Annotated in this window: 51 protein-coding genes and 2 pseudogenes (2 of these 53 cut by a window edge); 14 read left to right on the forward strand and 39 right to left on the reverse strand. The window is 66.0% G+C overall.

Annotated elements, in window-relative coordinates:
• The 5 genes from FAZ95_RS20670 to FAZ95_RS20690 form a co-directional block, all read right to left on the reverse strand.
• On the reverse strand, positions 1-1907 hold the 5' portion of the coding sequence (locus tag FAZ95_RS20670; RefSeq protein ID WP_137334137.1) for an ABC transporter ATP-binding protein. Its footprint begins 4 nt before the window's first position; only the first 1907 of its 1911 coding nucleotides appear in the window; its start codon is at positions 1905-1907; its stop codon lies beyond the left edge, outside the window.
• Between the two features lies 1 nt (position 1908).
• Positions 1909-2826, reverse strand: coding sequence for an ABC transporter permease (locus FAZ95_RS20675; protein ID WP_137334138.1), 918 nt, complete (start codon positions 2824-2826; stop codon positions 1909-1911).
• Between the two features lie 74 nt (positions 2827-2900).
• The gene (locus tag FAZ95_RS20680) at positions 2901-3854 is read right to left on the reverse strand and encodes an ABC transporter permease (protein WP_137334139.1); all 954 of its coding nucleotides are present in this window, start codon (positions 3852-3854) and stop codon (positions 2901-2903) included.
• A 141-nt stretch (positions 3855-3995) separates the two neighbouring features.
• Positions 3996-5567, reverse strand: a complete 1572-nt coding sequence (locus FAZ95_RS20685) for an ABC transporter substrate-binding protein (protein ID WP_137334140.1) — start codon at positions 5565-5567, stop codon at positions 3996-3998.
• A 257-nt stretch (positions 5568-5824) separates the two neighbouring features.
• Positions 5825-6748 carry a LysR family transcriptional regulator gene (locus tag FAZ95_RS20690; RefSeq protein WP_137334141.1) on the reverse strand — a complete coding sequence of 308 codons (924 nt, stop codon included), beginning with the start codon at positions 6746-6748 and terminating at the stop codon, positions 5825-5827.
• A gap of 90 nt (positions 6749-6838) precedes the next feature.
• On the opposite strand from FAZ95_RS20690, the gene FAZ95_RS20695 reads away from it, so the two are divergent.
• Complete coding sequence (locus FAZ95_RS20695; protein WP_137334142.1) at positions 6839-7933, forward strand: tartrate dehydrogenase; 1095 nt, start codon at positions 6839-6841, stop codon at positions 7931-7933.
• A 48-nt stretch (positions 7934-7981) separates the two neighbouring features.
• On the opposite strand, the gene FAZ95_RS20700 is transcribed toward FAZ95_RS20695, so the two are convergent.
• From FAZ95_RS20700 to glnT, 20 genes are all read right to left on the reverse strand, one after another.
• The gene (locus tag FAZ95_RS20700) at positions 7982-9643 is read right to left on the reverse strand and encodes a methyl-accepting chemotaxis protein (RefSeq protein WP_137334143.1); all 1662 of its coding nucleotides are present in this window, start codon (positions 9641-9643) and stop codon (positions 7982-7984) included.
• A 91-nt stretch (positions 9644-9734) separates the two neighbouring features.
• A complete protein-coding gene (locus FAZ95_RS20710) occupies positions 9735-10856 on the reverse strand; it encodes a porin (protein ID WP_137334145.1) in 1122 nt (373 codons plus the stop codon).
• A 115-nt stretch (positions 10857-10971) separates the two neighbouring features.
• Complete coding sequence (locus FAZ95_RS20715) at positions 10972-11646, reverse strand: GntR family transcriptional regulator (protein ID WP_137334146.1); 675 nt, start codon at positions 11644-11646, stop codon at positions 10972-10974.
• A 22-nt stretch (positions 11647-11668) separates the two neighbouring features.
• A complete protein-coding gene (locus FAZ95_RS20720; protein ID WP_137334147.1) occupies positions 11669-12754 on the reverse strand; it encodes an ABC transporter ATP-binding protein in 1086 nt (361 codons plus the stop codon).
• A 22-nt stretch (positions 12755-12776) separates the two neighbouring features.
• Entirely contained in the window at positions 12777-13577 is an 801-nt protein-coding gene (locus tag FAZ95_RS20725; RefSeq protein WP_137334148.1) for an ABC transporter permease, read from the reverse strand.
• A 1-nt stretch (position 13578) separates the two neighbouring features.
• Positions 13579-14466 (reverse strand): ABC transporter permease, encoded by an 888-nt coding sequence (locus FAZ95_RS20730; protein WP_137334149.1) that lies wholly within the window; start codon positions 14464-14466, stop codon positions 13579-13581.
• An 85-nt stretch (positions 14467-14551) separates the two neighbouring features.
• Positions 14552-15598 (reverse strand): ABC transporter substrate-binding protein, encoded by a 1047-nt coding sequence (locus FAZ95_RS20735; RefSeq protein ID WP_137334150.1) that lies wholly within the window; start codon positions 15596-15598, stop codon positions 14552-14554.
• A gap of 55 nt (positions 15599-15653) precedes the next feature.
• The gene (locus FAZ95_RS20740) at positions 15654-15968 is read right to left on the reverse strand and encodes an NIPSNAP family protein (RefSeq protein ID WP_137334151.1); all 315 of its coding nucleotides are present in this window, start codon (positions 15966-15968) and stop codon (positions 15654-15656) included.
• 28 nt (positions 15969-15996) lie between these two features.
• A complete protein-coding gene (locus tag FAZ95_RS20745) occupies positions 15997-17469 on the reverse strand; it encodes an aldehyde dehydrogenase (RefSeq protein ID WP_137334649.1) in 1473 nt (490 codons plus the stop codon).
• A 61-nt stretch (positions 17470-17530) separates the two neighbouring features.
• Complete coding sequence (locus FAZ95_RS20750) at positions 17531-18574, reverse strand: LLM class flavin-dependent oxidoreductase (RefSeq protein WP_137334152.1); 1044 nt, start codon at positions 18572-18574, stop codon at positions 17531-17533.
• A 20-nt stretch (positions 18575-18594) separates the two neighbouring features.
• Positions 18595-19542, reverse strand: coding sequence for a flavin reductase (locus FAZ95_RS20755; RefSeq protein ID WP_137334153.1), 948 nt, complete (start codon positions 19540-19542; stop codon positions 18595-18597).
• The gene (locus FAZ95_RS20760) at positions 19535-20383 is read right to left on the reverse strand and encodes an alpha/beta fold hydrolase (RefSeq protein WP_137334154.1); all 849 of its coding nucleotides are present in this window, start codon (positions 20381-20383) and stop codon (positions 19535-19537) included. Before FAZ95_RS20760 ends, FAZ95_RS20755 begins: the two co-directional genes overlap by 8 nt.
• Entirely contained in the window at positions 20373-20960 is a 588-nt protein-coding gene (locus tag FAZ95_RS20765; protein ID WP_137334155.1) for an amino acid synthesis family protein, read from the reverse strand. The genes FAZ95_RS20760 and FAZ95_RS20765 overlap by 11 nt, the downstream gene beginning before the upstream one ends.
• A 262-nt stretch (positions 20961-21222) precedes the next feature.
• Positions 21223-21912, reverse strand: coding sequence for a GntR family transcriptional regulator (locus FAZ95_RS20770; RefSeq protein WP_137334156.1), 690 nt, complete (start codon positions 21910-21912; stop codon positions 21223-21225).
• 145 nt (positions 21913-22057) lie between these two features.
• The gene (locus FAZ95_RS20775; protein WP_137334157.1) at positions 22058-23818 is read right to left on the reverse strand and encodes a bifunctional protein-serine/threonine kinase/phosphatase; all 1761 of its coding nucleotides are present in this window, start codon (positions 23816-23818) and stop codon (positions 22058-22060) included.
• Positions 23815-25248 carry an APC family permease gene (locus FAZ95_RS20780; RefSeq protein WP_137334158.1) on the reverse strand — a complete coding sequence of 478 codons (1434 nt, stop codon included), beginning with the start codon at positions 25246-25248 and terminating at the stop codon, positions 23815-23817. Before FAZ95_RS20780 ends, FAZ95_RS20775 begins: the two co-directional genes overlap by 4 nt.
• Positions 25249-26115: 867 nt before the next feature.
• A complete protein-coding gene (locus FAZ95_RS20785; RefSeq protein ID WP_137334159.1) occupies positions 26116-27474 on the reverse strand; it encodes an FMN-binding glutamate synthase family protein in 1359 nt (452 codons plus the stop codon).
• Between the two features lie 38 nt (positions 27475-27512).
• Positions 27513-28202: a GltB/FmdC/FwdC-like GXGXG domain-containing protein gene (locus FAZ95_RS20790; RefSeq protein WP_137334160.1), complete on the reverse strand. Its 690-nt coding sequence runs from the start codon at positions 28200-28202 to the stop codon at positions 27513-27515.
• Positions 28190-29098, reverse strand: a complete 909-nt coding sequence (locus tag FAZ95_RS20795; RefSeq protein ID WP_137334161.1) for a class II glutamine amidotransferase — start codon at positions 29096-29098, stop codon at positions 28190-28192. The genes FAZ95_RS20790 and FAZ95_RS20795 overlap by 13 nt, the downstream gene beginning before the upstream one ends.
• A gap of 11 nt (positions 29099-29109) precedes the next feature.
• Positions 29110-30504 (reverse strand): type III glutamate--ammonia ligase, encoded by a 1395-nt coding sequence (gene glnT, locus FAZ95_RS20800; RefSeq protein WP_175425659.1) that lies wholly within the window; start codon positions 30502-30504, stop codon positions 29110-29112.
• A gap of 141 nt (positions 30505-30645) precedes the next feature.
• On the opposite strand from glnT, the gene FAZ95_RS20805 reads away from it, so the two are divergent.
• A complete protein-coding gene (locus FAZ95_RS20805; RefSeq protein ID WP_137334162.1) occupies positions 30646-31248 on the forward strand; it encodes a helix-turn-helix domain-containing protein in 603 nt (200 codons plus the stop codon).
• A gap of 228 nt (positions 31249-31476) precedes the next feature.
• Here FAZ95_RS20805 and hutG read toward each other — a convergent pair whose 3' ends face one another.
• Together hutG and FAZ95_RS20815 are read right to left on the reverse strand one after the other, a co-directional pair.
• Positions 31477-32277 (reverse strand): N-formylglutamate deformylase, encoded by an 801-nt coding sequence (hutG, locus tag FAZ95_RS20810; protein ID WP_137334163.1) that lies wholly within the window; start codon positions 32275-32277, stop codon positions 31477-31479.
• Between the two features lie 30 nt (positions 32278-32307).
• Positions 32308-33273 carry a LysR family transcriptional regulator gene (locus FAZ95_RS20815; RefSeq protein ID WP_137334164.1) on the reverse strand — a complete coding sequence of 322 codons (966 nt, stop codon included), beginning with the start codon at positions 33271-33273 and terminating at the stop codon, positions 32308-32310.
• Between the two features lie 155 nt (positions 33274-33428).
• Here FAZ95_RS20815 and FAZ95_RS20820 point away from each other — a divergent pair, with 155 nt between their 5' ends.
• Genes FAZ95_RS20820 through FAZ95_RS20830 form a run of 3 tightly spaced genes read left to right on the forward strand, consistent with a single transcriptional unit; the run spans position 33429 to position 37003 of the window.
• Positions 33429-34616, forward strand: coding sequence for an NAD(P)/FAD-dependent oxidoreductase (locus tag FAZ95_RS20820; RefSeq protein ID WP_137334165.1), 1188 nt, complete (start codon positions 33429-33431; stop codon positions 34614-34616).
• Positions 34617-34675: 59 nt separating this feature from the next.
• Positions 34676-35326, forward strand: coding sequence for a HutD/Ves family protein (locus FAZ95_RS20825; protein ID WP_137334166.1), 651 nt, complete (start codon positions 34676-34678; stop codon positions 35324-35326).
• Between the two features lie 3 nt (positions 35327-35329).
• Entirely contained in the window at positions 35330-37003 is a 1674-nt protein-coding gene (locus FAZ95_RS20830; RefSeq protein WP_137334167.1) for an electron transfer flavoprotein-ubiquinone oxidoreductase, read from the forward strand.
• 42 nt (positions 37004-37045) lie between these two features.
• Here the strand turns inward: FAZ95_RS20830 and FAZ95_RS20835 are convergent, their stop codons facing one another.
• Positions 37046-37726 carry a GntR family transcriptional regulator gene (locus tag FAZ95_RS20835; RefSeq protein WP_137334168.1) on the reverse strand — a complete coding sequence of 227 codons (681 nt, stop codon included), beginning with the start codon at positions 37724-37726 and terminating at the stop codon, positions 37046-37048.
• A 162-nt stretch (positions 37727-37888) separates the two neighbouring features.
• Between FAZ95_RS20835 and FAZ95_RS20840 the strand changes: the two genes are divergently transcribed.
• The 5 genes from FAZ95_RS20840 (at position 37889) to FAZ95_RS20860 (ending at position 43767) form a co-directional block, all read left to right on the forward strand.
• Positions 37889-39139, forward strand: coding sequence for a metal-dependent hydrolase family protein (locus FAZ95_RS20840; RefSeq protein ID WP_137334169.1), 1251 nt, complete (start codon positions 37889-37891; stop codon positions 39137-39139).
• A gap of 95 nt (positions 39140-39234) precedes the next feature.
• A complete protein-coding gene (locus FAZ95_RS20845; RefSeq protein ID WP_137334170.1) occupies positions 39235-40614 on the forward strand; it encodes an MFS transporter in 1380 nt (459 codons plus the stop codon).
• Between the two features lie 221 nt (positions 40615-40835).
• Positions 40836-42023, forward strand: coding sequence for a GGDEF domain-containing protein (locus tag FAZ95_RS20850; RefSeq protein WP_137334171.1), 1188 nt, complete (start codon positions 40836-40838; stop codon positions 42021-42023).
• Between the two features lie 29 nt (positions 42024-42052).
• Positions 42053-42406 (forward strand): DOPA 4,5-dioxygenase family protein, encoded by a 354-nt coding sequence (locus tag FAZ95_RS20855; RefSeq protein ID WP_137334651.1) that lies wholly within the window; start codon positions 42053-42055, stop codon positions 42404-42406.
• 2 nt (positions 42407-42408) lie between these two features.
• Positions 42409-43767: an MFS transporter gene (locus FAZ95_RS20860; protein ID WP_137334172.1), complete on the forward strand. Its 1359-nt coding sequence runs from the start codon at positions 42409-42411 to the stop codon at positions 43765-43767.
• Between the two features lie 566 nt (positions 43768-44333).
• Here FAZ95_RS20860 and FAZ95_RS20865 read toward each other — a convergent pair.
• A complete protein-coding gene (locus tag FAZ95_RS20865) occupies positions 44334-44396 on the reverse strand; it encodes a DUF3562 domain-containing protein (RefSeq protein WP_137334652.1) in 63 nt (20 codons plus the stop codon).
• Positions 44397-44423: 27 nt separating this feature from the next.
• On the reverse strand, positions 44424-44930 hold the full coding sequence (locus FAZ95_RS20870; RefSeq protein ID WP_137334173.1) for an arsenate reductase ArsC: 507 nt from the start codon (positions 44928-44930) through the stop codon (positions 44424-44426).
• A gap of 300 nt (positions 44931-45230) precedes the next feature.
• On the opposite strand from FAZ95_RS20870, the gene FAZ95_RS20875 reads away from it, so the two are divergent.
• Complete coding sequence (locus FAZ95_RS20875; protein WP_137334174.1) at positions 45231-45668, forward strand: hypothetical protein; 438 nt, start codon at positions 45231-45233, stop codon at positions 45666-45668.
• A 124-nt stretch (positions 45669-45792) separates the two neighbouring features.
• Here the strand turns inward: FAZ95_RS20875 and glmS are convergent, their stop codons facing one another.
• The 3 genes and pseudogenes from glmS to FAZ95_RS20890 all read right to left on the reverse strand — a co-directional run.
• Positions 45793-47610 carry a glutamine--fructose-6-phosphate transaminase (isomerizing) gene (glmS, locus tag FAZ95_RS20880; protein WP_137334175.1) on the reverse strand — a complete coding sequence of 606 codons (1818 nt, stop codon included), beginning with the start codon at positions 47608-47610 and terminating at the stop codon, positions 45793-45795.
• Between the two features lie 83 nt (positions 47611-47693).
• Complete coding sequence (glmU, locus tag FAZ95_RS20885; protein WP_137334176.1) at positions 47694-49055, reverse strand: bifunctional UDP-N-acetylglucosamine diphosphorylase/glucosamine-1-phosphate N-acetyltransferase GlmU; 1362 nt, start codon at positions 49053-49055, stop codon at positions 47694-47696.
• 147 nt (positions 49056-49202) lie between these two features.
• Positions 49203-49922, reverse strand: a pseudogene (locus FAZ95_RS20890) (GNAT family N-acetyltransferase); the annotation flags it as partial.
• 128 nt (positions 49923-50050) lie between these two features.
• Here FAZ95_RS20890 and FAZ95_RS20895 point away from each other — a divergent pair.
• Positions 50051-50164 (forward strand): annotated as a pseudogene (locus tag FAZ95_RS20895) (GNAT family N-acetyltransferase); the annotation flags it as partial.
• Between the two features lie 28 nt (positions 50165-50192).
• Here the strand turns inward: FAZ95_RS20895 and ttcA are convergent.
• The 3 genes from ttcA to FAZ95_RS20910 all read right to left on the reverse strand — a co-directional run bounded on the left by ttcA (position 50193) and on the right by FAZ95_RS20910 (position 52541).
• Positions 50193-51188 carry a tRNA 2-thiocytidine(32) synthetase TtcA gene (gene ttcA / locus FAZ95_RS20900; protein ID WP_137334178.1) on the reverse strand — a complete coding sequence of 332 codons (996 nt, stop codon included), beginning with the start codon at positions 51186-51188 and terminating at the stop codon, positions 50193-50195.
• Between the two features lie 2 nt (positions 51189-51190).
• Entirely contained in the window at positions 51191-51586 is a 396-nt protein-coding gene (locus tag FAZ95_RS20905; protein ID WP_137334179.1) for a dihydroneopterin aldolase, read from the reverse strand.
• A 94-nt stretch (positions 51587-51680) separates the two neighbouring features.
• Positions 51681-52541, reverse strand: coding sequence for an SDR family oxidoreductase (locus FAZ95_RS20910; RefSeq protein WP_137334180.1), 861 nt, complete (start codon positions 52539-52541; stop codon positions 51681-51683).
• A gap of 13 nt (positions 52542-52554) precedes the next feature.
• Here FAZ95_RS20910 and FAZ95_RS20915 point away from each other — a divergent pair, with 13 nt between their 5' ends.
• Positions 52555-53742 (forward strand): class I SAM-dependent methyltransferase, encoded by a 1188-nt coding sequence (locus FAZ95_RS20915; RefSeq protein ID WP_137334181.1) that lies wholly within the window; start codon positions 52555-52557, stop codon positions 53740-53742.
• 16 nt (positions 53743-53758) lie between these two features.
• The gene (locus FAZ95_RS20920) at positions 53759-53953 is read left to right on the forward strand and encodes a DUF2905 domain-containing protein (RefSeq protein ID WP_137334182.1); all 195 of its coding nucleotides are present in this window, start codon (positions 53759-53761) and stop codon (positions 53951-53953) included.
• A 17-nt stretch (positions 53954-53970) separates the two neighbouring features.
• On the opposite strand, the gene FAZ95_RS20925 is transcribed toward FAZ95_RS20920, so the two are convergent.
• The 3 genes in view from FAZ95_RS20925 to FAZ95_RS20935 are tightly spaced (at most 40 nt apart) and all read right to left on the reverse strand, a layout consistent with a single transcriptional unit that may run on beyond the window.
• Entirely contained in the window at positions 53971-55209 is a 1239-nt protein-coding gene (locus FAZ95_RS20925) for a multifunctional CCA addition/repair protein (protein ID WP_137334183.1), read from the reverse strand.
• Entirely contained in the window at positions 55206-55853 is a 648-nt protein-coding gene (locus tag FAZ95_RS20930) for a glutathione S-transferase family protein (RefSeq protein ID WP_137334184.1), read from the reverse strand. The genes FAZ95_RS20925 and FAZ95_RS20930 overlap by 4 nt, the downstream gene beginning before the upstream one ends.
• Positions 55854-55893: 40 nt before the next feature.
• On the reverse strand, positions 55894-56798 hold the 3' portion of the coding sequence (locus FAZ95_RS20935; protein ID WP_137334185.1) for a complex I NDUFA9 subunit family protein. It continues 52 nt past the right edge of the window; the window shows 905 of its 957 coding nt (coding positions 53-957); the start codon falls outside the window, past its right edge; it ends in the stop codon at positions 55894-55896.

Consider the following 56798-nt stretch of genomic DNA (forward strand, 5'->3'; position numbering starts at 1 on the left):
GCCACCGTTCGCTCGCGCGCCACCGACACCTGTTGCAGCGTCACGAGATCGGCCTCCGAGCGATGGCACAGCACCTCGGCGCCATTCGACAGCTGCCGCTTGGCGGGCGCCGTCGTGTTGCACAGGCCGTCGATCCGCAGCGGACAGCGGCCGAGGAACGTGCACAGCTCGCTGTGATCGGCCTTGCTGCCGATCGGCGGCAACTCGCCATGGCAGCGCTCGCTGGCCTCGTCGAGCCAGCCGGTGCGCAGTTCCGGTGCCGACGAGATCAGCAGATCTGCGTACGGATGGAACGGCGGCGCACACAGCGCCGTGCGGTCGCCCGCCTCGACGCGATGGCCCGCGTACAGCACGACGATGTCGTCGCTGATCGCCCGCATCTTGCCGATGTCGTGAGTAATGAAGAGGTACGACACGCCAAGCTTCTTCTGCAGATCGGCGAGCAGATCGAGAATCGCCGCGCCGACCACCGTGTCGAGCGCCGAAGTCACCTCGTCGCAGAGAATCAGATCGGGCTCGGCGGCGAGCGCACGCGCGAGGTTGATGCGCTGCTTCTGGCCACCCGACAACTCACCCGACTTGCGCGCCGCCAGCGCCGCCGGCAGCCGCACAAGATCGAGCAGCTCGGCCACGCGGCGCCGCGCCTTCTCGCCCTTCATGCCGTGATAGAACGCGAGCGGCCGCGACAGGATCTGCTCGACCGTATGCACCGGGTTCAGCGCGGTGTCGGCGTTCTGGAACACGATCTGGATGCGGCGGAACTGCTCCTTCGTGCGCTGTTCGAGCCGCGCGGGCATCGGTTCGCCGTCGAGCAGCAATTGGCCGCCCGCGACCGGCACGAGCCCCGCGATCACCTTCGCGAGCGTCGTCTTGCCGGAGCCCGATTCGCCGATCACGCCGACCGTCTTGCCGCGCTCGATCACGAGATCGACGTCGTCGAGAATGCGCGCGGCGGGCAGCCCTTTCGCGTCGATCTTGCCGTAGCCCGCGACGAGGCGCTTCACTTCGAGCAGCGGCTTCGGCTTCGCGGGAGCAACAGCAGCAGCCACCTCCGCCTGCTCCCCCGCCCCGCTCCCGCCGCGCCGCTTCGGCGTGACCGCGGCAATCAGGCTTTGCGTGTACGGATGCGCGGGCGCATTGAGAATCTGCCCCGTGCTGCCGACTTCGCGAATCTGGCCGTCGCTCAAGACGACGATGCGGTCGGCCATTTGCGCGACCACGGCCAGATCGTGCGACACGTAGACCGCCGTCGTGCCCAGCTCCTTCACGACGCGCTTGAACGCCTGCAGCACGTCGATCTGCGTGGTGACGTCGAGCGCGGTGGTCGGCTCGTCGAGAATCACGAGTTCCGGATCGGTGATCAGCGCCATCGCGGCGAGCAACCGCTGCAACTGACCACCCGACACCTGGTGCGGATAGCGCTTGCCGATCTTCTCGGGCTCCGGCAGCGCGAGTGCGCGGAACAGCTCGACGGCCTTCGCCTGCGCGGCGGCCTTCGTCATCGTGCCGTGAATCAGCGCGCTTTCGATCACCTGATCCATGATCGAGCGCGCCGGGTTGAACGCCGCCGCCGCGCTCTGCGCAATGTAAGCGACCTTGCGGCCGCGCAGCGAAGCGAGCTGCGCAGGCGAAAGCGAACGCACGTCGCAATCGCCGACGCGAATCGTTCCGCCCGCGATGCGGCAGCCGCGCCGCGCATGCCCCATCAGCGAGAGCGCGATCGTCGTCTTGCCCGAGCCCGATTCGCCGATCAGCGCGAGCACTTCGCCGCGCGCGACGGTGAAATCGATGTCGTGGACGATCGTCGTTTCGGGGCGGCCTTCACTGCTGCCGACCACGCGCAAGCCGCGCACTTCGACGAGGTTGCCGGAGAGGCTGCTCAAATTCATAGCGAGGTTCGCGGCCATCTCAAGCCTCCGCCGCGCGACGCACGCGCAGACGCTTGCCGCCGCGCAGCCCGTCGATCAACAGATTCACGCCGACCGTCAAAATCGCGATCGCGATGGCCGGCATCAGCACGACGGGCGCGCCATCGCCGAGACCGGCGATGTTCTCGCGCACGAGCGAGCCGAGGTCCGCATACGGCGGCTGCACGCCGAGGCCGAGGAAGCTCAGGCTGGAAAGCAGCAGCACGACGAACACGAAGCGCAGGCCGAGATCGGCGAGCATCGGATGCAGCATGTTCGGCAGGATCTCGACGCAGCAGATATAGATCGCGTTTTCGCCGCGCACTTTCGCGACCTGCACGTATTCGAGCTGGCTGATGTTCACGGCAAGCGAGCGCGCGATGCGATACGCGCCGGGCGTGTAGCTGATGCCGGCGGTCAGCACCAGCAGCATCAGCGACGAGCCGAACGCGGCCACGATCATCAGCGCGAACATCTTGGTCGGAATCGAGCTGACGGCGTCGAGCACACGGCTCATCGTTTCGTCGACGGCTTTGCCGGCCACGGCGGCCAGCAAGCCGAGGCCCGTGCCGACCGTCGCGGCGAACAGCGCCGCCGCGAGCGCGAGCAGCACCGTCAGGCGCGTGCCGTACATGATGCGGCTCAGCATGTCGCGCCCCAGATAGTCGGAGCCGAGCGGCAGCTTCGCGGAGAACGGCGCGAACACGTCGGCCGTGACGATCTCGCCGACCGCATGCGGCGCGAGCCAAGGTCCGAACACCGCGACGAACAACGCGGCGAAGACCATCGCAAAACCGATCCAGCCGCTCACCGACAGCGACGGCGCGCGGCGGCGCGCGCGCTTCGCAAGCGGCGCCGGTTCGCTGCCGCCGCCGGCGGGCGACGGAGACGAGGGCATCGGCGAATCAGGGTATGGCATGGCAGAACTCCTTCGCAATGCCGCATCGGGGCGAACCAACGCAGTCGGGTCGACTGAGGATGAACGGTCGTATTTCATGTCCGCAGCCTCGGGTTGGAGAGGATCGCGCACAGGTCGGCGAGCAGCACGAGGGTCAGATAGCCGAGGCAGAACAGCAGCGTGCACGCCTGCACGAGCGGCAGATCCCGGTTGCTGACCGCGTCGACCATGAGCCGCGCGAGCCCCGGATAGTTGTAGATCGTCTCGACGATGATCACGCCGCCGAGCAGATACGACAGGGAGAGCGCCACGGCATTCGCGATCGGGCCGATCGCGTTCGGCAGCGCATGCAGCAGCACGACACGCGCGGGGCTCGCGCCCTTCAGCACCGCCATCTCCACATACGACGAGCCGAGCTGCTCGATCACGGCCGCACGCGTCATGCGCGCCATCTGCGCGATGATCACGCAGCACAGCGTGATCACCGGCATCGCATAGGCGCGCATGAAGTGATCGAAACTGTCGATCTCGCCGCCGTACGACAGCGCCGAGAGCCAGTGCAGCTTCACCGCGAAAATGAGCACCGCGAAGGTGGCGATCAGAAACTCGGGCGTCGCCACCAGCGACAACGTCCCCAGGCTCACGATCCGATCGAGCACCGACCCGCGCTTGACCGCCGCAAGAATGCCGAGCGAGATCGCGATCGGCACCGACACGAGCGTCGTGATCGCCGCGAGCGACAGCGACTTCGGCAAGCGCCCGGCGATCAAGTCGCTCACCGGCATGTCGTTCGACAGCGACTGCCCGAAGTTGCCGTGCGCGAGGCCGATGAGCCAGTGCACGTAGCGCAGATACGCGGGCTGATCGAGGCCGAACTGCAGGCGCAACGCGGCGAGCGTTTCCGGCGTCGCAGCCTGGCCGAGCGCCTGCTGCGCGGCGTCGCCCGGCAGCAGGTTGGTGATCGTGAAGATGATCATCGACACGATCAGCAAGGTCAGCAGCGTGAGCAAGAAACGCCGCGCGATCAGCGCGACTATCGTCTGGTTCATGATGCCTCCCGTCCCCCAAGGGGACTTCCTTCGGGCGCCGGTTCCGCCCCAAGGGAGGCATCCGCCCCCTCGGGGGGCAGCGAACGATAGTGAGCGTGGGGGTAGTTCATCCCTCGGGTCCCCTGTTCTAAGAGCTAAAAATCACGCTTCCCACCAAACATGCTCGGCAAACGAGAAGCCCATCATGCCGCCGGTCGGAATCGAACCGAGGCCCTTCAGATGCTTGTCGTAGCCGTCGAGCAGGCTGATGAACGCCGGAATGCCGATGCCGCCTTCGTTGTTGACGAGCACCTGCATGTCCGCGTACATCTGCTTGCGCTTGGCGTCGTCGGTTTCGGCGCGCGCGGCGACGAGCAGCTGATCGAACTGCGGGTTCTTCCAGCCCGACTCGTTCCACGGTGCGTCGGATTTGAAGAACTGCGTGAACAGCACGTCGGCGCTCGGACGCGGGTTGATGCTGCCGAAGCCGAGCGGATGCTTCATCCAGTGGTTCGACCAGTAGCCGTCGGGCGGCACGCGGTTGACCTGGATGTTCGCGCCGATCTTCTGGCCCGAGAGCTGCAGCATCTCCGCCATTTCGATCGAGCCGTTGGCGTCCGACGTCGCGAAGATCGGCGGCAGCGCGGTGCCGAGCGCGCCCGCCTTGTTCAACAGGAACTTGGCCTTGTCCGGATCGTACGGCCGCTGCGGCAAGCCCGCGAAGTAGTAACGGTGTCCCGGGGGAATCGGCTGGTCGTTGCCGATCGCCGCGAAACCGCGGAACACGGCCGAGCGGATCTGCTCGCGATCGAACAGGTACTTCATGCCCATCACGAAGTCCGGGTTGCCGGTGAGCGAGTTGTCGCGGCGCATGATGAGGTCGGTGTAGAGGCCCGACTTCGTTTCCTGGACCGCGTAGCCCGGCGTCGAGTTCACGCGCTGCGTCGCGCGCGGATCGACCGCGCTGATCAGATGCACGTCGCCCGAGAGCAGCGCGTTCACACGCGCCGCGTCGTCGCCGATGCCGATCAGCTCGATCTGGTCGAGATACGGCTTGCCGGGACGCCAGTAGCTGTCGTTGCGCACGCCGATCGTCGACACGCCCGGCTTGAACGTCTTGAGCTTGTACGGGCCGGTGCCGACCGCCGTCGTGAAATCGGTCGTGCCGTCCTTGATGATCACGAGCTGCGGCGTCGCGAGAATCGCGGGCAGATCGGCGTTCGGCGCGGTGAGCGTGATCGTCACTTCGTCCGGGCCGGTCGGCTTGATGTCGGCGAACTGGTCGGCCACCGACTTCAGCTTCGACGCGGTCGCCGGATTCTTGTGACGCATCAGCGAGTAGGCGACGTCGGCCGGCGTCAGCGACTTGCCGTCATGGAACGTGACGCCCTTCTTGAGCTTGATGACCCACGTCTTCGCATCCGTCGACGTGAACGAGTCCGCGAGCGCGGGCTGTGGCGTGAGGCTGCCGTCGAACTGCGTGAGGCCGCTGTAGAACATGAAGAAGCGGATGTAGTCGGCGCCGGTCGAGCCCTTGGCGGGATCGAGCGTATCGGCAGTCGAGCTCGACTCGTAGGCGACGCGGATCTTGCCGCCCTTCTTCGGCGTGTCGGCGAGCGCGCGCTGCGCCACGCTCATGAGACCGCCGCCCGTGGCCAGCATGCCTCCTGCCGCCAGTACACGCATCATGTCGCGGCGGCTGAAACCACCTTGTTTGATTTCGTCGTCGTTCATGGAACTGCTCCTTGTACCAGGGGAAGGGTGAATACAGATTGTTTTGAGCGTCCTTTGTGCACTTCTCGGCACGCGGGCCGGCACATCGTCCTGCCGTCCGACGACGAGGACAACCGCTGGAAGCCGCGTGTTGATTGAAATTTAAGCACCGCCAATTTGAGCGGATGTCCCGATTCGGGGTCTTGCGCGATCGAAACGCGTCGTTTTGGTGGCGCTTCACAGCATGAATTGCTGTTGCCGATTCTGGAGGGCGAGGGCTAAGGGATTGCCCGTAGGCGCGCGAGGCCCAACTCGGCGAATGCAACGCTGACGAAGTCGACGCAAGCGCGCACCTTCGCCGACGACGCGAGCCGCGACGGATACACGGCCCAGACATCGGCGGGCTGCGTCACGTCAGGCAGGACTTGCTTGAGCGCGCCGCTTTCCAGATGCTCGCGCACGTCCCAGATCGAACGCAGCACGATGCCGCGCCCGGCCAGCGCCCAATCGACGGCGACCTCGCCGTGATTCGTCGATAGCGGGCCGGTCACTTTGATCGTCGCGGGCTCGCCGCGCACCGTGAGCCGCCAGACGCCGAGCGATTGATCGCGCTCCTTGATCGCGATGCAATGATGCGATGAGAGATCCGCGAGATGCTTCGGCACGCCGTGCCGTTCCAGGTAGGCAGGCGCCGCGCACAGCACGCGATGATTCGGTGCAAGATGTTTGGCGATCAGATGCGGGGCGATTTCGTCGCCGATGCGAATGTCGAGATCGAAGCCTTCGCCGGCCACGTCGACGAGCCGATCGAACAGATCGAGCCGCACGCGCAACTGCGGATGACGCTGCGAGAGGCGCTCGAGGATGGGCGCGACGACTTTGCGGCCGAAGCCGAGGCTGCTGGAGACGCGCAGCGTGCCGCGCGGCAGTTGGCGCGTCGCGGAGACGTCCTCGACGAGCTGATCGACGTCGTCGAGAATCTTCTCGGCCCACGCGTAGACGCGCTCGCCGGCCTCGGTGATCGCGACGCGGCGCGTCGAGCGGTGCAGCAAGCGCGTGCCGAGCTGCGCTTCGAGCATGCCGACGCGCTTGCTGACATAGGCGGGCGAGACGGCCAGCGCCTCGGCCGCCGCGCTGAAGCTCGCGTTGCGGACCACGACGCAGAACACGCGGACATCATCGAGGTTCAGCGATTTATTCACGATTCGTGCACAGTGGCTTAACCGAAAGCACGATTTTAGGCGAAATAAAAGGGAATAGAATCGCTCGCATTCCCTGGAGGAGGACTCAACATGCCCAAGAAAACGTACCGTATCGCCGTGATTCCGGGCGACGGGATCGGCGTCGAAGTGATGCCCGAGGCGCTGCGCGCGCTCGACGTGGTCAGCCAGCGCTTCGATATCGGCTTCGACTATCAGCACATCGAGTGGGCGAGCTGCGACTACTACATGAAGCACCGCCAGATGATGCCGGACGACTGGAAGGAACAGTTGAAGGGCGCCGACGCGATTCTGTTCGGCGCGGTCGGCTGGCCGGCCACGGTGCCCGACCACATCTCGCTGTGGGGATCGCTGCTCAAGTTCCGCCGCGAGTTCGATCAGTACATCAACCTGCGTCCGGCGCGCCTCTTCGAAGGCGTGCCCTCCCCGCTCGCGAACCGCAAGGCCGGCGACATCGACTTCATGATCGTGCGCGAAAACACCGAGGGCGAGTATTCGTCGGTGGGCGGCGTGATGTACGAAGGCACCGAGCGCGAAGTCGTGATGCAGCAGTCGATCTTCTCGCGCCACGGCACCGAGCGCGTGCTGAAGTACGCATTCGATCTCGCCCAGCGCCGCGCCGCGAAGAAGATCACGGTCGCGACGAAGAGCAACGGCATCGCGATCAGCATGCCGTGGTGGGACGCGCGTGCGGCCGAAGTCGCGGCGCAGTATCCGGACGTCGCGTGGGACAAGCAGCACATCGACATTCTCTGCGCGCGCTTCGTGATGAACCCCGACCGCTTCGACGTGGTGGTCGCATCGAACCTGTTCGGCGACATCCTTTCGGATCTCGGGCCGGCGTGTACCGGCACGATCGGTTTGGCGCCGTCGGGCAACTTGAATCCCGAGCGCAAGTTTCCGTCGCTGTTCGAGCCGGTGCATGGGTCGGCGCCGGATATCGCGGGGAAGAACATCGCGAACCCGGTGGCGATGATCTGGTCGGCGGCGATGATGGTCGATTTTCTGGGCGGCAATGTGGCCGGGCCGGAGCGCGATGCGCATGATGCGATCCTCGCCGCGATCGAGGATGTGCTCAAGAAAGGGCCGCATACCGGGGATCTTGGCGGGAAGGCGAGTACGACGGAAGTCGGCATGGCGATCAGCGAAAGACTGGCGGGGGCGTAGGCGGATCGCCGCCTGGCGGCGGCTTGACTTGGGCCGGTGAGGTCTCGGTCAGACGCCGCCGCTCCTCAGGACCGGCAGTCCCGGTTCTCGCTCGACAACCGGCGAAATGCGCCGCGGGCTATGCGGCCCAGCCGGTAACGGCACAGCGTCATCCGCTTCGGTGAGCCTGAACACGCCCACCGCATCCCTCAGCCCGATCGCCTGCTCTTCGAGCGACCGCGCCGCCGCGGCCGCCTGCTCGACGAGCGCCGCGTTCTGCTGCGTGACCTCGTCCATCTGATTGACGGCCAGGTTGACCTGCTCGATGCCTCGGCCCTGTTCCTCCGACGCCGTAGCGATCTCGGCGACGATGTCCGAGACCTGCTTGATCGCCTGCTTGACCTGCCCCATCGTCTCGCCGACGTCGCCCGCCTGCTTCGCGCCGGCCTGAATCACCGCGACCGACGAGCCGATCAGCTCCTTGATCTCCTTGGCCGCCGTCGCCGAGCGTTGTGCGAGGCCGCGCACCTCGCTCGCGACCACGGCAAAGCCGCGCCCTTGCTCGCCGGCCCGGGCGGCCTCGACGGCGGCGTTCAGGGCAAGGATGTTGGTCTGGAACGCGATGCCTTCGATCACGCCGGTGATCTCGGAAATCTGGTTCGAGCTGTCGTCGATCCGCCCGATCGTCTGAACCATGCCGAGCACCGCATCATTCCCCGCATCGGCCATGTGGCACGCACGCGCGGCCAGCGCGCTCGCCTGCCTCGCGTTGTCCGCGTTTTGACGAACGGTCTCGGTCAGCTGCGTCATGCTGGCCGCCGTCTCTTCGAGCGACGCGGCCTGCTCCTCCGTGCGCGACGACAGGTCGAAATTCCCGGCCGCGATCTCGCTCGACGCCGTGGCGATGCTGTCGGTGCCCATCCTCACGCGCCTTACGATGCTCGCCAGGCTCTGGTTCATGGCGCTCAGGCTTCGCATCAATTGCCCGGTTTCATCCGCCGACGACGCTTCGATGCGGGCGGTCAGATCCCCCTCGGCAACGCGCGTCGCCACCGTCACGGCCTGCTTCAACGGACGGGACACGACGCGGGCAAGCCAGCTGCCGGCAAGGATAGCGGCGAGCACCGCGATCAGGGACGTGGTCAGGATCGTCGCGTACATCCTCGCGCGCAGCGAATCGAGCGCCTTGCGGCTTTCCGACATCCGGCTTCTCTCGTAGTCGTCCAGCTTGTCGACGGACGCGATCAGCTTCTCCGTGCCGAGGTAGGCACCGAATCCCTCCGTCATAGTCGACAGGTCGCTCATGTTGACCGCGTACTCGTCGACCTTCTTGCGCATGTCCACGAGCGGATCGACGACGGTACGCAGCCACGCGTCGTATTGCTGCTGGCAATCGTCGGCGAGTCTCGCGCCCTCGGCCGTGCCGTCGGTCGCCCGCAGCGCGGACAGCCGCGTCCCGAAGTCGCCGCCGTGCTTGACGATCCACGCCTTGTGCCCCGGCTTGCCGTTCAGGTTGTTCGCCAGAACCGCCCAGACGATGTTGAGATAGTCCGCGGTCCCGTCCTTCAGCAAGAGCAGCATCTGCTCCGATGCCGCCATCTCCTTCTGCTTCTGATCGATGGCGCGAATGCTGGAGAGGCAGATGCCCGCGCTGATCGCAAAGGCCACGATCACGCCCGCAAATGCCACTCCGATCTTTCCTGCAATGGATAAATTCTGCACAGTCTTCATCTGCGGTACTCGCGAGGAAGTGAAACGTTCCCTTCGTCACAGCGGCTCGCGGCCGTCGCCGGCACGGACGCGAGCCCCCCGGTCACGCCGTTCAGAACTTGTGCACGATCCCGGTCCGGAACATCAGTTGCCGGTTGGTGGTGGACGCATCGGCAATCGAAAAGTCGAAGATGTCGGCGTTCTTCGCCGCGCCGGCCGCTTGCTGGAATGAGCCCATGGCGTAGAGCGTCGTGCGTTTCGAGAGCGAATAGCTCGTCATCAGCGACACCTGGTGATACTTCGGCGAGCTGTCGTTGTAGTCGACCTTGCCGTCGGTGTAGCTGTAGGCAGCGCCCAGCAACAGGTTGGGCGTCACGTTGTACGTGCCCCATGCCTCATAGTTGGCAAAGGTGACAGAACTCGTGGTGCCGTTGGCATTGTCGAACTTCGTGTTCGTGTAATCGATGCCCACCAACGCCGCGCCGACCGTGTAGCTGACGCCCACGCCGACGATCTGTTCGTTGCTCGGAGTGCCGACATAGCTGAACGGCCCGCTCGCTCCGATCGCAGAACCCGTGGTGTTGGCGACGAAATTACCGTCGGGAAACAAGCTCGCGGGATTCTTCGCATAGAAGTACGCCGCCCCGGCATTGAACCCGCCGAGCGCGTAGCTTGCTCCGACGCTCCACATCCCCGTCGTGCCGACGCCGGGCGCATTGGAGTTCGTGAACGCATACATGCCGCCGAACGTGGCGCCGGCGAGCGTCGGGCTCGTGTATTTGATCGCGTTGTTCACGCGAAACGAGTTGTCGGTGTTGTCGATATCGCCGCCATGAATGAACGGACCGCCGATCTGGCCGGCAGCCGTGACGGGCTGAACATAGTCGACGACAGAATCGTACTGACGCCCGAGCGTCACCGTGCCGAGCGTGTCCTTCGAGAGCCCGACGTAGGCTTGTCTGCCGAACTCCCGGCCGCCTTGGCGCAACTGGCCGTTCTCGAGGCTGAAGCCAGACTCGAGCTTGAACAACGCTTTCAGTCCGCCGCCAAGATCCTCTTCCCCCTTCAGGCCCCAACGGCTGCCGTACATGCCGTCGTAGGTGCCGTCACGCATGCGCCAAAGCGGATGCCCGCCGCTGTTGTTGACGTAGTCGATCCCCTCGTCGATCACGCCGTACAAGCTCACCGACGATTGCGCCGCCGCCAGGCTCGGCATGATTGCCGCGATCGTCATCCCCGATATCATTCGGATTACTAATTTAAATTCATAAGCCTTTCTCATTCAAATCTCCCGTTGCCGTGATTGCCGTTGTGAGTGTTGTTACATCCTGGAACCCGCTCTCTCTTTTTTATTTCGTCAGTTGCGCCGCCGCGATCTCCGCCACGCGCCGCACGTGTGCCTGCGCCGCCGCCTGCGCGCGCTGCGGATCGCGCGCCGCGATCGCGTCGAGGATGCACTTCATCTCGGCGACGGCCTGGCGGCCGCGGTCGTCCGAGGCGATCGTCAGCGCTCGCAGGCGGTTGATCCGCGCGTTCAGCGTCTGCACGATCTCCCACGACACCGTCTTGCCGCCGCCCTCGAACATCGCTTCGTAGAAGCGGCCGGTCTGCTCCAGCACCGTCTGATGGTCGCGCGCGGCGAAGGCCCGCTCGATATTCGCCACGCACTCGGCGAGCCGCGCCGCGACCGCCTCGCTTCCGCTCGCGGCACACGCGAGCGCGGCGTCGCCTTCCAGCAGGCCGCGGATCTCGTAGATCTGCGCGGCCTTGTCCGCATCGAGCGTCGCGACGATCGGCCCCTGATTCGGCAACGACGCGACGAGCCCTTCGGTCTCCAGGTGCCGCAGCACCTCGCGCACCACCGTGCGGCTCACGCCCAGCTCGCCGCAGAGCGAGCGCTCGACGAGCCGCTCGCCCGGATGAAAATGCGCATCGACGATCGCCGTGCGCATCTTCTCCAGCGCCAGCTCGCGCAGCGTCGTGGTGGGCCGCTCGACCCGCAGCGAAGGCACGAGACCGCTCATCGTGAGTTTCCTTCGTGCTCGCTCAGGCGAACAGACGCGCGTCACGCGCGTCCCACTCGACGAGCGCCTCCGTGCCGATCGCGAGGCCGCTGTCGTGGCGCGCGCCCGCCGGCATCCGGATCGAGATCTCCTGCTGCCACGGCGTCGCCACCGCGTAGTGCAGCGAGTCGCCGAGATAGGTGATGTCGCGCACCGTCACCGGCAGACCTGCATCGTTCGACGCGGCCTGCTGCGCGCGGATGCGCATCTGCTCGGGCCGCACCATCAGCGTGCCGTCGGCGCCGGCCGCGAGCGCCGCATTGACGCTGCCGCCGGCGACCGCGCGGCCGTTCGGGAACACGCCGTCCGCGCGGCCGTCGCGGTTGGACGTGACGCGCACCGGCAGGAAGTTCGAGTTGCCGATGAAGCTCGCGACGAAGCGCGAAGCCGGGTTCGCATACAGATCCTCGCCGCTGCCGACCTGCTGGATGCGCCCCTTGTCGAACACGGCGATGCGATCCGACAGGCGCAGCGCCTCTTCCTGGTCGTGCGTTACGTAAAGAATCGTCACGCCGGTTTCCTGGTGGATGCGCCGCAGCTCCAGCTGGATCTCCTCGCGCAGCTTCTTGTCGAGCGCGGACAGCGGCTCGTCCATCAGCAGCACGGGCGGATCGTAGGCGAGCGCCCGCGCGATCGCGACGCGCTGCTGCTGGCCGCCCGACAGTTGCGCGGGCATCCGGTCGCGGCACTCGGACAGATGCACGAGCTTGAGCATCTTCTCGACCTTCGCCTTCACTTCAGCCTCGGGACGCCGCCGCACGCGCAGCGGAAACGCGACATTCTCGCCGACGCTCAGATGCGGAAACAGCGTATAGCGCTGGAACACCATGCCGATGTTGCGCTTGTTCGGCGGCACCTCGAGCAGCGGCTTGCCGTCGAGCAGCACGCGCCCCTCGGTCGGCGCCTGGAAGCCGGCGACGATGTAGAGCGTCGTGCTCTTGCCCGAGCCCGACGGCCCGAGGAAGGTCATGAACTCGCCCTTCTTGATGTCGAGCGAGACGTGGTCGATCGCGACGACCTGGTCGTAGGTCTTGCGCAGGCGCTGGATTTGCAGGAATGCGGCAGTCATGGCTCGTTTACCTCCTAATTCATCACGCTTGCCGGGTGCGCTTGACGAGCGCGCCCAGCAACATCAACACGACGGTCAGACCGACCAAGAGCGACGACGCAGCCGCGATCACGGGCGTCAGGTCCTGGCGCAGCGTCGACCAGATCCGCACCGGCAGCGTCTGCAGCGTGGGGCTCGCCATGAAGATCGAGACCACCACTTCGTCCCACGAAGCGAGAAACGAGAAGATCGCGGCGGCGAACAGGCCGAGCCGGATCGCGGGCAGCGTGACGCGCAGCTTCACTTCGAGCGGCCCCGCGCCGCAGATCGACGCGGCCTCTTCGAGCGACACGTCGAAGCTCTCCAGCGAGTTGCTGATCGCGATGATCGAGAACGGCAGCGCGATGATCAGATGGCCGATCACGAAGCCGACGAGCGTGCCGTTCAGGCCGATGCGCAGAAAGAACGCGTAGAGCGCGACGGCCAGCACGACGACGGGCAGCACCATCGGCGTCAGGAAGAACGCCTTCACCGTGTTGCGTCCGCGAAACTTGCCGCGCACGAGCGCGAGCGACGCAAGCAGGCCGAGGCCGACCGACAGCACCGTCACGATCACGGCGATCTTCGCGCTCGTCAGCAGCGAGTCGATCCAGCCGGAGTCGGTCAGCAGCTGCCGATACCACTCGAGCGTCCAGCCCGGCGGCGGAAAGATCAGCCATTGCGAATCGCCGAACGAAAGCGCGACGATGAACACGATCGGCAGCAGCAGGAACAGCGCGACCGCGCCGCCGACGGAGAGCAGCATCCAGCGCAGCGCGCCTAGACGATCGAAATCGAGCAGCATGTCAGCGATCTCCGTAAGCGGTGCGTGCGGCTCCGCCGGTGAAGCGCAGTTGCAACGCGTAGAGCGCAAGCGTCACCGCGAGCAGCACGAATGCCGCAGCGCCCGCGAGCCCCCAGTTCAGAAGCTCCTGCACGAGCTGTGCGATCAGCTCCGCGAGCATCATGTACGACGGTCCCCCGAGCAAAGCGGGCGTCACGAAGTAGCCGAGCGCCATCACGAACACCATCAGTGCACCCGACGCGATGCCCGGCATCGCGAGCGGCACCAGCACGCGCCAGAACGCCTGCCAGCGGCTCGCGCCGCACACGGCAGCGGCGCGCAGCGTCGACGGGTCGATGCCGCGCAGCGTCGCGTGCAGCGGCATGACGAGGAAGGGCAGCATGATGTAGGTCATGCCGATCGTCACGCCGATCAGGTTGTTCACGAGCACGAGCGGCTCGCTGATGATGCCGAGCGCCATCAGCATGCGGTTGATCGGGCCGGTCGCTTGCAGCAGCACCATCCAGGCGAAGGTGCGCGCGAGCAGGTTGGTCCACATCGACAACAGCATGATCGCGAACAGCACGCTCGACAGCCTGCGCGGCGCGATCGCGAGCAGCCAGGCGGTCGGAAAGCCGACCGCGAGCGTCACGGCCGTCACCACCGTCGCGACCAGGAACGTGTTGCCGAACACGCGCAGGTAGGTGGTCGAGCCGACGAGCTGCGCGTAGTTCTGCAACCCGGGCGCCGGCTCCAGCACGCTGCGCAACAGCAGCGACAGCACCGGCAGCAGGAAGAAGATCGCGAGCAGCAGCAGCGCGGGCGCCAGCAGCCGGACGCTGCGCCAGTCGCGGCGGCGGCGCGCGGGCGCGGCGGGCGGCGGCACGGCGGTACTCATTACGTGAGGCATGGTGACTCCAAATCGGTGCGGGAGCGTTCCCCCGCGCAGCCCCGAGACATCCAGCGCGGCCGCATCGAACGGCCGCCCCGCTCCATCACTTCGACTGCCACGCGTACCAGCGCTTGGCGATCGCATCGCGGTTCTGCGCCCAGTACTTCATGTCGAGATCGATCTGCGAAGTCTTGTACTGATCCGGCAGCGTCTTCGCCACGGCCGGCGACATCAGCGCGGCGGACTTCACGTTGACCGGCGCGTAGCCCGTGTCGGCGGCGAACTTCGCCTGAGCCTGCGCGCTCGTCGCGGCGGCCAGGTACTTCATCGCCTCGTCGCGGTGCTTCGAGCCCTTCGGGACCACCAGCATGTCGGCGGCCGTCAGGTTCTGGTTCCACGAGATGCCGACCGGCACGCCCGTCTCCTCGAGCGCGTGCAGCCGCCCGTTCCAGAACATGCCGATCGGCGCCTCGCCCGAGGCGAGCAGCTGCTGCGATTGCGCGCCGCCGCTCCACCAGACGATGTCGCTCTTGATCGTGTCGAGCTTCTTGAACGCGCGGTCGAGATCGAGCGGATAGAGCTTGTCGGCCGGCACGCCGTCGGCGAGCAGCGCGATCTCCAGCACGCCCGGCGCGGACCACTTGTAGAACGTGCGCTTGCCGGGAAATTTCTTGGTGTCGAACAGGTCGGCCCAGGTCTGCGGCTGCGCGCCCTTGAAGCTCGCCTTGTTGTAGCCGAGCACGAACGAGTAGTAGAAGCTGCCGACGGCGCCGGCCGACGCGAAGCGCGGGTCGAGCTCGTCCTTCTTCACGACCGAGTAGTCGATCGGCTCGATCAGGCCGTCCTTCTGCGCGGCGTAGGCGAAGTCGCCCTCGACGTCGACCACGTCCCAGTTGACGTTGCCGCTCTCGACCATCGCCTTGAGCTTGCCGTAGTCAGTCGGACCGTCCATCAGCACGTTGATGCCGGTCGATTGCGTGAACGGCTGCGCCCAGTCCTTCTGCTGCGACGATTGCGTGGTGCCGCCCCAGCTCGTGAACACGATCGAATCCGCGGCGGCGGCGGGCGCGGACGCCGCGGCCAGCAGCCACGCACAGGCGGCGAGAGGAACGGCGAGCGGTGCGGCGGACTTGCTCCAATTGCGCTTCATGTAGATCTCCATGCTGACTAAGTTGGCGAGCCGGCGGCTCAATCGTTGGCGTGTGTCATTGCAGCGGCGAAAAGCGCGCCGGCTTCATGATCTTGTTGTTCATCTCTTCCATCAGGGCCTGGATCTTCGGCGCGAACGCCTGCCAGGCCGGGTCTTCGGCAAGCGCGGCGCGGCGGCGCTCGCGCTCGTCGAGGCTCGGGTAAGCCCAGATATGCACGATCTCGTTGAGCGGACCGATCTCCGAATGGAAGTAGCCGATCAGCTCGCCGAGGTAGCGCTTCTGCAACGCGATGCCCTCTTCCTCGACGAGCTTCAGATAGGCGGGCACGGCGCCGGTCTTGATCCGGTAGGTGCGGATTTCGTAGTACATGGGTGTCTCTCTCCAGTGCGCCTATGCGTCAGCGCATCACGAACGGGTCGGCGATCGGCTCGTCCGAGGTGCGGATCCAAACCGATTTCGTGCGCGTGTAGTCGAGCACGGCGTCGAGCCCGCCTTCGCGGCCGAGGCCGCTCAGCCCATAGCCGCCGAACGGCACGATCGGCGACACCGCGCGGTACGTGTTGACCCAGACGATGCCCGCGCGCAGCGCACGCGTGAGGCGGTGCGCCCGCGTCAGGTCGCGCGTGAAGACGCCGGAGGCGAGGCCGTAGCGCGTGTCGTTGGCCAGCGCGACGGCATCGGCTTCGGTATCGAACGTCACGACGCTGAGCACCGGGCCGAACAACTCCTGCTCGACGCTCGGCACACGCGGATGCGGGCAATCGACGATCGTCGGGCGGAAGTAGAACCCTCGCGTGAATTCGTGCGGCACGTGCCCGCCCGTGACGATGCGCGCGCCCGCCTCGACGCTCGCGCGCAGCACGCGCTCGACATGCTCGCGCTGCCGCGACGTCGCGAGCGGCCCCATCTCCGTGGCCGGGTCCTGCGGATCGCCGATGCGAATCGCCTCGGCCTTGGCGGCAAGACGCGCGAGAAGCGCATCGTGGATCCCCCGCTGCACGACGAGACGCGAGCCCGCGACGCAGCTCTGGCCCGTCGCCGCGAAGATGCCGGCGACGACCGCGTTGGCCGCGCTGTCGAGATCGGCGTCGTCGAACACGAGCACCGGCGACTTGCCGCCGAGTTCGAGCGAGGTCGCCGCGAGGTTCTCGGCCGAGTTGCGCACGACGTGGCGCGCGGTCTCGGGGCCGCCCGTGAACGCGATCTTCGAGACGAGCGGATGGCTCGTCAGCGTGCGGCCGCAATCGTTGCCGAAGCCGGTCACGACGTTCACGACGCCCGCCGGAAACCCTGCCTCATGCACGAGCCGCGCGAATTCGAGCAGCGGCGCGGGGCCGTCTTCCGACGCCTTGAGCACGATCGTGCAGCCGGCCGCGAGCGCGGGCCCCACTTTCACGGCCGACAGAAACAGCTGCGAGTTCCAAGGCACGACGGCCGCGACCACGCCGACCGGCTCGCGCCGCAGCGTCACTTCCATGTCGGGCTTGTCGACGGGCAGCCACGCGCCCTGGATCTTGTCGGCGACGCCCGCGTAGTAGCGGTAGTAGTCGGCGACATAGCCGATCTGCGCGCGCGTCTCGCGGATGATCTTGCCGGTGTCCTGCGTCTCCAGTTCGGCGAGCCGGGGAGCGTGCTCGGCGACGAGCTCCGCGAGCCGGTACAGCAGCTTGCCGCGCGCGCTCGCGGTGAGGCCAGCCCACGCCGGATCGGTCAGCGCGCGATGCGCGGCGCGCACGGCGCGGTCGACGTCGGCCGCGCTCGCTGCCGGCATCCGCGCCCAGACTTCGCCGGTGGCGGGGTTGACGCTGTCGAAGTGCTCGCTCGCGTCTTCGAATGCGCCGTCGATGTATTGCTGGAAACGCTGGGCCATTTTGGTCTGGGTCATGTCGGCTGCTCCAATCCGTTTGCTGGGATCGTCGAGTGACGCGCCTTTAACGCTGGCTAAACGCCGGCATCACGTCGGAGATGAACAGCTCGAGCGACTTGCGCTTGCGCTCGAAGCTCATGTGGCTGTCGAGCCAGAAGCTGTACTGGTCGTAGCCAAGCTCCTCGTAGCCCTTCAAGCGCGCGATCACGTCCTTCGGCTCGCCGATCACGAGGTTCTTGCGGATCGCATCGAGCGAGTACTGCGGGAACATCGCGACGTCGGCATCGGTCAGCGGCTCGATGAAGCCCTGCTCGATCGGGCGCTCGTTCTTGAACCACTTGCTGAAGTAGCGATAGAAGCGCGCGAGGTCTTCGACGGCGGCATCCACTTCGGCGGAATTCGCGCCGACGAACGTATGCATCAGCATCATCACTTGCGGGCGCGGCACGTCGGGATTCGCGGCGCAGGCGGCGTTGAAGCGCTCCATCAGGCTCACGACTTCTGCATCGCCAGTCGCCAGCGACGTCACCTGGACGTTGCAGCCGTTCGCCACCGCGAAAGCGTGCGAATTCGGATCGCGTGCGGCGAGCCACATCGGCGGGTGCGGCGCCTGGACCGGACGCGGCACCGGGGTCGACGCGGGCCACGACCAGAATTCGCCCTGATGCGCGTAGTCGCCCGCGAACAGCTTGCGCAATGCCGGCACCAGTTCACGCATGCGAGCGCCTGCGCTCATCGCGTCGAGACCGGGCAAGAGACGCTCGTACTCGAACGAGTAGGCGCCGCGCGCGATACCGAGGTCGAGGCGGCCGTTGCTCGCGACGTCGACCATGCCCGCCTCGCCGGCCAGCGCGATCGGATGCCAGAACGGCGCGATCACCGTGCCGGTGCCGAGACGGATACGCTCGGTCTTCGCGGCCAGGTACGCGAGGTTCACGAACGGGTTCGGCGCGATCGTGAACTCCATCGCGTGGTGCTCGCCGATCCAGGCCGTCTCGAAACCGCCGCGCTCGGCGAGCTGGACGAGTTCGGTCATCTGGTCGAACAGCTCGCGGTGCGACGTGCTCGTGTCGTACCGCTCCATATGCAGGAACAACGAAAACTTCATGATGTTTTCTCCGCTATATCTCAGTGCGCGAACGCCAGCGGCTGCACCGTGCCCGCCTCGCTGTCGCCGACGTAGATGCCGAATGCGTCCTCGCTGCGCTCGCGCACGTAGCGCTCGAGCATCGAGCGCACCGCGTCGTCGTGCAGCTCGCTCCACGGAATCGCGTTGAGCGGCACGATGCGTACCGGGCTCGCGGCATCGCCGGCGGCCTCGTCGTCGAGCACGCGTCCTCGGTAATAGATCTGCACGCCCGGCGCCGGCCCGCCGCTCGCTTCGAACACCGCGAACAAAAAGTCGAGATGGGCGTCGAGCTTGAGCTTCGCCAGCACGCCGTGCAGGCTGCCCGCATCGGTTGCAGGTTCGAGGCGGGTGCCGGCCGGCAGCTGAAGCCCTTGCGGGGTCGCCACGAGCACGAGCCCGCGCGGATGCTCGAGGATCGCGCCGACGCGCGCGCGCTGCCCCGCCGCCGCCAATGCGTCCTGCGACAGGCTGAAGTTCACGTACGCGCCGCGGCAATAACCGAGCGGCGTCGAGCTCGTGTGCGCGAAGTCGACCACGCGCCCGAGCAGGATGATGTGGTCGCCCGCATCGATCACCTCGTGCGTCGTGCAGTCGAAGCTCGCGGCCGCGCCGTCCATCACCGGCGCGCCGGTGACGCGCGCACGCCAGGCCACTTGCGCGAACTTGTCGGCGGCCTTCGAAGCGAACACGCCGGACACGCTCTTCTGATCCTCCGCGAGCACGCTCACGGCGAAGCGCTTCGTCGCGGAAAACACTGCGTAGCTCGACGCCGTCTTCGCGATGCAGACGAGAACCAAAGGCGGATCGAGCGACACCGACGTGAACGAGTTCGCGGTGAAGCCGCGCGGCGAGCCGTCGGGCTGAATCGTCGTGACGACGGTGACGCCCGTCACGAACGCGCCGAGCGCGCGACGGAATTCCGCAGCATCAAAAACGGGCTCATCCATGATGGGCTCCTTTGAGGAACGCCAGCAGCCGTTCGTTGACGAGCGCCGGCTCGGTCACGTTCATCATGTGGCGCTCGTTCGCGATGATCTCGGCGCGGCCGCCGGGGGCCGCCGCCGCCATCGCCAGCGACATCGCCGGACTCGAGTTCGGGTCGTGCTCGCCGGTGAGGAAGAGCGCGGGCACGGCGAGCCGTTCGAGGCGCCCGACGTGCGCGCCGTCGGCGCTCGCGAACAGCCGATAGGTGCGCTGGTAGCCGATCGGGTCGACCGACATCAGCAGCGTGCGCACGGCCTGCGCTGCTCCGGTCAGATGGCCGGGCACGGGGTCGCCGAACCAGCGCGCGAGCGTCGCATCGATGCCGGGGAGGAAGGTCGCGTCGTCGAGCGTTTCCGCGCGGCTCATCACCGCTTGGCGCTGCTCGGGCGTGCGGTCGTAGACCGCATTCAGCGCGGCGACGCTCAAGGTGCGATCCGGGTACGTCAGCGCGAACTCGAGCGCGACGAGCGCCCCCATCGAATGCCCGACGACATGGGCGGCTTCGACGTCGAGCGTGTCGAGCAGCAGCGCGAGTTGTGCCGCGTACTCGTCGAGCCGTGCAGCCGGCGACGGCAGCGCGCTGCGGCCGTGCCCCAGCATGTCGTAGACGACGACGTCGAACTCGTCGCAAAGCGCATCGACCTGCGGCGCCCACACGCTCTGGTTCATGCCCACGCCGTGGATCAGCACGACGGTCGCGCGCTTCCCGGCATCGTCGGCGCGCGAGGCGTAGACGCTGTAGCTCGTGCCCGCGGCGACGCCGCTGCGCACGGGCGGGGCGAGTGCGGCGATCTCAGGCTTCATGTCCCGCGAGCTCCTTCAGATCCTGATAGCGGTCGCCGATCCGGTGATGCGGACGGCCGCCCACCGACGCGCCCAGCGCGATCACGATCTCGTCGGGCGCGGGCGCATCGGTGATCGAGAACTGCACGGTCAGGTAGTGCGAGCGCATGCCTTCGTCGTGCTTGTGCATGAGCGGGATCGAGATCGGGCAGTTCGGGCCGCCGCGCAGATTCGTGAAGGCGAGGTAGCTCTTCGCGCCGACCGCTTCGCGGTACTTGTTGCCGAAGCGCAGCGTGTGGATCAGCGCCGACGCATGCTCGACCTCGCCCGAGGTGCCGACGATCGCCGCCTTGCCGTAGCCCTCGACAGCCTCGCCGCCGCCCGCGAGGCGCAGCATTTCGGCGGTCAGGATCTCGCCGAGCTGCGGCGCGAGCGCGTGGATTTCCGGCTTCAGGTCTTCGACGAAACCGCGGCCGGCCCACGGATTGCGGATCACGGCGGCCGCGCCGAACAGCTTCAACGGCTGAGCCGCGTCCTTGCCGCCTTCGATGAACGTCGTCTCGGCGTAGGTGACCAGCTTGCGCATCTCCAATCTCATACCAGTTCTCCTTGCGATGGGCTCGTGCCCGTTGGTGCCGCTTGTTGAGATTATGGTATGCCATCTTATTGGCCGATCCAAGCATTTCAATATTATGGAATACCATAATTTGACTGATGCTTTTTCGGGCACGAAAACCGGGCTGCGATAGTCGGTTGCGGTGCAGCAATGCACGTCGCAGGTGACCGCGAACGGTGAAACAGAAGCGCAAAAAAAGCCGCCGGATACCGGCGGCCTGCGGGCAAGACCAGTCGAGCGCCGCTCAGGCGCTGCTGGCCGCCTGGTCTTGCTGCTGTTCGAGCGCATGCAGCGCAAGCTCGGACGTGCGCCGGATATGCGCCGCCGACGCCGCCGCCGCGGCCTCCCCGTCGCGCCGCTCGATCGCATCGAGCAGCACGTTCATCTCGCGATTCGACTCGTCGCGGCGGCCCGGCACCGCGATGGTCAAGGCGCGCAGCCGGTTGATCCGCGCGTTCAGCGATTTGACGACGGCCAGCGAGACCTGCTTGCCCGCGCCGTCGAACATCGCTTCGTAGAAACGCTCGGTGCATTCGAGCACGCTCGGCCAATCGTCCTGCTGGAACGCGTCCTCGACCGTCTTGCGGATCGCGCGCAGCTCGTTGACGAGCGCGGGCGTCGCCCGCTCGGCGCAGGCGCGTGCGGCGTTCGCTTCCAGCAAGCTGCGCAACTCGTAGATCTCGCCGACCTGCGCCGGGTCGAGCCGCGCGACGATCGGCCCTTGCCGCGCCACGGTCTCGACGAGCCCTTCGGTCTCCAGATGCCGCAGCACTTCGCGCACCACCGTGCGGCTCACCCCGAGCTCATCGCACAAGGTCCGCTCGACGAGCCGGTCGCCCGGACGGAAATAGCCTTGCACGATCGCGCTGCGCAGCTTGTCCAGCGTGAGTTCGCGAAGCGTCTTGGCAGTGCGCTCGATTTTGAGGTTCGACATGGGAGGCAAAAAGCGAGAAGAGAAGGACGAAGGCCCGCGCGCGGCTTCGATGGGCCGAAGCGCCCGCGCTGGGATGCCATATTATCGTCCAACTCGCCATGGGCCCTGTCGAGCCGGTCAGGCTCTCGGCCGCGCCCGCCCGCTCTCAAGTTCCTCCGAGCCCGCGCACGAGCGATATCAGCAACAGAATCAGCAGAACCAAAGCCACCGTCTGCCAGAACGTCACCGGACTGCGCTCGATCCACGGCCTTGCCATCGCCGGCTCCGTCTCGCCGCCTCCAGCAGCGAAACGATCGAGGTCGGCGCAGACTTCGAGCGCATCTTGATAGCGGCGCTCCGGATCGGTCTGCATCGCCTTTTCGAGCACGAGGTCGAGCCAGCCGGGAAGGTCGGGCCGGTGGTGATGCAGCGGCACTCGGCCGTTGAAGCCGTATGGCGAGCGCCCGCCGCTGAAGGTGCGGTACAAGGTGACGCCGAACGCGAAGACCTCGGAGCGCGCATCGCCCTGCGCGCCTTTGATCAGCTCGGGCGCCATGTAGGCCGGCGTGCCGGGCGCGGCAAGCGGCCCCGGCGCGAGCACGCCCGGCATGTAGGCGAAGCCGAGGTCGAGAAGCCTCACGCTGTCATCGGGCAGCACGAGGATGTTCTCGGGCTTGATGTCGCGATGAAAGATGCCCTGGCGATTCAGCGCGTGGATCGCGCTACCGAGCTGCCGTGCGATCGCCAGCCCGCGCGTCAGGGACATCGGCGCTGGCGTGATCAGCGTCTCGAGCGGCAGGCCGTCGAGAAACGGCATCACCACATAGAGGCGGCTCTGCCGCGCGGGATCGACCGCGCTTGGCGCCAGCACGTTCTTGTCGCCGATCTTCCCGGCAAGCCATCGCTCCCGGACGAGCGACTGACGCACGTTGGCATCCTCTTCGACGCGCGGCTTCGGGAACTTGAGCGCGAGCCGCGTCTTCGGCTCGGCGAGATCGTGGCCGATGAAGATCCGCGAGTAGCGGCCGTCGCTCAGGATCGTGGTTAGCGCATAGCCGTCGACGACCTCCCCGCACGCGGGAACGGCAAGAATCGGCAGATCGCCGAGCACGCCTTCGAGATAGCCATAGTCGAGGACCGGAACGCTACGCACGTCGATCACGGCCGCCGAGATGTCATCGGCCGATCCGCGCGAGCGCGCCGTTTGGATCAGGCGCTGCGCCACCGCGTCGGCCGGCGCCTGCGCCGACAGCGCGGCCCGCAGCTCGCGCGCCGGCACGCGCCGGTAGAGCCCGTCGGAGCACAGCAGCAGGCGGTCGCCTTCCTGGAGCGCCCAGCTCTCGATGCGCGTCACCAGTGCGCTCTGCAATCCGATCGCTTGGGCGACGAAGGCGCCGAACGGCACGTCCGTGACGTCGTCGCCGCCGAGCTGCGAGAGTTCGCCGCCGCGCATCTGATAGAGCCGCACGTCGCCCGCGCTGATCAGCCAGGCCGCGCCGCCCCTGACCACGAGCGCCGCGAAGCATGCCGCCATCAGGCTCAGCTCGGCATCGCTGCGGCCGATCTGGTGCAGCCAGCGGTGAATCGCGTTCAGCGCGCGCGACGCGGCGGCTTCGGGCGAGAGCGTGTCGGGCGGCGCGTAGTAGCCGTCGATGAAGCTGCGCACGGCGAGCTCGGCAGCCACGCGCCCGCCCCGTCCGCCGCTCATGCCATCGGCCAGCGCGACCACGCTGCCGCGCACCGAGCGCTGCATGACGTCGCCGAGCATGACACCGACGTAGTCCTCATTGCGCCCGCCCCTGCCCGCCCCCGAAATGAAGGCAATGTCGAGCGCGGGACATTCGCCGCGCTCGGGCCGCAATGTCAGGCAGGCCCGTTCGACGGCATCGGCATCGGCATCGGCATCGGCGCGGAGGGTTTCGGTCATTTCCTGTCGAAAATCGCGGCCTCACTCGATTCGAGGTCGTGCTCGATCTTATCGAGAACCTGCGGCGCGCGCTTCTTCAGCATCGCGAGCCAGATCAGGCCGAACGCCATGTAGGCGACGAACAGATAGGGCAGGAGGTTGTACGGCCAGTCGGGAACCGGATAGACGCTGCCGAAGAACCCGCCGATCATCGCGACCGCGCCCAGGATGCCCACCACGACATTGGCGAGCTTGAGCTGCCCTTGCTTCTTCAAGTAAATCGGCGCCGACACCGAGATCAGGAAGTAGGCCACGATGAAGCCGAAGGTCGCGAACGTGCTCGTATAGCCGAACGTGTTCAGCGCGCCGGTGCCCAAGAGCGCGAGATTCACCACGAGCGAGAGGATCGCGGCGAAGGCCACCGCGTAGTGCGGCGTCTGGTGCTTCGTGTGGACCATGCCCATCGAGCGATGGACGAACTGATATCGGCCCATCGAGAACAGCAGCCGGCTCGCGGCGTTGATCGAGGCCAGCACGCAGGCGAACGCGCTCACCGATGCGATCAGGTAGAACAGCGGCGCGAGCGCCGGCGCGCCAAGGCCCTTGAGCAGCGTCTGGAGCGGCGCGGTATCGGCGCCGAGCTTGGCCACGTCGCCGCCGTAGGCGACGACCATCGAGTAGGCGACGAACATGAAGAACGCGCCCGCCACCACCATGCTCCAGATAATCGCGCGCGGAATTGCCTTCAGCGGGTTCTTGGTTTCCTTGCCGAGCGACGCGGCGCTCTCGAAGCCGACGAACGAGAAGATGCCGAGCACCATCGCCTCGGCCATCCCCTTAGGCGTCGTGCCCTGCAGCGACAGCTGCGCATGATCGACGATGCGCTCCGGATGCTGATAGAAGACCACGAACAGCACGCCGCCGACGATCGTGATCGACGCGGCCTCGATCGCGAGGCTCAGGCGCGACGACAGCTTGATGTCGCGCGACGAGAGGAACCACGCGAGTGCCGCGCTGACGACGTAGATCAGCCACGTCGGCACGGCGATGCCGAACGGCGTGAACGCGTTCTGCACGAAGATGGCCTCGCCGGCGAGCACGCCCATTGCGGTGCCGGTGTACGCGGCGATCAGCCCCCAACCCGCGATGCCGCCCGCGATCGGCCCGAGCGAGCGCGAGATGAAGATGAAGAACGAGCCGGCTGCGGCGAAGCGGCTCGCCAGCACGGCGATGTTGAGGCTGACGAACATGAGGCCGAGTGTCGACAGGCCGTAGACGAGCCAGCTGCCTGCGCCGGCCAGCGCCGCAACCGCTACGACGTTGATCGACGGTGTCAGCGTGGGAGAGATGTTGGCCAGCGATTGGCCGATGGTCTCCATGAAGCCCAGGCTTGATGATCGAAGATCGGCGGATGATGAAGAAACCGAGGTTGGTTGCGGCATAGCGCTCATGCTGGACTCTCCTGTCGTCAAAGTTGGTTGCTCAATGCTTGAACTTGGTCGCCGTAGGCTTGCTGGCAAAACTGGTTTCGGGTTTCTGGTCTGTTTGCGGTTGTTGTGCTGGTTGCCTTGCTTCGGTTCGTTTGCGGTTGGCGTGCTGGTTGCCTTCCTTCGGGCCGTTAGGGGTTGGCGTGCAACTTTGAATTCGCGGCGTTCCGTACAGTCCGTCCCTCCCCGGGACCGGGGTCACTTTTGTCCTTGCCAAAAGTAACCAAAAGCGCGTCCTCGCCGGACGGCTCGCCCGGAGGCACTCAACCCTGTTAGTACCGATATCCCGAGTGCAACCGTGGGAAACCGTTATTGCTCGCCGTGAGTCCGAGTAGCACGCGGCACAGAATTTCGTCCGTTCGCGTCAAATCAATGCCGGTGTTCCGCAAAGGCCTGAAGCGCCTTGTCTTGCGATGCGCCACATGCGCTCGCACTCATTTCCAATCGCAGGCAACGGGGGGCGCCACCAAATCGATGGCGTCGATTTATTTCGTATGGGCGCAATCCCGTGCCGCGTACTAACGGGTCGCCCGTCGAGCAACAACGGTCTCCCACGGTTGCACTCCGTACACCGGGTCTAACAGGGTTGAGTGCCTCCGGGCTAGGCCGTCCGCCCAGGACGCGCTTTTGGTTACTTTTGGCAAGGACAAAAGTAACCCCGGTCCCGGGGAGGGACGGACCATACGGAACGCCGCGAATTCAAAGTTGCACCACAAACCCAAGCAAAACGACACAACCCCAGCACCCGCCGCGAATTCAAAGTTGCACGCCAAACCCCAACCTACCGACCCTCCGAACAAACCACGCAACCGAAACCGTTAGCAAACCTTATTAGCTCCCCAAACCCGGAATCCAAGCCGTGCCGGCGAGCGGAACACGCGCCATCGCCGCCGCCTCGACGGTCAACGCCACGAGGTCCTCGGGCTCAAGGTGATGCACGTTCTGCTTACCGCAGGCGCGCGCAATCGTCGCCAGTTCCATGTTCAGCGTCTTCAGATAGTTGCGCACGCGCCGCGCCCCTTCTTCCGGTTGCACACGCTGCTCGAGCACCGCATCCTGCGTAGTCACACCAACGGGACACTTACCCGTATGACAGTGATGACAAAACCCCGGCGCGGTATTGAGCGCCGCATAGTCCGCAGCGGCCGGATGCAGCGCGCCATCCTTGAAGTAGGTGTCGCTATTGCAGCCGAGCGCCATCAGCACGCCCTGCCCGATCGCCACCGCATCGGCGCCGAGCGCGAGCGCCTTCGCCACGTCCGCCCCCGTGCGAATCCCGCCCGACACGATCAACTGCACCTGCCCCTTCATGTTCAAGTCCTCGAGCGCGTCGACGGCCTGCCGCACCGCGGCCAGCGTCGGTATGCCGACGTTCTCGATGAAGCACGTTTGCGTCGCCGCGGTGCCTCCCTGCATCCCATCGATCACCACGACGTCCGCGCCCGCATGCACCGCGAGCTTCACGTCGTTGAACGTGCGCGTCGCGCCGACCTTCACATAAATCGGCTTTTCCCAATCGGTGATCTCGCGCAGCTCCTGGATCTTGATCGCGAGGTCGTCGGGACCGGTCCAGTCCGGATGACGGCTCGCCGAGCGCTGATCCACGCCCGCCGGCAGCGTGCGCATCGCAGCCACGCGCGGGTTCACCTTCTGCCCGAGCAGCATGCCGCCGCCGCCCGGCTTCGCGCCCTGGCCGATCACGACCTCGATCGCGTCGGCGCGGCGCACGTCGTCCGGGTTGAAGCCATAGCGCGACGGCAGGCACTGATAGACGAGCGTCTTCGACGAGCGGCGCTCTTCCTGCGTCATGCCGCCGTCGCCGGTCGTCGTCGAGGTGCCGGCCGCCGTCGCCGCGCGGCCCAGCGCTTCCTTCACGTTCGCCGACAGCGCGCCGAAGCTCATGCCGGCGATCGTGATCGGGATGTCGAGCACGACCGGTTTACTCGCAAAACGTGTGCCAAGCACGGTCTGCGTCGTGCATTTCTCGCGATAGCCTTCGAGCGGATAGCGCGACAGCGACGCGCCGAGAAACAGCAGATCGTCGAAGTGCGGCACGTGCCGCTTCGCGCCGAGGCCGCGGATTTCATAGAGACCGCGCTGCGCGGCCGTGTGGATGTAGTCGATCGTCTTGCGGTCGTAGCCTTGCGACTCTTCCTGCTGCAAGCGGGCGAAATGAACGGGCTTTTCCATGGGGACGTTCTCGAAAATCGGGGTGTTCAACGGGGGGCTCAATATTCCTGGTCGGCGTCGGCGTTCCAGTGATAGAGCGTGCGGGCCGAAGCGATGCGCTTGAATGCACGCGGATCGTGCACGAGCCCCGCCGCGTCGAGCAGCGCGGCGACGGCGGTCACGTCCGCCTCGGTCATCGGCTCGAACTGCGCGTCCGCGCCGAGCGATTTCACTTCGCCCTTCACGTACAGCACCGCTTCGTAGAGCGAGTCGCCGAGCGCGTCGCCGGCGTCGCCGCAGATCACCATGCGGCCCGCCTGCGCCATGAACGCCGAGAAACTGCCGACCGAGCCGCCGACGACGATGTCGCCGCCCTTCAGCGAAATCCCGCAGCGCAGGCCCGCGTCGCCGTCGATGACGAGCAGCCCGCCGTGCGCGGACGCGCCCGCGCCGTTCGAGGCAAAGCCCTTCACGTGCACCTTGCCGCTCATCATGTTTTCGGCGACGCCGGTCCCGGCGCTGCCTTCGATGACGATCGTCGCGTGCTTGTTCATGCCGCCCGCGTAGTAGCCGGCGTGGCCGTCGATCGTGATGCTCACCTCGGCATCGACGCCGACGGCGATGTTGTGCGCGCCGTTGGGCGAGGTCACGGTGACCCGCCGGCCGTTCAATTCGGCGCTGGATCCGTGCAAGTACTGATTCACTGCCCTGACCGGCGTGGACTCAAGGTCGAATGTCACGCTTTCCATACATACATCTCCTCGGGTGCGGGTTCGAAGACCTTCGCGTGCTTGATGTCGGGCAGATGCGCGAGCGAGCGGAACTCGGAGGCGATCGCCACGTAGTCGTCGTTCTCCGCGACCATGGCGGGCTTGCAGGCGAACGGATCGCGGATCAGCGCAAGCTCCGTCGTCGTGCCCATCAGGAAGGTGTAGAAGCCGTCGAGCTCTTCGAAGCCCTTCTGCAACGCATCCGGCAGCGTGTCGCCTTCGCGCAGCCGCCATTCGAGAAAGCGGCACGCGGCTTCGGTGTCGTTGTCGGTGTCGAAGTGAATGCCCTCGGGCTCGAGCTTGCGCCGCACGCCATGCGCGTTCGAGAGCGACCCGTTATGGACGAGGCAGAAGTCCTCGCCCGCCGTGAACGGATGCGCGCGATCGGGCGTGACCGCCGATTCGGTCGCCATCCGCGTATGGCCGACCAGATGCGAGCCCTTCAGGTTCGCGAAGCCGTAACGCTGCGCGATCTGCGCGGGCAAGCCGATGTCCTTGTAGAGGTCGATCGAGCGGCCGGTCGAGAGCAGATAGAGCTTCGGGTAATGCTCGCGCAGCCAGCTTTTCACGGTCTCGGCACTGCCTTGCAGCGTCAGCACGGCGTGGTTGCCTTTCGCTTCGATGCGCGCCGTGACGTCCATCGCGGCATTCAGCGCGTCGAAGAGCTTGCCCCAAGCGAAGCGCTCGCCCTCCTCGGTGAAGCCCGAGTAGAGGCTGAGCTTGCGCTGGTGAGCATCGACGGCCTTGCCGAAGACGGCGAGCCCCGCCGAGTCCGGGCCGCGCTCGGTCATGCCGATCAGCATCGGCACCATCAGCTCGCCGAGCCGTTCGCGTAGTGCCGGCGTCTTCACCAGCAACCCTACGATTCCGCACATATTGCGTCTCCTTAAAAAAATTCGAGGTAGCTCTTCAGCTCCCAATCCGATACGTGGCGCATGTATTCGAGCCATTCCATGCGCTTCAACTCGAGGAATTCGCCGGCGACGGGGCCGAGCGCATCGCAGATCACGCGGTCGGCTTCGAGCGCGTCGAGCGCCTGCTCGAGGTTCTGCGGCAGCACGCCGATCTCGCGCTCGCGCAATTGCTGCGGGGCCCAGTCGTAGAGGTTGTCGTTGGCGGGTTCGCCCGGCGACAGCTCGCGCTCGATGCCGTCGAGCCCGGCCGCGATCACGGCGGCGGTCGCCAGATACGGATTGCACGAGCCGTCCGGCAGGCGCAGCTCGATGCGCTCGCCCGGCATGCGCACCATCGTCGAACGGTTGTTGTCGCCGTAGCTGATATAGGCGGGCGCCCACGTCGCGCCGGTCAGCGAGCGGCCCACCACGAGCCGCTTGTACGAGTTGACGGTCGGGTTGCAGAGCGCCGCCAGCGCGGGCGCATGGGCGAGCAGACCGGCCGTGAACTGGTAGCCGAGCTTCGAGAGCCCCATGCCGAGCGAATCGCTGCGGTCGGCGAACAGGTTGCGCTCGCCGTCGCCGATCGACATGTGCATGTGCATGCCGTTGCCGGGGCGATTCGCGAACGGCTTCGCCATGAACGAGCAGATCATGCCCAGCTCGTTCGCGATCTCGGACGCGGCCATCTTGAAGAACACGTAGTGGTCGCACGAGGTCAGGCAATCGGTGTACGTGTAGTTGATCTCGAACTGGCCGTTCGCGTCCTCGTGGTCGATCTGATAGACGTCGATGCCCACCGCGCGCATCGATTCGGTCAGCTTTTCCAAGAACACACGCGTGCGCGACAAGCCCTTGTAGTCGTAGCAGGGCTTCGCGAGCGTGTCGCTCGGATCGCACGGCTCCAGCACGCCCGACGCCGAACGCCGCAGCAGCGAAAACTCGGGCTCGAGCCCCGTGTAGAGCGTCCAGCCGCGCTCGGTCATGCGCGCGACCTGCTTCTTCAGCGTCACGCGCGAATCGAAGGCCCACGGCTTGCCGTCGACGTGGCCGTCGCACGCGATGCGCGCGAGGCCCGGCTGCCACGGCACCGGCGTGAGCGTCGACAGATCGCCCACGGCCATGAAGTCCGGACCGTTCGGCTCGATGCCGACGCCCCAGATCGCGAAGCCGGCAAAGCCCGCGCCGGCCGTCAGCACGCTCTTCAGATGCGCGACCGGCACCGACTTCGCCTTCGCCACGCCGTGAATGTCGACGAACTGCGCCAACACGTATTTCACGCCTCGCTGGGTGAGCCAGGCTTGCGCGTCTTCCGCCGTGTCGAAGCGCGGCACGCTTCCGAGCGCGTCGACGGTGACCGGCAGCTTGCTCGCGTCGTTCAGGTTCATTGCCACTCCTTGCAACAATTTATTAACATGCAAAAATATTTCCTGTCAGGAAACTCTCTGCGCGCAATCGGTCCTGCTATTTCCTTAGGCCGGCAGGCCCTCTCGATCTGCTAACCTTGCTTTCTTTTCCCGAGGCCATCCATGCACAACGCGGACGACAGCAAATCACCGCTCGAACGCTATCTCGGCGCGACGATCCGCGAGTTGCGCCAGTCTCACGGGCTGACCATCGCGCAGGTCGCCGAGCAGGCCGGCATCAGCCGCGGGATGCTCTCGAAGATCGAGAACGCGCAGACCTCGACCGGACTCGACGTCCTAAACCGCATCGCGATGGCGCTCGGCGTCTCGATGTCGACGCTCTTTCGCAACTTCGACGTCCCGCAAGGCGGCGCCCAGCTGGTCAAGAAAGGCGCCGGCATGGAGGTCGTCCGCAAGGGCACGCAGCGCGGCCACACCTACCATCTGCTCGCGTACGACCAGGGCCCGCGCAAGCTCTTCGAGCCGTTCCTCATCACCATGGACGACGCGTCGGAACGCTTCCCCGTGTTCGAGCACCCCGGCACCGAATTCATCCACATGCTCAAAGGCGTGATCGAGTACCGCCACGGCCAGCAAACCTACATCCTCCATCCCGGCGACACCCTCACGTTCCGCGCCGACATCCCGCATGGCCCCGAACGTTTGATCAAGACGCCGATCCAGTTTCTGTCGATCTTCGTCTACGCCCAGCCCGCCGCCGAGTGAGCGGTCCCGCTCCGGACATCTCTGCGGGAATCTAATACGCAACGTCCGTGCCATGTTTATCAATGAGAATCAAAAGTTCCTCCCAGTAAACATCGGCGGCGCACTGCGGCCTTTCCCGATCTCCCTGCTTTCCCTGCCCCTGCCTGCCCGCGGTGCGGCCCCATCGTGAATGCGGTGCACGGGCGCACTGAAACGGCAACGCGGGTTACGACGTTGCATCAGCCTCGCTTATAACGTCGCCAATGCGCGCAGCACGCCCTCGATCATCCGGCGCAACACCGGCTGCACGAGCGCCGCGCGCGTCTCGTCATAGGCGAACGGCGCGTGCTCGCTCATATAGACCGACTGGCACATCTCCAGCTGGATCGCATGCACGCCCTGCTGCGGCGAGCCGAAATGACGCGTGATGTAGCCGCCCTTGAAGCGCCCGTTCGCGATCCAGGTGAACGGGCTGTCGGCCGCGGCGGCCTCGGCGGCCGCCTGCAAGGCGGGCGCGGCCGTGCGGCCGTCCTGCGTGCCGAGATTCAAGTCCGGCAGCTTGCCGTCGAACAGGCGCGGCAGCACGCTCGCGATCGAATGGGCCTCCCACAGCACGACGTGCGCGTGACGCTCGCGCAGGCGCGTCAACTCGGCTTGCAGCCGCTCGTGGTAGGGCCGCCAGTAGTCCGCCACGCGCCGCTGCTTGCGCTGTTCGTCCGGCTCGCAGCCGGGGCGGTACACCGGCTCGCCGCGAAACGTCTCGGTGGGGCACAGGCCCGTCGTGGTCTGCCCCGGATACAGGCTTTCGTCGTTCGGCGGCCGGTTCAGATCGATCACATAGCGCGACAACTTCGCGCCGAGCACGGTCGCGCCCAATTCGGCGGCGAAATCGTAGAGTCGATCGAGATGCCAGTCGGTATCGGCGACGGTCAGCGCCTCATCCGTGTAGAGCGGCTGCAACTCCGGCGGAATCCGGCTGCCCAGATGCGGAATCGAAATCAGCAGCGGCGCCTCGCCGCGTTGCAGGGTGGTCAGATCCAGATCGTCCATCGACGGTTCTCTTCAGAAAAAACGGCGCGCTCAGCGCAAGGCGTCCTCGGGAAGCTGCGGCAAGGCGCGGGCCAGCGCCGGCTGAATCGAGCGATCGATGACCGTGCGCGTCAACGTGACGATCTCGCTCGCGAAGTCGTCCCACTCGCCCTGCCGGTGCAGCAGAAAGAAGTCGCGCCGCCCGAGCCGCCCGGACGGCAGCGGCAGCACGGCGATCTCGCCGAGATAGTGCCGCGCCTGCCACAGGCACAGCGGCGTCGAGATCGCGAAGCCCAGCCGGGCCGCGACCAGGCTCAGCAGCGGATCGGTCGCGTCGAATTCGTAGCGGCGCGGGCTGTCGATGCCGAGGTGCCGCGCGAAGCGCTCGACCTGCTGGCCGATCACCGAGCGCGCCGTGTACCGGATCAGCGGCAGCTCCTTATTGAGCGTGCGCCAGTCGAGCTGCGCGCGGCCGGCGAGATGGCTGCGCGCGACGACCGCGACGAACGCTTCGGAAAACAGCGGGATTTCGACGATGCGCGCATCGTTCAACGTCGTCTGCGTGCAGACGGCGATATCGAGCTCCCGGTCATGCAGCTGCTTCGACAGCCCCGGCGTGAGCCCCGACCACAGCGAAATCTGCCGCGCCGAGTTCGACACCGCGCGAATCAGCTCCGGGCCGACCGTCGCCGCGAACGAATCGACGCAGCCGAGCCGCACCGGCAGCGTGCCCGCGTGCGAGGCGTCGCCGATCCGCGTGCTCACCATCTGCGCGTGCTCGATCAGCGGCCCCGCGAGTTCGAGCAAGGCGCGTCCGGCGACGTTCGGTCGCGGCGGACGGCTCTCCCGGTCGAACAGCGTCGTGCCCTGATCGCGCTCGAGCACCGACACCGCCTGACTGATCGCGCTCTGGCTCACGCCGAGCTGCTTCGCCGCGGCCGTCATCGAGCCCGTCTCGCAGACGGCGACGAAAGCCTGCAGCGCGCGCAGATCGATTGGGGGTTGGGTTCGTCTCATCGTGCATGACTCCAATTCGTCGGATGCTGCGCGCTCAAAATCCGCCCGTGCTCACGATGAGCGTTTTCGGGTGCGCGTCATAAGTTTGCCTAATACAAAATTCCCCCGCCTTTCGGCTTCCTAGAATCCGCTCCATCGCCTTAACAGGGATTCCCATGAGCCACTATGACTTCATCGTGATCGGCGCCGGCGTGATCGGCGCATCGGTCGCGCACCATCTCGCCGCATCCGGTGCGAAGCGCGTGCTCGTGCTCGAGCGCGGCACCATCGGCGCGGGCACGACATCGCAATCGTCGGGGCTGCTGCGCACGCACTATTCGGTCCGTCAGAACGTCGAGCTCGCGCGCTCGTCTTGGTGGGCCTTCAACAACTTCGCCGAGTACGTCGGCGACGACGAAGCGTCGTGCGGGCTCGTCAAATGCGGCTATCTGATCTGCGCGCCGGAAGGCGACAAGCTCGAGCCGCTGCGCGCGTCGCTCGCCGCGCAGCAGGAAATGGGCATCGAGGTGCAACGGCTGAATCGCGACGAAGCGCACGAGCGTCTGCCGATCGCGCAGTTCGGCGACGCGGCGCTGATCGGCTTCGAGCCCGAGGCTGGCTTCGCCGACGCCTATCTCGTCGCGACCAGCTTCGCGAAGTCCGCACGCCGCCGCGGCGTGAAGATCATGGAAAGCGTGACGGTGACGGGCCTGATCCGCGAAGGACGGCACGTGACGGGCGTCGAAACGAGCGCGGGCCGCTTCAGCTGCGGCACGCTCGTCAGCACGCAAAGCATCTGGACCCCGGAGCTGGCTGACTGGATCGGTGTGCCGCTGCCGGTGAAGCCCGAGCGCCATACGGTGCTCGCCCTCGAATGCGAGACCGGCGCGTATACGTTCGGCATGCCCGCCTTCAAGGATCTCGGCTCGCCCGGCATGCTCTATTTCCGCAGCTACGGCGGCAGTCAGATGCTGGTGTCCGAAGGCGTAGTCGGCGAAACGCTCAATGCGCCGGAGACCGAGCAAGGCGACATCTCGCTCGACTATGTCGCCGAGGTCGGCGCGCAGGTCGCCGAGCGCTTCCCCGCCTACGAGACTGCGGGGCTCGCGTCGTCATGGACGGGCGTCTACGACGTGACGCCCGATTGGAACCCGGTGCTCGGCGGCGTCGGCGATGTCGAAGGGCTCGTGGTCGGGTTCGGGTTTTCCGGGCACGGCTTCAAGCTCTCGCCCGGCATCGGCAAGCTGCTCGCGCAGCATGCGCTTGGCCAGCCGACCGATGTGTCGCTCGCGCCGTACGCGCTCGACCGCTTCTCGACGGGCGCGCTGCTCGTCGGCAAGTATGGGTCGGGCGCGGTGTCCTGATTCGCGGAGATCATGGAGACGTTCATGCCACTCGACATCCTCGTTGCGCGGAGCGCGTCATGACGAACCGGACTAAGCACGCCGCGCCGCTTCGTTCGACAGCGGGCGCAGGAAAGCCATTGTCTGTGTCGAAGCAGTCGCTTCATTTCTTCGACTGCACGCAGCTCGCGCCCGAAGCGTGGGCCAACGGCGGCGGCACCACGCGCACGATCGCCAAGCGAGCCGATGACGACGGCGGCGTCGAGTGGCGCGTCAGCCTCGCCACCCTGAACGGGCCCGCGAAGTTCTCGCAGTTTCCGGGCCTCGATCGCACCTTGCTGCTGCTCGACGACGGCGCGGTCGATCTGCATTCGCAGGATGGCGCGTGGTTCGCGCGCCCGGGGCAGCCCGTGCAGTTCTCCGGCGATCTGCTGATCTGGGCGAGCGTGCCCGCCCGGCCCGTCGACGTGCTCAACGTGATGACGCGGCGCGGCGCTTGGCAGGCCAATGTCCGCGTCGCGTCGGACTCGCTGCGAATCACGGCGGCTTCGACCCAGCTTGTCTTGTGCGTCGCCGGGCAATGGAGCGTGGCGAGTGCGCTGCTCAACGGCGTGTCGCTCGAGCCGATGAGGGGCATCTGGATCGACGGGGGACGCGAGGACATCGACTTGCGCGCCGTGGGGCCGGGGGCGCGTCTCGTCTCTGTCGCAATCGACCCGGTGGAGCGTTGAAGCATGCACGGCGCTAAGTTGATCGAGCAATACGGTCCGCGCGAGTCGATGGAATATGACGTCGTGATCGTCGGCGGCGGCCCCGCGGGGCTTTCGGCCGCGATCCGGCTCAAGCAACTGGCCGCGGAAAAAGGCACCGACATCGGCGTGTGCGTGCTCGAAAAGGGGTCGGAGATCGGCGCGCACATTCTGTCGGGCGCGGTCATGGACCCGCGCGCCATCCACGAGCTGATTCCCGACTGGAAGGAAAAGGGCGCGCCTTTGAACGTCGAGGTGACCGAGGACCGGTTCCTGTTCCTCTCCGAGAAAGGCGCCGTCAAGACCCCGAACTGGGCGCTGCCCGACAACTTCAAGAATCACGGCAACTACGTGATCAGCCTCGCCAACGTCACGCGCTGGCTCGGCCAGCAGGCCGAAGCGCTGGGCGTCGAGATCTTCCCGGGTTTTCCGGCTGCCGAGGTTTTGTATAACGACGACGGCTCGGTGAAAGGCGTCGTGACCGGCAACATGGGCGTCGGCAAGGATGGCGAGCCCACCGAGAACTTCCAGCTCGGCATGGAGCTGCATGCGAAATACACGCTCTTCTGCGAAGGCTGCCGTGGGCATCTGGGCCGCCAGCTGAACGAGCGGTTCAAGCTCAACAAGGATTCCGATCCGCAGGTCTATGGCATCGGCATCAAGGAGCTGTGGGAGATCGATCCGGCCAAGCACCAGCCGGGCCTGGTGATCCACACGGCCGGCTGGCCGCTCGACACCGACACCTACGGCGGCTCGTTCCTTTATCACATCGACAACAACCAGGTGATGATCGGCTTCGTGGTCGGCCTCGGCTACACGAATCCATACCTCTCGCCGTTCGAGGAGTTCCAGCGCTACAAGACGCATCCGTCGATCCGCGCGTTCCTCGAAGGCGGCAAGCGTGTCTCGTATGGCGCGCGTGCGATCACGGCGGGCGGGCTGATGTCGCTGCCGAAGCTGGTGTTCCCAGGCGGCGCGCTGGTGGGCGACGATGCGGGCTTCCTGAATGTGTCGCGCATCAAGGGTTCGCATGCGGCGATCAAGACCGGCATGCTCGCGGCCGAAGCAGCGTTCGATGCCGTTCAGGCCGGCCGTCAGGGCGACGAGCTGAGCGCGTATCCCGAGTCGTTCAAGACCTCGTGGCTGCACAGCGAACTCCATCGCGCGCGCAACTTCAAGCAATGGATGAGCAAGGGGTTGTACCTGGGCACGCTGATGGTCGGGCTCGAACAGAAGCTGCTGGGCGGCAACGTGCCGTGGACGCTGCACCATAAGCACTGGGACCACGAGACGCTTAAGCCCGCCTCGCAGTGCAAGCCGATCGACTATCCGAAGCCCGACGGCAAGCTGACGTTCGACCGGCTCTCGTCGGTGTTCATCTCGAACACGAATCACGAAGAAAACCAGCCGGCGCATCTGACGCTCAAGGATGCGTCCGTGCCGGTGAACGTGAACCTGCGCACCTATGCAGGCCCAGAGGGCCGCTTCTGCCCGGCCGCCGTGTATGAGTTCGTGAAGAACGACGACGGCAGCGACCGGCTCGTGATCAACGCGCAGAACTGCGTGCACTGCAAGACCTGCGACATCAAGGACCCGACGCAGAACATCGTGTGGGTCACGCCGGAAGGCGGCGGCGGGCCGAACTATCCGAACATGTAACCCGCCCGCCAGCCTGCGCCGCCCGCGCCGGCGGCAAAAAGATCAAGCCTCGTCCGCGCCCTGCGGCAACACCGCCTTGGCAAGCTCAGCCACGCGCCGGATATGCGCGAACGACGCCGCCGCAGCCGCGTCGCCGTCGCGGCGCTCGATCGCATCGAGCAGCGTGTTCATCTCGCGGTTCGACTCGTCGCCGCGCCCCGGCACCGCGATCGTCAACGCGCGCAGCCGGTTGATGCGCGCATTCAGCGACCTCACCACGTCATGCGCGATCGGCTTGTTGGCGCCTTCGAACATCGTCTCGTAGAAACGCTCCGTGTACTCGAGCACGCGTGGCAAGTCGTTCTTCTCGAACGCGTCTTCGATCTCGCGGCGCGCTTCGCGCAGGCGGCTCACGAGCACCGGCGTCGCACGTTCGGCGCAGGCGCGCGCCGCGTGCGCTTCGAGCAGGCCGCGCAGTTCGTAGATTTCGTCCACCTGCGCCGGATCGAGACGCGCGACGATCGGCCCCTGGTGCGCGATGATCTCGACGAGCCCCTCCGTTTCCAGATGGCGCAGGACTTCACGCACGACGGTGCGGCTCACGCCGAGCTCGTCGCAGAGCGTGCGCTCGACGAGCCGGTCGCCCGGCTTGAAATAGCCCTGGACGATCGCGCCACGCAGCTTGTCGAGCGTCAGCTCGCGCAGGGTCTTCGCAGTGCGTTCGATTTTGAGGAGGGACGACATGGTGAGAGATTCGCGTATGGCGGTCGAAACCGCGTAATGGATTGTCGGAGCCGGGCATTCGATGCTTCAGCCAGCCGGAACGGTATACCATCTTATTCGCAAAGATCAATGCGGCGCGGCCTCGGCAACACGCTGCGCTGCTCACTCAATGGAGACCCCAGGATGAATTCCGTGTTGTTCCGCAACGGCGCCTTGCTCGACCCCACCCAGCCCGAACTGCTGCCCGGCCACGACGTGCTGATCGAAGGCAAGGTCGTTCGCGAGGTGTCGGACAAACCGATCAAGAGCGCCAGCGCGACGGTCATCGATTTGAAAGGCAAGACGATCATGCCGGGCCTGATCGACTTGCACGCGCACATCGTCGCGATCGAGTTCAACCTGCCGCGCGTTGCGACGCTGCCGAACGTGCTCGTGACGCTGCGCGCGCTGCCGCTCATGCGCGCGATGCTGCGCCGCGGCTTCACCACCATCCGCGATGCCGGCGGCGCGGGCTTTCCGTTTAAAGAGGCCGTCGAGAGCGGGCTCGCCGAGGGTCCGCGCATGTTCGTCTCGGGCCGCGCGCTCTCGCAGACAGGCGGCCACGCCGACATGCGCTCCCGCCACGACTACCTCGCGCCCGACATGCCGTGCCAATGCTGCGTGCGCGTCGGTGCGCTCGGGCGCATCGTGGACGGCGTCGACGCCGTGCGCCGCGCCGTGCGCGAAGAGCTGCAGATGGGCGCCGACCAGATCAAGATCATGGCCTCGGGCGGCGTCTCCTCGCCGACCGATCCGGTCGGCGCATGGGGCTATTCGGAGGACGAGATCCGCGCGATCGTCGAAGAAGCCCGCGCACGCGACACCTATGTGCTCGCGCACGCCTACACGGCCGAGGCGATCGCGCGCGCGGTGCGCTGCGGCGTGCGCACGATCGAGCATGGCAATCTCATCGACGAGGCCACCGCGCGGCTCGTCGCCGAGCACAATGCGTTCGTCGTGCCGACGCTCGTCACCTACGATGCGCTCGCGAGCGAAGGCGAGAAGTACGGCCTGCCGCCCGAGAGCGTCGCGAAAGTCGAAGCGGTTCACGCCGCGGGCCTGCGCTCGCTCGAGATCCTGAAGCGGGCAGGCGTGAAGATGGGCTTCGGCACCGACTTGCTCGGCGAGGCACAGCGCTTGCAAAGCGATGAGTTCCGCATTCGCTCGGAGGTCCTGAGTCCGTTGGAGATCATCCAGAGCGCGACGCTCGTCGGCGCGGAAGTGCTCCGCATGACCGGCAAGCTCGGCCGCCTCGCGCCGGACGCGATCGCCGACGTGCTCGTCGTCGACGGCAATCCGCTCAAGTCCGTCGACTGCTTGCTTGGCCAAGGCGACCATATTCCGCTCGTGATGAAGGATGGGCATATCCATTTCAACGAGTTGGAAAGCGCTTGAGCGCACGCCGTCGCAGTTAAGAACCGCATGTCACGCAGGTAAGAAGAGGCCATACCGAAGCATCCTTTCGTTCACCGACCTTAGCAGGTGACGCCATGACATCGATTGCCGCCCGTATCGAGCGCATGCCGTTTGCGCGCTTTCATCGCCGCCTGCTGCTGATGGGCGGCCTCGGCTACACGTTCGACGCGATGGATGCCGCCGTGCTGGCGTTCCTGCTGCCGGTGCTGCGGCAGCAGTGGGGACTCACCAGCGTGCAGACCGGCGTGCTCGGCAGCGGCACGTTCATGGGGTATTTCTTCGGCGCGATGCTCGCGGGCATGCTCGGCGACCTGATCGGCCGACGGCGCGTGATGATGTCGGCGCTCGTCATCTATTGCGTCGCGTCGCTCGCGAGCGCCGTCGCGCACGACTGGCCGTTCTTCCTCGGCACGCGCATCGTCGCCGGGCTCGGCACCGGCGCGGAAAGCGCGATCGTCGCGCCGTTTCTTTCCGAGTTCGTCGCGCGGCGCTATCGCGGCGCGTTCACCGGCGCGCTCGCGGGCTTCTTCTCATTCGGCTTCGTCGCGGCGGCTTTGCTCGGCTACCTCGTGATCCCGGTCGCGCCCGACGCCTGGCGCGCCGTGATGGTGATCACCGCGCTGCCGATCGTGATGCTGCTCTGGTGGCGCCGCTCGCTGCCCGAGTCGCCGCGCTGGCTCGAAGCGCGAGGCCGGCACGACGAAGCGGAAGCGATCGTCGCGCGCGCGGAGGCGGAGCTCGCCGCCGAAGGCAAGACACTCGAAGCGACGCCCGAAGACGCCGCGCTCGCCGGCGCCGTGCCGGTGGCGGCGGCGCGCCGCGGGTCGGTGCTCGAAAACGTGAAGGCGCTCTGGTCGCGGCACCTTGCGCGCATCACCGCGATGACCTGGCTCATGTGGCTGTCGATCACCTTCAGCTACTACGCGTTCTTCACTTGGATTCCGGGCCTGCTCGTGCAAAGCGGGATGACCATCACGAAGAGCTTTTCGTATTCGCTCGTGATCTACATCGCGCAGATACCGGGCTACTTCACCGGCGCGTGGCTCAACGAAAAGATCGGGCGGCAAGCGACGATCGCGACGTACATGGTGCTGGGCGGCGCGTCGGCGCTCGGGCTTGCGCTCACGCACAGCGACTCCGGCATCCTGATGTGCGGCTTCCTGCTCTCGTTCTTCATGAACGGCACGTATGCGGGCGTCTACGCGTACACCCCCGAGGTCTTCCCCACCGACGTGCGCACGACCGGCGTCGGACTCGCGTCGTCGATCGGGCGTCTGGGGGCGATCGCGGCGCCGATCCTCGTCGGCTACGTGTATCCGATCGCGGGCTTTGCCGGCGTGTTCGGCGCGACCACGACCGTGCTCCTGATCGGCGCGCTGGCCGTCGTCGTGATGGGCGTGCAGACGCGCGGACGCTCGCTCGAAGAGATCGCGGCGGGCCAATTGCGCCGATGAAGGCGCACCGCCGCCATTCGGCAACTCCGCGCGGCGCCCCCGCGCCAAATCTTTCCTTAACCGCCAACCCGCACTGCTATAGTTTCAACCTGTTCCGCATGCAGCCCCTATTAAAGCGCACGGTTGCCGCCGCGCCGAAAGCCCGTTTCACGCCGCCCGCGTCCTCGGGTCACCCTTTGGTGCCGTTTGGCGCCATGTAGTGCTCTTTCGTGCCACACACCATGCTTAGTCCGGTCGGACTCATCGGCATCGCGATCCTTTCCTGCGTGATCAGCATGGCCGTGTTCGGTTCACTGCTGAAAGCCGCGATTCCCGGCCTGGCCCGCTGGTTTACCGCTTACGGGCTCGTCACCGTCGCCCTCGTCGTGCTCGAATTGCGCGGTCACGAGCGGGAGAATTTCGCGGCCATGGGCGCGAGCGCGTTGCTGTTGATCGGCGCACTCTTGATGCTGCAAGGCTGCCGGCAATTCTTCGGGCGTCCTCCTGTGCATGGGCTCGAGTTGGCCGGCGTCGGCGCCGTGCTGGTCGGTCTCGTCTATTGGACCTTCGTCGCGCCGAACCTCAGCGCGCGCGTCACCATGATGTCGCTGTATTTCGCGTACGCCCGCTTGGCGATCGCGTGGATGGCGTACCGCTACCGGCCGCTGCACCGCCCGCAGTACAGCTATCTGTTCGTTGCGATCACCGCGCTCGCGGGCGCGATCTTTCACGTGGCTCGCGGGCTCGCGTATTTCACCGGACTCTCACATCAAACCGTATTCTTCGAGCCCTCGCCGCTGAACATCGCCTTTCTCGCGCTCGGCATCCTGACGCTGCCGTTCCTGTCGATCGGCATGGTCATGCTCGCTCACGACCGCCTCGCCGAGCGCATGGAACGGCTCGCCACGATCGACGAACTGACCGGCGCGCTCGTGCGCCGCGCGTTCATCGCACGCGTCGAAACGCTGCTCGCCGCGGCGTGCGCGGGCAAACGCAAGCTGTCGCTCGCGATTCTCGACATCGATCACTTCAAGGCCGTCAACGACCAGCACGGGCACGCGGTCGGCGATCATACGCTCGCCCATTTCGTGTCCTTGCTCTCGCAAGGCATACGGCGCACCGACGTCATCGGGCGCCTTGGCGGCGAGGAGTTCGCGATTCTCTTCGTATCGGCCGGCAAGGCCGAAGCGGCAAGGCTGGTCGACCAGCTCAGAACCACCGTGACGGCATCCCCGGCGCCCGCCGGCTCGAGCGCGATCGCGTGCTCGTTCAGCGCGGGCGTCGACGAATTCGGCGACGGCGACACCTTGACGGCCGTCCTGGCGCGAGCCGACGCCGCGCTCTACGCGGCCAAGGCCATGGGACGCAATTGCGTGGTGGTCGCGCCATCGCCGGAAGGACTGAGCGTAGAGTGCATGGAGGCAGACTGATGAGCTTTGACGAGCATTGGGAACCGGTTATGACTTATCTCGACACCGCTGAAATCGCCGACTGGCACGCCCATGTGTACTTCGGCGCCGCGAGCCGCGACGCCGCCTGGGCGTTTCGAGAGGCGATCGAAGCGCACCTCGGCAACATCCTGAAGCTGGGCCGCTTTCACGAGCGCCTGGTGGGCCCGCATCCGCAATGGTCGTATCAGCTCGCCTTCGGCAACGACCACTTCGCCGAAATCTTCGCGTGGCTGACGCTCAATCACGGCGCACTCGACGTGTTCGTTCATCCCAACACCGGTGATTCGCTCCGCGATCATCGGGATTCGGCGGTGTGGATCGGGCGCTCGCATGAGCTGGTTTTGTCGGCGTTGGGAGACTAGCGATGAGCCGCGATTCCGTCGTCAATGTGCAAACCTTCGTCAACGAGCATCCGTTCTCCCGATTTCAGTGGCTCATCTTCGCCATGTGCACGGTCGTGGTCCTGCTCGACGGCTTCGACACCGCCGCGATCGGCTTCATCGCGCCCTCGCTCATCGCCGAATGGGGCATCGGCAAGCCCGCGCTCGGGCCGGTGCTGAGCGCGGCGCTGTTCGGCCTCGCGTGCGGCGCGCTGATCTCCGGGCCGCTGTCGGACCGGCTCGGCCGGCGTTCGCTCTTGACCGGCTCCGTCCTGCTGTTCGGGCTCGCGTGCCTGGCGTCCGCGTTTTCGTCGAGCATCGAGCAACTGACGGCGCTGCGCTTCGTCACCGGCGTCGGCCTCGGCGCGGCGATGCCGAACGCCGTGACGATGATGGGCGAGTTCTGCCCCGACCGGCGGCGCGCGACGATGGTCAACCTGATGTTCTGCGGCTTTCCGCTCGGCGCCGCATTCGGCGGCTTCTTGGCCGCGTGGCTGATTCCCCATTTCGGCTGGCGCAGCGTGCTGCTCCTCGGCGGCATCACGCCGATCCTGCTCGCGCTCGTGCTGCTCGCGAAGATGCCGGAATCCGTGCGCTACATGGTCGCCAACCATCACCCGGCCGAACGGATTCGCGCCGCGCTCATGCGGATTTCGGGCGACGCGGCGCAGGCGGTCTCGTTCGTCATGACCGAGACCGCGCCGGCGACCGGCGGCAAGGGCGCGGGCGTGGTGCTGTCGCGCGCGTACATCGTCGGTTCGGTGATGCTGTGGATCGCGTACTTCATGGGCCTCGTGATCTTCTACGCGTCCATCAACTGGATGCCGATCTTGCTCAAGGAAGCGGGCCTGAGCCCACAGCGCGCAACGCTGATTTCGGCGCTCTTTCCTTTGGGCGGTGTGGGGGCCGTCTTGAGCGGCGTGCTGATGGACCGCTTCAACGCGAACCGGATCATTGCCGCGTGCTATGCGCTCACCGCCGTCAGCGTCTATTTCATCGGACAGGCGGTCGGCAATGTCGGTGCGCTCGTGCTCGTGGTGTTCGTCGCCGGCGTGCTGATGAATACCGCGCAGTCGTCGATGCCCGCGCTCGCCGCCGCGTTCTACCCGACTCAAGGACGCGGCACCGGCGTGGCTTGGATGCTCGGCGTCGGCCGCTTCGGCGGCATTGCGGGTTCGTTCCTCGTCGCCGAACTCACGCGCCGGCACGTCACGTTTGCGGGGATCTTCGCGACGGTCGCCGTGGCCGGCGCAATCGCATGCGTGGCGCTGCTGATCAAGCAGATGGCGCGCCCCGAGATCGTGGGGGCACCGGCACTCGAGGCCGATTCCTTCGGTCACTGACGCCTGGCGAATCGCTGCAGCCCGACACGGCCCGCATGGCTCATTGGCGGGACGCAAAGCGCGACGCAAAAGCGTGACGCAAAAAAATGAGCCCTGTTCCGCGGGGAACAGGGCTCGTGTGGATGAGCCATATCGTGCAGGTGCGTGGAAGCTTGCCGACTTTCTCTCATCACGGGTGAAGCTGTTATTGCTTGAACGGCTTGCTTCGAATGGCCCGCGCCTTCTCCTCGTTACTAACCCCAACTGCAATTCAAATCGTGCTGCCTGTGCTGCCTGTTGCGTTGTGCTGCATCGTACTGCTTGTTGCCGATACTGCCTGACCTTCGACCGCGTGGTGCTGATACTGCGTGCATATCAAATACCGTTGCTTCGAAAACCTTTTCCTTCGACTACAACTGCTTGAACCGCTAGCACTGGTACGGGCAAAACCAACGCGGGGGGAATCCGCGCCGATGGGCTCAACAACTCGCTCCATGGAAATCATTGTAGGGAGTGAAGGCCCAAAGCGATTGGGCGATTCGAGGGCGATTTACACACCAGTTCGTCGAATTGCGGCGCCGCGCCGCTCAATGCCGCCGCAGCCGCTCGCGCACGCGTTTTGCCGCCAGGAGCGAGACGTAATCGAGGATGCGCGGCGCGCCCTTCGCGTATGGCGCCTACCCTTGCAACAGCGCTTCGCCCGCGCGAATGACGCGGCTCGAAACTTCGCGAGGGATGTGCAGCGTGTACTGCGGCAACGCGATCAGCACACTGATGCGCCGCAGAATCTGCCAGAAGACGCTTTCGAACGAGCGCGCGCGCTCGCGCTGGCTCATGCCTTCGGCGAGCGGGTCAGCGAAGCTCCACTCGTAGAACTCGGGCTCCCCGGGAAAATGCGGCGCGTGATATTCGGCAACGGAACTGTCCATGGCGATGACGAGGTCCATTCTCGGCGCCCATTCGCCCGTGAATTCCAGCCAGCTCCTCGGACCGAGCAGGTCCAGATCGGAAATGCCGGGCCGCAATTGCGCGAGCGCCAGTGGATGCACGCGTGCAGCGGGATCGGACCCTGCGCTGAACGCCTCGAATCGGCCGCCGCCCAGCTCGCGCAGTAAGGCTTCGGCCATGATGCTGCGTGCCGCGTTCTCTCTGCAGAGAAACAGCACATTATGTTTCTTGGTCACTGATTCGCCCCGTCATACGTATTTTTTGTAAACGGCATCTTGCCGAGCCAGTTTTGCACGTCGGTGACAGTGTTCCAAGCCAGAACTCGAGTGCACACGCTCGCAAACACCTATTCAAGATTTCCCGTTTCGTGCCGAGGCGAGGATTCTACGCTACCGCGCAATCATCAGACGGAATCGCGCTGTGCCGGGTTGCTTCACCACCGCGCGGACACGCGGAAGCCCATGCGTCCCCCTGCCACGGGAAGTGTCGCCTCGAAAATCGTATATACTGTTTTCACTGTTTTTTAGGGATTTGACATGAACACACCCGTCATCAAAGAGCCGACCAAGAAGAAGTTCCACTTCCCCAAGAGCGCCGAGCAAGCCGCGCCCGAAGCGGAAAAGCCGCCGGTCAAGGCACGCAAGGCCGCAGCGCCGAAGAAAGCCGCGGCAAAGCCAGCCGAAGCACGCAAGGCCAAGAAGGCCGACGCCGCTCCGGCACCTGCCCCGGCCGAAGAAAAAGCGCGCCGCGCCAAGAAAGAAAAGGTCGTGCGCGACAGCTTCACGATGCCGAAGTCTGACTACGCAAAGATCGACGAACTCAAGAAACGCTGCGTCGCCGCTGGCATTTCGGTGAAGAAGAGCGAGTTGCTGCGCGCCGGACTGCAAATGCTGGCGTTCGCTGCGGACAAGCGTCTGGTTGCGGCCGTTACCGCGCTGGAACCCGTTAAGACCGGGCGTCCCTCGAAGTCGTAAGGTCTGAAGGACGCGCGCAGTAAAACAAAAGGCGTCAAAGCAAACCGTCTGCTTTGACGCCTTTGCGCGGCTCACCGCATTCGACGCAGGCTTCCCAGCCTGGCCGAATGCGCCGTCGCGACGCTTATTCCACCGTCACCGATTTCGCCAAATTGCGCGGCTTGTCGACATCGGTCCCGCGCGCGCATGCCGTGTGATACGCAAGCAGCTGCAGCGGCACGACGTGCAGAATCGGCGATAACAGCCCGTAGTGCTCCGGCATCCGGATCACATGCAGGCCCTCGTCGTTGACGATCTTCGTGTCCGCATCGGCGAACACGTACAGCTCGCCGCCGCGCGCCCGCACTTCCTGGATGTTCGACTTGAGCTTCTCGAGCAGCGCATCGTTCGGCGCCACGGTCACGACCGGCATCGCTTCCGTCACGAGCGCGAGCGGCCCGTGCTTCAACTCGCCGGCGGGATACGCCTCGGCGTGGATGTACGAGATTTCCTTGAGCTTCAGCGCCCCTTCGAGCGCGATCGGATAGTGCATCCCGCGGCCGAGGAACAGCGCATTCTCCTTGCGCGAGAACTCCTCCGACCACGCGATGATCTGCGGCTCCAGCGCCAGCACGCTGTTCAACGCCGCCGGCAAGTGCCGCAGCTGCTTGATGTAGTTCGCTTCCTGCGCGGCATCGAGATGCCCGCGCTGCTTGCCGAGTGTCGCCGCCAGCACGAACAGCGCGACGAGCTGCGTCGTGAACGCCTTCGTCGACGCCACGCCGATCTCGCGTCCCGCCCGCGTCAGGAACGACAGCCCGGTCAACCGCACCATCGCGCTCGTGCCGACGTTGCAAACGGACAGCGTATGGCGATGCCCCAGGTCCTGCGCGTGCTTGAGCGCCGCCAGCGTGTCCGCCGTTTCGCCCGATTGCGAGATCACGACCACGAGCGACTTCGGGTTCGGTACCGAATCGCGATACCGGTATTCGCTTGCGATCTCGACTTGCGTCGGAATCTTGGCGATCGATTCGAGCCAGTACTTCGCGGTCAGCCCCGAGTAGTAGCTCGTGCCGCACGCGAGAATCAAGAGGCTGTCGATCTCGCCGAACACCGCGCCGGCGCCTTCGCCGAAGATCGAAGGATCGAAGGCTTCCGTTGCCGGGATGGTGTCGCTGATCGCACGCGGCTGCTCGAAGATTTCCTTCTGCATGAAGTGGCGATACGGGCCGAGTTCGACCGCGCCGCCGTAGGCCACGACATTGCGCACCTCGCGCTCGGCCGCCTGACCGTCGCGGCCGGTGATCTTCACGCCGTCGAGCGACAGCTCGCACACGTCGCCCTCTTCGAGGAAGATGAAGCGCTCGGTGCTGCCCGCGAGCGCGAGCGCATCCGACGCGAGGAAGTTCTCGCCGTCGCCCAAGCCCACGACGAGCGGCGAGCCCTGACGCGCGCCGACCACCGTATGCGGCTGGTCCTTATGGAGCACGGCGATCGCGAACGCGCCGTGCAGCTGCTTGACGGCTTCGCGCACGGCTGCGAACAGGTCGCCGGCATACAGGCTGTGGATCAGGTGCGTGACGACTTCGGTATCGGTCTGCGAGACGAACTCGTAGCCCTTGCCGCGCAGCATTTCGCGCAGCGACTCGTAATTTTCGATGATGCCGTTGTGCACGAGCGCCACCGTGTCGCGCGAGAAGATCGGGTGCGCGTTGTCGGTGACAGGCGCGCCGTGCGTCGCCCAGCGCGTGTGTGCGATGCCCGTCGCGCCGTCGAGCTTCGTCTCGTGCACTTGCGCGTCGAGATCCGCCACGCGCGCCACGCTGCGGGCGCGCTTCGGCATGCCGTCGGCCAGCACGGCGACGCCGCACGAATCGTAGCCGCGATATTCGAGGCGGCGCAGTCCTTCGACCAGAATGGAAACGATGTTACGTTGCGCTACCGCGCCAACAATGCCGCACATAGAGTGTGATCCTTTGCTTATGAATGTTCTGCGCCGCCAGCGTACATGACACCGGCGGCCGGCTCAGTTACCTGCCGGGCAGATCAGCTCTTCTTTTTTGTCGGGCGCACATAGCCGCCCTTCGACGTTTGCGTCTTGTCGTTCAGAACGAGCATGCCGTCGGGCACGTCCTTCCAGACCGTCGTGCCCGCCGCGATCGTCACGCCGCGCCCGACGCGCACCGGCGCGACGAGCTGCGTATCGGAGCCGACGAATACATCGTCTTCGATCACGGTGCGGTGCTTGAACGCGCCGTCGTAATTGCAGGTGATGGTGCCCGCGCCGACGTTCACGCGCGCGCCGATGTCGGCGTCGCCGATATAGGTCAGATGATTGGCTTTCGAGCCGTGTCCGAGCACCGCGTTCTTCACTTCGACGAAGTTGCCGACGTGCGCTTCGTCCGCGAGCGATGTGCCCGGACGCAGCCGCGCGTACGGACCGAGCACGACTTGCGCGCCGACTTGCGCGCCTTCGATGTGCGTGAACGCATCGATGCGCGTGCCCGCGCCGATCGCCGCATCGCGGATCACGCAGTTCGGGCCGATCGTCACGTTATCGGCCAGCGTCACGCGGCCTTCGAACACGCAGTTCACGTCGATCGAGACGTCGCGCCCGCATTCGAGCGTGCCGCGCACGTCGATTCGCGCCGGGTCGGCGAGCGTGACGCCGGCCGCGAGCAGTTCGGCCGCGACGTTGCCCTGATGCACGCGCTCCAACTCGGCAAGCTGCGCCTTGCTGTTCACGCCGAGCGTTTCCCATTCTTCGTCGGGCTGCGTCGTCACGATGTCGAAGCCCGCTTCGATCGCGCGCTCGACGACGTCCGTCAGGTAGTACTCGCCCTGCGCGTTGTCGTTCTTGAGCGAAGCGAGCCACATCGCGAGCTGCGCCGTCGGCGTCACGACGATGCCGGTGTTGATCTCGCGGATCTTCTGCTGCTCGGGCGTCGCGTCTTTCTGCTCGACGATGCGCTGAACGTACCCGGCCTGATCGCGAACGATGCGCCCGTAGCCGGTCGGATCGTCGAGCGTCACGGTGAGCACGCCATAGCGGCCTTCCACGGCCGCGTCGGTCAGGTGCTTCAGCGTGCTGGCCTTCGTGAGCGGCACGTCGCCGTAAAGCACGAGGGTGGGTTGCGACGGATCGAGGAGCGGCAGCGCCTGCTGGACCGCGTGTCCGGTGCCGAGCTGTTCGGTCTGCAGCGCAAACTGCACATCAGGCGCGGCGACGGCCTCACGGACCTGCTCGGCGCCATGACCGACCACCACGACGAGCCGCCCGGGCTTCAACGTGCGTGCGGTATCGATCACATGGGAGAGAAGCGGCCTGCCGGCCAGAGGATGAAGCACCTTGGGCAGCGCGGAACGCATCCGCTTGCCGGCGCCTGCCGCCAAAATCACGATGTTCATGGCATCGGCGAAGAGAGGAGTTTTGAGCGGGCCATTCTAGCATGTGGGTTGCGACGCCATCCCTTGCTATGAGGCCGCACGCACCCTCATTCCTCGGATTCGCGCCGGGCATCCGGAAGCGGCGGCGCCGGATGCCGCCGTGCGCTATCGGCTCGCCGCTTGCGCGCTGCGAATGGCCGTCAGGGACCTGCGCTGCCTGCCCTCGGCATCGAAGTTTTCCGGGGCGAGCCATTGCTCGAATTCCGCGCGCCGTGCGGGCCATTCCTTATCGATGACCGAAAACCACGCGGTGTCGCGGCTGCGCCCTTTGTAGACGATCGCCTGGCGGAAGATCCCTTCGAACTGGAAGCCGAGACGCGCCGCCGTCTCGCGCGAAGGCGCGTTCAAGCTATCGCACTTCCACTCGTAGCGGCGATAGCCGAGATCGTCGAAGACGTGCTTCATCAGCAGGTACTGCGCCTCGGTCGAGACCGTGGTGCGCTTGAGCAACGGCGAAAACGCGACGAAACCGACTTCGATCACGCCATTGGCCGGATCGATGCGCATCAGCGCCAGCGTGCCGACGGCGCGCTGCGTTTTCAGATCGATCACCGTGTAGTGCAGCGGATCCTGGCTGGCGGCGATCCGCTCGGCGTACTCGCGGTAGGCCGCGGCATCGGCGAACGGGCCGGACGACATGTAGGTCCAGTCTCGGCCGTCTGCGGCTTGGCGGTAGGCGTCGTAGAGATCGGCGGCGTGCTTCGACGCGTCGAGCGGCTCGAGCCGGCAAGCGCGGCCGTCGAGGGAAACGCGCGGCGGCTGCGGACGCGCGGTCCAATCGGGAACCGGTTCGCCGACGGGTTGCTGATAGGGGTTCGTGGTTGCCATGACCGATTCCTTGATTGAGTGAAGCGCGACGGCGCGTCGGACAACCCACAATTTACGAAAATCGTGGTGCTAGCGAAAGATCCACACCGCCCCACTTTCCTAGAACCACGACAGGCCCCCACACCGGTCGAAACGAGCGCATCATGCCCGACGGCCACAAGCGCAACTCCGTGCGCTTTTCCATCATCGATACCGAATGGCCGGACGTGAAAGCCATGCTGGAAAAGAAAATGGCGCGATAGGTATCGTTACGTATCGCGCCATCCGGGATCAGAGATCGTCGAACTGGACGATCGAAATCGGCTTGCCGCCGGGTCCGCCGATGCCTTCGGAAGCATCGGTCGAGCACGGCTCTTCGTCGAAGGCGATGTCGCCCGCCGGATCGGCCTCGCCCGTCGCGCGCAGGCTCGTGAACGGGAACAGGCCCGTATCCATCAAGTGCGACGGCACGACGTTCGACAGCGCGTTGAACATATTCTCGACGCGCCCCGGGAAGCGCTTGTCCCACTCGCGAATCAACGCCTTCATCTCCGCGCGCTTCAGGTTCGGCTGACTGCCGCACAGATTGCACGGGATGATCGGGAACTCGCGCAGCTCGGCGTATTTCTCGAGATCGGTCTCCTTCACATATGCGAGCGGGCGAATCACGATGTTCTTGCCGTCGTCTGATTGCAGCTTCGGCGGCATTCCCTTCAGCTTGCCGCCGTAGAACAGGTTCAGCAGCAGCGTCTGCAGGATGTCGTCGCGATGGTGGCCGAGCGCGATCTTCGTCGCGCCGAGCTCGCCGGCGACGCGGTAGAGAATCCCGCGCCGCAGCCGGGAGCACAGCGAGCAGGTCGTCTTGCCCTCGGGCACGAGGCGCTTGACGATGCTGTACGTATCCTGATTCTCGATGTGAAACGGGATGTCGAGCTTGGTCAGGTACTCGGGCAGCACGTGTTCGGGAAAGCCGGGCTGCTTCTGGTCGAGATTGACCGCGACGATGTCGAAATCGATCGGCGCGCGTTCGCGCAGACGCAACAGGACGTCGAGCATCGCGTAGCTGTCTTTGCCGCCCGACAGGCACACCATCACCTTGTCGCCTTGCTCGATCATGTTGTAGTCGCCGATCGCCTGGCCGACGAGGCGCGCGAGACGCTTGAAGAGCTTGTTGTTCTCGTACGCCTCTTTTTGCTCATGGCGTGTGAGCGCGCGGCGTTTTCCGGCTTCGGCGCCGCCGGCTTCGGCGCTGACTGCGCCGTCCGTCAGGATCTCAGAAGCGCTCATGCTCAGTCCTCTTTGATGCGGAAAACTTCGACGCCCACGGCGTCGCAGTCCGGATAAACGTCGGGCTTTTCCGTCGATACGGCCACGGCGCGCACGTGCGGATGGGCGAGCATCGCTTTCGCGACGTCGTCGCAGAGCGTTTCCTGCAGGTGGATATGCCCTTGCTCGACGCGCTTCGCGATCGTCGCGCGCATGAAATCGTAGTCGACGACTTCGCGCAGCTTGTCTTCCACGGGCGTGGACAGTGCAAGCGGCACGAACAGCTCGACGTTGATGATCACGCGCTGTTCGCCGCGCTTCTCGAAGTCGTGCACGCCGATGTTGATGTACACCTCGTAGTTGCGCAGGAAGAGCCTGCGGCAGTCGGCGAGCCGGGGGTGCGAGAGTGCGGCAACCATGTTCGTTCCAGTCTAAAAAGGGGCGTGGCGGGCACGCTAAATATTCGCTTGGGGCGACGCGGGGCTTCGATGCCTCCACGCGCCGTTCAACAGCTCAAGTCAAAAACATCACGTCGCGCGGCAGCGGCACGAGGTGCTGGCCGCCGTCGACGACGAGCGTCGTGCCGGTCACGCCCGGCGCGTCGGCGAGATAGCAGGCCGCCGCCACCAGATCCTCGGGCCGCGACGCGCGGCCAAGCGGCGTCACGCGGTGCGCGGCGGCGAAGCCTTCCGGCGTCTGGTCGGCGGACTGGAGCGTGAGCCCCGGCGCGAGGCCGACCACCCGCACTTTCGGCGCGAGCGCCTGCGCGAGCGTCACCGTCGCCGTCTGCAGCGCGGCCTTCGACAGCGTGTACGACAGATAGTCGGGATTCAGGTTATAGAGCTTCTGATCCAGCACGTTGATGACGACCGCGCGCAGCGTTTCGTCCTCGGCCGCCGACGCGGGCGTCGCGTCGTACAACGCGCGCGCCAGTGCGAGCGGCGCGCCGACGTTGATCGCCATCGACGTCAGCAGGTTGTCGTAAGCGACATCCTGCGCCGTGTCTTCCTCGAAGCGCGACGCGTTGTTGACGACGCAGGTCAGCCGGCCGAACGCCGCGACGCAGGCGGGGACGAGCCGCGCCACCTCGGCCTCGACGGCCAAATCGGCCTGCAGCGCCACTGCGCGGCGGCCGAGCGCACCGATTTCGGCGACGAGCGCCTGCGCTTCCTCGCGCGACGCGCTGAAATGCACGGCGACGTCCCAGCCGCGCGCCGCAAAGCCGAGCGCGAGCGCCCGGCCGATGCGGCGGGCAGCGCCGGTAATCAGCACGGCGCGCGAGGAAGCGGAAGCGCCGGGCTCGCCGGAGCGTTCTGCGGCCGCGCTGGAGCGTTTAGCGGCGGAATTGCCGGAAATGTCGAACGAGACGGTCATTTACAATGCCGGGATGAATCAAAAAGCTCACCAACCCGATAGTTTACCTGCTCCCGGTCCGACCGCGCTCGGCGCGTCCGAAAAGCTCGTCGCGCTAATCAGCGACGAGATCGCCGCGGCCGGCGGCTGGCTGCCCTTCGATCTCTACATGGAACGCGCGCTGTACGCGCCGGGACTCGGCTACTACAGCGGCGGCGCCGTCAAATTCGGGCGCCGCGCCGAGGACGGCAGCGACTTCGTCACGGCGCCCGAACTCTCGCCGCTCTTTGCCGCGACGCTCGCGCGCCCGCTTGCGCAGGCGCTCGAAGCGAGCGGCACGCGGCATCTGATGGAGTTCGGCGCGGGCACGGGCAAGCTCGCGGCGGGCCTGCTGGTCGCGCTCGACGCGCTCGGCGCCTCGTTCGACAGCTACTCGATCGTCGATTTGTCCGGCGAGCTGCGCGAGCGGCAGCGCGAGACGATCGAAGCCCAGGCGCCGGCGCTCGCGTCGCGCGTGCGGTGGCTCGACGCGCTGCCCGAGACGTTCGAAGGCGTCGTGATCGGCAACGAAGTGCTCGATGCGATGCCGGTGCGCCTGTTCTCGCACGCGGGCGACCTATGGCGCGAGCGCGGCGTTGTGTTCGATGGCGGCGCGCTCGCGTTCGAAGACCGCCCCGTGACCTCGCCGGCGGACGCGGCCTTGCTCGCCGAAACCGGAATCGCGGGCGACTACGTCACCGAAACGCACGAAGCGGGCCGTGCCTTCACGCGCACGATCTGCACGATGCTCGCGCGCGGCGCGGCGTTTTTCATCGATTACGGCTTTCCGCGCCACGAGTACTACCATCCGCAGCGCGCGCAAGGCACGCTGATGTGCCACTACCGGCATCGCGCGCACGGCGATCCGTTCGTCTACCCCGGCTTGCAGGACATCACCGCGCACGTCGAATTCACCGGAATCGCCGAAGCCGGCGTCGAAGCCGGCGCGGATCTGCTGGGCTACACGTCGCAAGCGCGCTTTCTGCTGAACGCGGGCATCACCGACGCGCTCGCCGAGTTCGATCCGAACGACGCCGCCCGCTTCCTGCCTGCCGCCAACGCTGTGCAGAAGCTGATTTCGGAGGCCGAGATGGGCGAGCTCTTCAAAGTGATCGCGTTCTCGCGCGGTATCGACGGCACGCTAGACGCCTTCGCGCGCGGCGACCGTTCCCACACGCTCTGAGTCTGGGCGACTCGCGATGATCCGCTGGCTCTTCACCACCTTCATCGCGGTCGCGATCCTGTCCGGCTCGTGGCCGTGGCTCAAGAAGATCGGCATCGGCCGGATGCCGGGGGATGTCACGCTGAGAATCGGCGGACGCCAGTATCCGTTTCCGTTTATGTCGACTTTGGTTGTGTCGATGGTGGTGTCGTTGTTGGTGCGGTTGTTTTGAAGCGCCGGACCGCTGGATCACCCCACCGCGATCACCCGCCCCACCGCCGCCACGCGCGCCTGATGCACCGCTTCCTTGATCCGCTCGGGCTGGCCCGCGCAGGTCTGCGCAACCGCGCCAGCATCGACCGCGCGCGCCGCGATCAGCGCGTCTCGTAGCCGCCCGGCTTCGGGAAACGCGTGCGTCTCGAACCCGAGCCGCCCGCGCGCATCCGACTCGCACGCCTGCAGGAATTCGGCAAAACGCGCCGGTTTGCGCAGCGCGTCGCTGCGCTCGAAGAGGCGCACGAGCGCGGCCGCGCCCATCTCCATCACGCGATGAATATTGCCGTGCTCGCGCGCGACCAGCAGCGCCAGCTCACGGCAATCGTTCGGCACGCGGAGCCGGTCGCAGAGCGGTTTCAGCAACTCGACGCTGCGCCCTTCGTGGCCGATGTGGCGCGGCAGCACGTCCTCGGGCGTCGTCGCCTTGCCGAGATCGTGGGTGAGCGCGGCGAAGCGCACCGTCAGCGCGTAGCCCTGCGCCGCCGCGTGGTCGACGACCATCATCACGTGCACCCCGGTATCGACTTCCGGGTGATAGTCCGCACGCTGCGGCACGCCGAACAGGTTGTCGATCTCCGGCAGAATGCGCGCGAGCGCGCCGCATTCGCGCAACACGCTGAACATCCGCGACGGCTTCTTTTCCATCAGGCCGCGCGATACCTCCTGCCAGACGCGCTCCGGCACGAGCGCGTCGACTTCGCCCGCCGCGACCATCGTCTTCATCAGTGCGAGCGTCTCGGGCGCGACGGTGAAGTCGTGAAAGCGCGCGGCAAAGCGTGCGAGGCGCAGGATGCGCACCGGATCTTCGACAAACGCCTCACCGACGTGCCGGAAAACCCGCGCGTGCAAATCCGCCTGACCGTCGAACGGATCGATGACCGGCCCAGTCAGCTCGCCGTCCGGACGCACCAAGCGCGCCATCGCGTTGACCGTCAGGTCGCGGCGCGCCAGGTCCTCCTCGAGCGTGACATCGGGCGCGTAGAAGAACTGGAAGCCGTGATAGCCGGCGGCGGTTTTGCGCTCGGTGCGCGCGAGCGCGTATTCCTCATGCGTGTCCGGATGCAGGAACACCGGGAAATCCTTGCCGACCGGACGGTATCCCTGCGCGACCATCTGCTCGGGTGTCGCGCCGACCACGACGTAATCGCGATCGGACACGGGCATGCCGAGCAGTTCGTCGCGAATCGCGCCGCCTACTGCGTAGATATTCATTCGTCTTGGTCGAGATAGGCGACGGGGTGCGGTTCGACCATTGCGTCTTCGATCCACGCGGCCACCGCCGGCAGCGCCGTGATTCGCGCCGCGTACGCCTGCGCCTCGTCGGACAGCTTCGGCGTGTACGTCCTGAAGCGCATCACGACAGGCACGTACATCGCATCGGCAATGCCGAACTCGCCGAACAGAAACGGGCCGCCGTGCTTGGCCAGGCACTCGCGCCAGATTGCATCGACGCGCGCCACGTCGGCGAGCGCGCCCGGTGTGGCGCCCTTGCCCGGCCGCTTCGCACGAATGTTCATCGACATCGACGAGCGCATTTCGCCGAACCCCGCGTGCATTTCGGCGCACACGCTGCGCGCGTGCGCACGCGCCGCCGCGTCGCGCGGCCACAGCGCGTGTTGCGGGTAGCGCTCGGCGAGCGTCTCGACGATCGCGACCGTTTCCCAGACCGAGCCGCCGTCGTCGCCGACCAGACACGGCACCTTGCCCGACGGCGAATGCTCGAGAATGCGCGCATTCGTATCGGGCTCATTCAACCAGATCACGACTTCCTCGAACGGAATGCCGAAATGCTTCATCAATACCCACGGACGCATCGACCACGACGAATAGTTCTTGTCACCGATTATCAGCTTCATGTTCTAGGCAAGAGGCAGGTTGGATGGATGGACAGACACGTCAGCGGCCCGCATGGGCGCGAAACGCGTTGAAGCGTGAACGCAACGACGCGCCGCTCAGATACACCGGCGCGATGACATCGATTCCGACCGGCTCGACGCCCAATTCCGGCGCGAGCGGGCCGTGCATCACGCTGTCGATCTTCATCGAGTCGAGATTGTCCCGCGTGAGCATCGGCTCCCCGGGAAGCATCTCGAACGAAAGCGCCTGAAGCCGCGCGAGCGTGTCCGGCAAGCGGACGATGCGGGCCTCGCGGCCGATCGTTTCGCCGCAAAACTTCACCAGTTGCTCGAGCGTGTACACCGCCGGGCCGCCGAGTTCGTAAGTATGCCCGCCCGCGGCATCGAGATCGAGCACGTTGACGATCGCCTTCTCGACATCGCCGACGTAGACCGGCTGGAACTTCGCGTCCGGCTTGGCGAGCGGGATCACGGGAAACATGCGCTGCAGGAACGCAAACGTATTGAGGAACGCGTCCTCGGGGCCGAACACGACCGACGGCCGGAAAATCGTCCAAGCCAGCGCCGCCGACGCGTGCACGGCCTTCTCTCCGTCGCCTTTCGAACGCAGATACATGCTCGGCCCGCGCGGATCGGCGCCGATCGCGCTCACGTGAATCAGCCGGTGCACGCGCTTGCCTTCGCAAGCCGCGACGATCTTCGACGGCAACTCGACATGCAGCTTCGCGAACCCGGGGCCATAGGGATCGCCTCTGCCGCCATGCAGCGTGCCGACGAGATTGACGACCGCGTCCGCCCCCTCGACGAAGCTCGCGAGCTGAACGGGATCGAAGACATCGGCTTCGATGACGTCGACCGGGAGGAGCGTGAGATGACTCGCGTTCTGGCGGCGGCGCGTGGCAATTCGCACGTCTTTGCCCGCGGCGATCAGCGCGTTCGTGAGAT

The sequence above is a fragment of the Trinickia violacea genome, from assembly GCF_005280735.1.
In the GTDB taxonomy this organism is placed as follows: domain Bacteria; phylum Pseudomonadota; class Gammaproteobacteria; order Burkholderiales; family Burkholderiaceae; genus Trinickia_A; species Trinickia_A violacea.

Bases quoted from the DNA above. Each gene is read 5' to 3' on its own strand.
- FAZ95_RS20675 (WP_137334138.1), bottom strand. From the start codon at position 2,826: ATGCCATACCCTGATTCGCCGATGCCCTCGTCTCCGTCGCCCGCCGGC.
- FAZ95_RS20680 (WP_137334139.1), bottom strand. From the start codon at position 3,854: ATGAACCAGACGATAGTCGCGCTGATCGCGCGGCGTTTCTTGCTCACG.
- FAZ95_RS20685 (WP_137334140.1), bottom strand. From the start codon at position 5,567: ATGAACGACGACGAAATCAAACAAGGTGGTTTCAGCCGCCGCGACATG.
- FAZ95_RS20695 (WP_137334142.1), top strand. From the start codon at position 6,839: ATGCCCAAGAAAACGTACCGTATCGCCGTGATTCCGGGCGACGGGATC.
- FAZ95_RS20700 (WP_137334143.1), bottom strand. From the start codon at position 9,643: ATGAAGACTGTGCAGAATTTATCCATTGCAGGAAAGATCGGAGTGGCA.
- FAZ95_RS20710 (WP_137334145.1), bottom strand. From the start codon at position 10,856: ATGACGATCGCGGCAATCATGCCGAGCCTGGCGGCGGCGCAATCGTCG.
- FAZ95_RS20715 (WP_137334146.1), bottom strand. From the start codon at position 11,646: ATGAGCGGTCTCGTGCCTTCGCTGCGGGTCGAGCGGCCCACCACGACG.
- FAZ95_RS20720 (WP_137334147.1), bottom strand. From the start codon at position 12,754: ATGACTGCCGCATTCCTGCAAATCCAGCGCCTGCGCAAGACCTACGAC.
- FAZ95_RS20725 (WP_137334148.1), bottom strand. From the start codon at position 13,577: ATGCTGCTCGATTTCGATCGTCTAGGCGCGCTGCGCTGGATGCTGCTC.
- FAZ95_RS20730 (WP_137334149.1), bottom strand. From the start codon at position 14,466: ATGCCTCACGTAATGAGTACCGCCGTGCCGCCGCCCGCCGCGCCCGCG.
- FAZ95_RS20735 (WP_137334150.1), bottom strand. From the start codon at position 15,598: ATGAAGCGCAATTGGAGCAAGTCCGCCGCACCGCTCGCCGTTCCTCTC.
- FAZ95_RS20740 (WP_137334151.1), bottom strand. From the start codon at position 15,968: ATGTACTACGAAATCCGCACCTACCGGATCAAGACCGGCGCCGTGCCC.
- FAZ95_RS20745 (WP_137334649.1), bottom strand. From the start codon at position 17,469: ATGGCCCAGCGTTTCCAGCAATACATCGACGGCGCATTCGAAGACGCG.
- FAZ95_RS20750 (WP_137334152.1), bottom strand. From the start codon at position 18,574: ATGAAGTTTTCGTTGTTCCTGCATATGGAGCGGTACGACACGAGCACG.
- FAZ95_RS20755 (WP_137334153.1), bottom strand. From the start codon at position 19,542: ATGGATGAGCCCGTTTTTGATGCTGCGGAATTCCGTCGCGCGCTCGGC.
- FAZ95_RS20760 (WP_137334154.1), bottom strand. From the start codon at position 20,383: ATGAAGCCTGAGATCGCCGCACTCGCCCCGCCCGTGCGCAGCGGCGTC.
- FAZ95_RS20765 (WP_137334155.1), bottom strand. From the start codon at position 20,960: ATGAGATTGGAGATGCGCAAGCTGGTCACCTACGCCGAGACGACGTTC.
- FAZ95_RS20770 (WP_137334156.1), bottom strand. From the start codon at position 21,912: ATGTCGAACCTCAAAATCGAGCGCACTGCCAAGACGCTTCGCGAACTC.
- FAZ95_RS20775 (WP_137334157.1), bottom strand. From the start codon at position 23,818: ATGACCGAAACCCTCCGCGCCGATGCCGATGCCGATGCCGATGCCGTC.
- FAZ95_RS20780 (WP_137334158.1), bottom strand. From the start codon at position 25,248: ATGAGCGCTATGCCGCAACCAACCTCGGTTTCTTCATCATCCGCCGAT.
- FAZ95_RS20785 (WP_137334159.1), bottom strand. From the start codon at position 27,474: ATGGAAAAGCCCGTTCATTTCGCCCGCTTGCAGCAGGAAGAGTCGCAA.
- FAZ95_RS20790 (WP_137334160.1), bottom strand. From the start codon at position 28,202: ATGGAAAGCGTGACATTCGACCTTGAGTCCACGCCGGTCAGGGCAGTG.
- FAZ95_RS20795 (WP_137334161.1), bottom strand. From the start codon at position 29,098: ATGTGCGGAATCGTAGGGTTGCTGGTGAAGACGCCGGCACTACGCGAA.
- glnT (WP_175425659.1), bottom strand. From the start codon at position 30,504: ATGAACCTGAACGACGCGAGCAAGCTGCCGGTCACCGTCGACGCGCTC.
- FAZ95_RS20805 (WP_137334162.1), top strand. From the start codon at position 30,646: ATGCACAACGCGGACGACAGCAAATCACCGCTCGAACGCTATCTCGGC.
- hutG (WP_137334163.1), bottom strand. From the start codon at position 32,277: ATGGACGATCTGGATCTGACCACCCTGCAACGCGGCGAGGCGCCGCTG.
- FAZ95_RS20815 (WP_137334164.1), bottom strand. From the start codon at position 33,273: ATGAGACGAACCCAACCCCCAATCGATCTGCGCGCGCTGCAGGCTTTC.
- FAZ95_RS20820 (WP_137334165.1), top strand. From the start codon at position 33,429: ATGAGCCACTATGACTTCATCGTGATCGGCGCCGGCGTGATCGGCGCA.
- FAZ95_RS20825 (WP_137334166.1), top strand. From the start codon at position 34,676: ATGACGAACCGGACTAAGCACGCCGCGCCGCTTCGTTCGACAGCGGGC.
- FAZ95_RS20830 (WP_137334167.1), top strand. From the start codon at position 35,330: ATGCACGGCGCTAAGTTGATCGAGCAATACGGTCCGCGCGAGTCGATG.
- FAZ95_RS20835 (WP_137334168.1), bottom strand. From the start codon at position 37,726: ATGTCGTCCCTCCTCAAAATCGAACGCACTGCGAAGACCCTGCGCGAG.
- FAZ95_RS20840 (WP_137334169.1), top strand. From the start codon at position 37,889: ATGAATTCCGTGTTGTTCCGCAACGGCGCCTTGCTCGACCCCACCCAG.
- FAZ95_RS20845 (WP_137334170.1), top strand. From the start codon at position 39,235: ATGACATCGATTGCCGCCCGTATCGAGCGCATGCCGTTTGCGCGCTTT.
- FAZ95_RS20850 (WP_137334171.1), top strand. From the start codon at position 40,836: ATGCTTAGTCCGGTCGGACTCATCGGCATCGCGATCCTTTCCTGCGTG.
- FAZ95_RS20855 (WP_137334651.1), top strand. From the start codon at position 42,053: ATGACTTATCTCGACACCGCTGAAATCGCCGACTGGCACGCCCATGTG.
- FAZ95_RS20860 (WP_137334172.1), top strand. From the start codon at position 42,409: ATGAGCCGCGATTCCGTCGTCAATGTGCAAACCTTCGTCAACGAGCAT.
- FAZ95_RS20875 (WP_137334174.1), top strand. From the start codon at position 45,231: ATGAACACACCCGTCATCAAAGAGCCGACCAAGAAGAAGTTCCACTTC.
- glmS (WP_137334175.1), bottom strand. From the start codon at position 47,610: ATGTGCGGCATTGTTGGCGCGGTAGCGCAACGTAACATCGTTTCCATT.
- glmU (WP_137334176.1), bottom strand. From the start codon at position 49,055: ATGAACATCGTGATTTTGGCGGCAGGCGCCGGCAAGCGGATGCGTTCC.
- ttcA (WP_137334178.1), bottom strand. From the start codon at position 51,188: ATGAGCGCTTCTGAGATCCTGACGGACGGCGCAGTCAGCGCCGAAGCC.
- FAZ95_RS20905 (WP_137334179.1), bottom strand. From the start codon at position 51,586: ATGGTTGCCGCACTCTCGCACCCCCGGCTCGCCGACTGCCGCAGGCTC.
- FAZ95_RS20910 (WP_137334180.1), bottom strand. From the start codon at position 52,541: ATGACCGTCTCGTTCGACATTTCCGGCAATTCCGCCGCTAAACGCTCC.
- FAZ95_RS20915 (WP_137334181.1), top strand. From the start codon at position 52,555: ATGAATCAAAAAGCTCACCAACCCGATAGTTTACCTGCTCCCGGTCCG.
- FAZ95_RS20920 (WP_137334182.1), top strand. From the start codon at position 53,759: ATGATCCGCTGGCTCTTCACCACCTTCATCGCGGTCGCGATCCTGTCC.
- FAZ95_RS20925 (WP_137334183.1), bottom strand. From the start codon at position 55,209: ATGAATATCTACGCAGTAGGCGGCGCGATTCGCGACGAACTGCTCGGC.
- FAZ95_RS20930 (WP_137334184.1), bottom strand. From the start codon at position 55,853: ATGAAGCTGATAATCGGTGACAAGAACTATTCGTCGTGGTCGATGCGT.